The organism is Thiorhodococcus fuscus (genome assembly GCF_042682685.1).
Lineage (GTDB): Bacteria > Pseudomonadota > Gammaproteobacteria > Chromatiales > Chromatiaceae > Imhoffiella > Imhoffiella fuscus.
In genome coordinates this window covers 56,300-112,964 of the sequence record NZ_JBHUHX010000009.1, presented here as the reverse complement: position 1 = coordinate 112,964, position 56,665 = coordinate 56,300, and the positions used below count along the sequence as shown (strand labels likewise).

Annotated in this window: 52 protein-coding genes, 1 tRNA gene and 2 pseudogenes (1 of these 55 only partly in view); 20 read left to right on the top strand and 35 right to left on the bottom strand. The window is 61.9% G+C overall.

Annotated elements, in window-relative coordinates:
• The 7 genes from ACFSJC_RS05040 to nifB all read right to left on the bottom strand — a co-directional run.
• Positions 1–499, bottom strand: partial view of a nitrogen fixation protein NifQ gene (locus ACFSJC_RS05040; RefSeq protein WP_386024132.1) — the 5' portion only. Its footprint begins 83 nt before the window's first position; the window shows 499 of its 582 coding nt (coding positions 1–499); its start codon is at positions 497–499; its stop codon lies beyond the left edge, outside the window.
• Positions 500–501: 2 nt separating this feature from the next.
• Positions 502–852 (bottom strand): 2Fe-2S iron-sulfur cluster-binding protein, encoded by a 351-nt coding sequence (locus ACFSJC_RS05035; RefSeq protein WP_386024129.1) that lies wholly within the window; start codon positions 850–852, stop codon positions 502–504.
• 17 nt (positions 853–869) lie between these two features.
• Positions 870–1,154 carry a 2Fe-2S iron-sulfur cluster-binding protein gene (locus ACFSJC_RS05030; protein WP_386024126.1) on the bottom strand — a complete coding sequence of 95 codons (285 nt, stop codon included), beginning with the start codon at positions 1,152–1,154 and terminating at the stop codon, positions 870–872.
• A 239-nt stretch (positions 1,155–1,393) separates the two neighbouring features.
• Positions 1,394–2,656 (bottom strand): FprA family A-type flavoprotein, encoded by a 1,263-nt coding sequence (locus ACFSJC_RS05025; protein WP_386024123.1) that lies wholly within the window; start codon positions 2,654–2,656, stop codon positions 1,394–1,396.
• A gap of 29 nt (positions 2,657–2,685) precedes the next feature.
• The gene (locus tag ACFSJC_RS05020; protein WP_386024120.1) at positions 2,686–3,129 is read right to left on the bottom strand and encodes an ArsC/Spx/MgsR family protein; all 444 of its coding nucleotides are present in this window, start codon (positions 3,127–3,129) and stop codon (positions 2,686–2,688) included.
• 200 nt (positions 3,130–3,329) lie between these two features.
• Positions 3,330–3,608, bottom strand: coding sequence for a 4Fe-4S dicluster domain-containing protein (locus ACFSJC_RS05015; protein WP_386024118.1), 279 nt, complete (start codon positions 3,606–3,608; stop codon positions 3,330–3,332).
• A 14-nt stretch (positions 3,609–3,622) separates the two neighbouring features.
• Positions 3,623–5,116, bottom strand: a complete 1,494-nt coding sequence (gene nifB / locus ACFSJC_RS05010; RefSeq protein ID WP_386024115.1) for a nitrogenase cofactor biosynthesis protein NifB — start codon at positions 5,114–5,116, stop codon at positions 3,623–3,625.
• A gap of 424 nt (positions 5,117–5,540) precedes the next feature.
• Here nifB and ACFSJC_RS05005 point away from each other — a divergent pair, with 424 nt between their 5' ends.
• A complete protein-coding gene (locus ACFSJC_RS05005; protein ID WP_386024112.1) occupies positions 5,541–7,061 on the top strand; it encodes an alkaline phosphatase in 1,521 nt (506 codons plus the stop codon).
• Between the two features lie 117 nt (positions 7,062–7,178).
• Positions 7,179–8,360, top strand: a complete 1,182-nt coding sequence (locus ACFSJC_RS05000; protein WP_386024110.1) for a YibE/F family protein — start codon at positions 7,179–7,181, stop codon at positions 8,358–8,360.
• 98 nt (positions 8,361–8,458) lie between these two features.
• On the opposite strand, the gene ACFSJC_RS04995 is transcribed toward ACFSJC_RS05000, so the two are convergent.
• From ACFSJC_RS04995 to nifL, 6 genes and pseudogenes are all read right to left on the bottom strand, one after another.
• Positions 8,459–9,280, bottom strand: coding sequence for a toll/interleukin-1 receptor domain-containing protein (locus ACFSJC_RS04995; RefSeq protein WP_386024107.1), 822 nt, complete (start codon positions 9,278–9,280; stop codon positions 8,459–8,461).
• A pseudogene (locus ACFSJC_RS04990) lies at positions 9,280–9,643 on the bottom strand (integrase core domain-containing protein); the annotation flags it as partial. The pseudogene ACFSJC_RS04990 and the gene ACFSJC_RS04995, both read right to left, overlap by 1 nt.
• A 52-nt stretch (positions 9,644–9,695) precedes the next feature.
• Positions 9,696–11,141, bottom strand: coding sequence for a TrkH family potassium uptake protein (locus ACFSJC_RS04985; RefSeq protein WP_386024104.1), 1,446 nt, complete (start codon positions 11,139–11,141; stop codon positions 9,696–9,698).
• 132 nt (positions 11,142–11,273) lie between these two features.
• On the bottom strand, positions 11,274–11,933 hold the full coding sequence (locus tag ACFSJC_RS04980; RefSeq protein ID WP_386024102.1) for a glycine-rich domain-containing protein: 660 nt from the start codon (positions 11,931–11,933) through the stop codon (positions 11,274–11,276).
• A gap of 109 nt (positions 11,934–12,042) precedes the next feature.
• Complete coding sequence (gene nifA, locus ACFSJC_RS04975) at positions 12,043–13,638, bottom strand: nif-specific transcriptional activator NifA (protein WP_386024099.1); 1,596 nt, start codon at positions 13,636–13,638, stop codon at positions 12,043–12,045.
• A 17-nt stretch (positions 13,639–13,655) separates the two neighbouring features.
• Positions 13,656–15,296 (bottom strand): nitrogen fixation negative regulator NifL, encoded by a 1,641-nt coding sequence (gene nifL / locus ACFSJC_RS04970; RefSeq protein ID WP_386024096.1) that lies wholly within the window; start codon positions 15,294–15,296, stop codon positions 13,656–13,658.
• 382 nt (positions 15,297–15,678) lie between these two features.
• Between nifL and rsxA the strand changes: the two genes are divergently transcribed.
• The 9 genes from rsxA (at position 15,679) to phoU (ending at position 22,682) form a co-directional block, all read left to right on the top strand.
• Complete coding sequence (gene rsxA / locus ACFSJC_RS04965) at positions 15,679–16,254, top strand: electron transport complex subunit RsxA (protein ID WP_386024094.1); 576 nt, start codon at positions 15,679–15,681, stop codon at positions 16,252–16,254.
• An 88-nt stretch (positions 16,255–16,342) separates the two neighbouring features.
• A complete protein-coding gene (locus tag ACFSJC_RS04960) occupies positions 16,343–16,876 on the top strand; it encodes an RnfABCDGE type electron transport complex subunit B (protein WP_386024091.1) in 534 nt (177 codons plus the stop codon).
• 43 nt (positions 16,877–16,919) lie between these two features.
• Positions 16,920–18,461, top strand: coding sequence for an electron transport complex subunit RsxC (rsxC, locus tag ACFSJC_RS04955; RefSeq protein WP_386024088.1), 1,542 nt, complete (start codon positions 16,920–16,922; stop codon positions 18,459–18,461).
• Position 18,462: 1 nt separating this feature from the next.
• The gene (locus ACFSJC_RS04950) at positions 18,463–19,554 is read left to right on the top strand and encodes an RnfABCDGE type electron transport complex subunit D (RefSeq protein WP_386024085.1); all 1,092 of its coding nucleotides are present in this window, start codon (positions 18,463–18,465) and stop codon (positions 19,552–19,554) included.
• Positions 19,551–20,219, top strand: a complete 669-nt coding sequence (locus ACFSJC_RS04945) for an RnfABCDGE type electron transport complex subunit G (RefSeq protein ID WP_386024082.1) — start codon at positions 19,551–19,553, stop codon at positions 20,217–20,219. The genes ACFSJC_RS04950 and ACFSJC_RS04945 overlap by 4 nt, the downstream gene beginning before the upstream one ends.
• Entirely contained in the window at positions 20,216–20,923 is a 708-nt protein-coding gene (locus tag ACFSJC_RS04940; protein WP_386024079.1) for an electron transport complex subunit E, read from the top strand. The genes ACFSJC_RS04945 and ACFSJC_RS04940 overlap by 4 nt, the downstream gene beginning before the upstream one ends.
• Positions 20,924–20,985: 62 nt before the next feature.
• Entirely contained in the window at positions 20,986–21,267 is a 282-nt protein-coding gene (locus ACFSJC_RS04935; protein WP_386024076.1) for an RnfH family protein, read from the top strand.
• Positions 21,268–21,359: 92 nt separating this feature from the next.
• Positions 21,360–21,701, top strand: coding sequence for a hypothetical protein (locus tag ACFSJC_RS04930; protein WP_386024073.1), 342 nt, complete (start codon positions 21,360–21,362; stop codon positions 21,699–21,701).
• Positions 21,702–22,016: 315 nt separating this feature from the next.
• Positions 22,017–22,682: a phosphate signaling complex protein PhoU gene (gene phoU, locus ACFSJC_RS04925; RefSeq protein WP_386024070.1), complete on the top strand. Its 666-nt coding sequence runs from the start codon at positions 22,017–22,019 to the stop codon at positions 22,680–22,682.
• A 53-nt stretch (positions 22,683–22,735) separates the two neighbouring features.
• Here the strand turns inward: phoU and ACFSJC_RS04920 are convergent, their stop codons facing one another.
• Positions 22,736–23,326 carry a helix-turn-helix domain-containing protein gene (locus ACFSJC_RS04920; RefSeq protein ID WP_386024067.1) on the bottom strand — a complete coding sequence of 197 codons (591 nt, stop codon included), beginning with the start codon at positions 23,324–23,326 and terminating at the stop codon, positions 22,736–22,738.
• A gap of 624 nt (positions 23,327–23,950) precedes the next feature.
• On the opposite strand from ACFSJC_RS04920, the gene ACFSJC_RS04915 reads away from it, so the two are divergent.
• Together ACFSJC_RS04915 and ACFSJC_RS04910 are read left to right on the top strand one after the other, a co-directional pair.
• A tRNA-Ile gene (locus tag ACFSJC_RS04915) sits at positions 23,951–24,023 on the top strand.
• A gap of 528 nt (positions 24,024–24,551) precedes the next feature.
• Entirely contained in the window at positions 24,552–25,769 is a 1,218-nt protein-coding gene (locus ACFSJC_RS04910; protein WP_386024064.1) for a slipin family protein, read from the top strand.
• Positions 25,770–25,790: 21 nt separating this feature from the next.
• Here ACFSJC_RS04910 and ACFSJC_RS04905 read toward each other — a convergent pair whose 3' ends face one another.
• Positions 25,791–26,207, bottom strand: a complete 417-nt coding sequence (locus ACFSJC_RS04905; RefSeq protein WP_386024061.1) for a hypothetical protein — start codon at positions 26,205–26,207, stop codon at positions 25,791–25,793.
• Here ACFSJC_RS04905 and ACFSJC_RS04900 point away from each other — a divergent pair.
• Positions 26,182–27,483 carry an RtcB family protein gene (locus ACFSJC_RS04900; RefSeq protein ID WP_386024059.1) on the top strand — a complete coding sequence of 434 codons (1,302 nt, stop codon included), beginning with the start codon at positions 26,182–26,184 and terminating at the stop codon, positions 27,481–27,483. The two genes, ACFSJC_RS04905 and ACFSJC_RS04900, sit on opposite strands and share 26 nt — an antisense overlap.
• Here the strand turns inward: ACFSJC_RS04900 and ACFSJC_RS04895 are convergent.
• From ACFSJC_RS04895 to ACFSJC_RS04885, 3 genes are all read right to left on the bottom strand, one after another.
• Positions 27,392–27,949, bottom strand: a complete 558-nt coding sequence (locus tag ACFSJC_RS04895; RefSeq protein WP_386024056.1) for a recombinase family protein — start codon at positions 27,947–27,949, stop codon at positions 27,392–27,394. The two genes, ACFSJC_RS04900 and ACFSJC_RS04895, sit on opposite strands and share 92 nt — an antisense overlap.
• Positions 27,950–28,754: 805 nt before the next feature.
• Positions 28,755–30,371 (bottom strand): AAA family ATPase, encoded by a 1,617-nt coding sequence (locus ACFSJC_RS04890; protein WP_386024053.1) that lies wholly within the window; start codon positions 30,369–30,371, stop codon positions 28,755–28,757.
• The gene (locus tag ACFSJC_RS04885; RefSeq protein WP_386024050.1) at positions 30,368–30,664 is read right to left on the bottom strand and encodes a hypothetical protein; all 297 of its coding nucleotides are present in this window, start codon (positions 30,662–30,664) and stop codon (positions 30,368–30,370) included. The genes ACFSJC_RS04890 and ACFSJC_RS04885 overlap by 4 nt, the downstream gene beginning before the upstream one ends.
• 413 nt (positions 30,665–31,077) lie before the next feature.
• Here ACFSJC_RS04885 and ACFSJC_RS04880 point away from each other — a divergent pair, with 413 nt between their 5' ends.
• Both ACFSJC_RS04880 and ACFSJC_RS04875 read left to right on the top strand, forming a co-directional pair.
• A complete protein-coding gene (locus tag ACFSJC_RS04880) occupies positions 31,078–32,127 on the top strand; it encodes a DNA cytosine methyltransferase (protein ID WP_386024047.1) in 1,050 nt (349 codons plus the stop codon).
• Positions 32,124–33,191 (top strand): hypothetical protein, encoded by a 1,068-nt coding sequence (locus ACFSJC_RS04875; protein ID WP_386024044.1) that lies wholly within the window; start codon positions 32,124–32,126, stop codon positions 33,189–33,191. The genes ACFSJC_RS04880 and ACFSJC_RS04875 overlap by 4 nt, the downstream gene beginning before the upstream one ends.
• Here the strand turns inward: ACFSJC_RS04875 and ACFSJC_RS04870 are convergent.
• The 15 genes and pseudogenes from ACFSJC_RS04870 to ACFSJC_RS04800 all read right to left on the bottom strand — a co-directional run bounded on the left by ACFSJC_RS04870 (position 33,166) and on the right by ACFSJC_RS04800 (position 49,976).
• Positions 33,166–33,756, bottom strand: a complete 591-nt coding sequence (locus tag ACFSJC_RS04870) for a BRO-N domain-containing protein (protein ID WP_386024041.1) — start codon at positions 33,754–33,756, stop codon at positions 33,166–33,168. The genes ACFSJC_RS04875 and ACFSJC_RS04870 overlap by 26 nt on opposite strands.
• A 73-nt stretch (positions 33,757–33,829) precedes the next feature.
• Positions 33,830–33,931: pseudogene (locus tag ACFSJC_RS04865) on the bottom strand (hypothetical protein); the annotation flags it as partial.
• A 522-nt stretch (positions 33,932–34,453) separates the two neighbouring features.
• The gene (locus ACFSJC_RS04860) at positions 34,454–35,413 is read right to left on the bottom strand and encodes a BRO family protein (protein ID WP_386024039.1); all 960 of its coding nucleotides are present in this window, start codon (positions 35,411–35,413) and stop codon (positions 34,454–34,456) included.
• Positions 35,410–35,604 (bottom strand): hypothetical protein, encoded by a 195-nt coding sequence (locus ACFSJC_RS04855; RefSeq protein ID WP_386024035.1) that lies wholly within the window; start codon positions 35,602–35,604, stop codon positions 35,410–35,412. The genes ACFSJC_RS04860 and ACFSJC_RS04855 overlap by 4 nt, the downstream gene beginning before the upstream one ends.
• Positions 35,605–36,314: 710 nt before the next feature.
• Positions 36,315–38,300 (bottom strand): hypothetical protein, encoded by a 1,986-nt coding sequence (locus ACFSJC_RS04850; RefSeq protein ID WP_386024034.1) that lies wholly within the window; start codon positions 38,298–38,300, stop codon positions 36,315–36,317.
• Between the two features lie 194 nt (positions 38,301–38,494).
• The gene (locus tag ACFSJC_RS04845; RefSeq protein ID WP_386024032.1) at positions 38,495–38,902 is read right to left on the bottom strand and encodes a hypothetical protein; all 408 of its coding nucleotides are present in this window, start codon (positions 38,900–38,902) and stop codon (positions 38,495–38,497) included.
• A gap of 398 nt (positions 38,903–39,300) precedes the next feature.
• A complete protein-coding gene (locus ACFSJC_RS04840) occupies positions 39,301–39,495 on the bottom strand; it encodes a hypothetical protein (RefSeq protein WP_386024030.1) in 195 nt (64 codons plus the stop codon).
• A gap of 14 nt (positions 39,496–39,509) precedes the next feature.
• Complete coding sequence (locus ACFSJC_RS04835) at positions 39,510–39,860, bottom strand: hypothetical protein (RefSeq protein WP_386024028.1); 351 nt, start codon at positions 39,858–39,860, stop codon at positions 39,510–39,512.
• A 124-nt stretch (positions 39,861–39,984) separates the two neighbouring features.
• Complete coding sequence (locus ACFSJC_RS04830) at positions 39,985–40,884, bottom strand: hypothetical protein (RefSeq protein ID WP_386024026.1); 900 nt, start codon at positions 40,882–40,884, stop codon at positions 39,985–39,987.
• Between the two features lie 693 nt (positions 40,885–41,577).
• Entirely contained in the window at positions 41,578–41,814 is a 237-nt protein-coding gene (locus tag ACFSJC_RS04825; RefSeq protein ID WP_386024024.1) for a hypothetical protein, read from the bottom strand.
• A 514-nt stretch (positions 41,815–42,328) separates the two neighbouring features.
• On the bottom strand, positions 42,329–43,879 hold the full coding sequence (locus tag ACFSJC_RS04820; RefSeq protein ID WP_386024022.1) for a recombinase family protein: 1,551 nt from the start codon (positions 43,877–43,879) through the stop codon (positions 42,329–42,331).
• 123 nt (positions 43,880–44,002) lie between these two features.
• Positions 44,003–44,944 carry an L-lactate dehydrogenase gene (locus ACFSJC_RS04815; RefSeq protein WP_386024020.1) on the bottom strand — a complete coding sequence of 314 codons (942 nt, stop codon included), beginning with the start codon at positions 44,942–44,944 and terminating at the stop codon, positions 44,003–44,005.
• A 206-nt stretch (positions 44,945–45,150) separates the two neighbouring features.
• Positions 45,151–45,780 (bottom strand): SPOR domain-containing protein, encoded by a 630-nt coding sequence (locus ACFSJC_RS04810; protein ID WP_386024017.1) that lies wholly within the window; start codon positions 45,778–45,780, stop codon positions 45,151–45,153.
• Between the two features lie 3 nt (positions 45,781–45,783).
• A complete protein-coding gene (gene argS / locus ACFSJC_RS04805; RefSeq protein ID WP_386024014.1) occupies positions 45,784–47,565 on the bottom strand; it encodes an arginine--tRNA ligase in 1,782 nt (593 codons plus the stop codon).
• 173 nt (positions 47,566–47,738) lie between these two features.
• Entirely contained in the window at positions 47,739–49,976 is a 2,238-nt protein-coding gene (locus ACFSJC_RS04800; RefSeq protein WP_386024012.1) for a primosomal protein N', read from the bottom strand.
• A gap of 473 nt (positions 49,977–50,449) precedes the next feature.
• On the opposite strand from ACFSJC_RS04800, the gene ACFSJC_RS04795 reads away from it, so the two are divergent.
• From ACFSJC_RS04795 to ACFSJC_RS04785, 3 genes are all read left to right on the top strand, one after another.
• Complete coding sequence (locus ACFSJC_RS04795; protein ID WP_386024009.1) at positions 50,450–51,058, top strand: HNH endonuclease; 609 nt, start codon at positions 50,450–50,452, stop codon at positions 51,056–51,058.
• Positions 51,055–51,930, top strand: coding sequence for a fructosamine kinase family protein (locus tag ACFSJC_RS04790; protein ID WP_386024006.1), 876 nt, complete (start codon positions 51,055–51,057; stop codon positions 51,928–51,930). The genes ACFSJC_RS04795 and ACFSJC_RS04790 overlap by 4 nt, the downstream gene beginning before the upstream one ends.
• 110 nt (positions 51,931–52,040) lie before the next feature.
• Positions 52,041–52,550: a SixA phosphatase family protein gene (locus ACFSJC_RS04785; protein ID WP_386024003.1), complete on the top strand. Its 510-nt coding sequence runs from the start codon at positions 52,041–52,043 to the stop codon at positions 52,548–52,550.
• A 39-nt stretch (positions 52,551–52,589) separates the two neighbouring features.
• Here the strand turns inward: ACFSJC_RS04785 and feoB are convergent, their stop codons facing one another.
• Positions 52,590–54,935, bottom strand: coding sequence for a Fe(2+) transporter permease subunit FeoB (gene feoB, locus ACFSJC_RS04780; protein WP_386024001.1), 2,346 nt, complete (start codon positions 54,933–54,935; stop codon positions 52,590–52,592).
• A 6-nt stretch (positions 54,936–54,941) separates the two neighbouring features.
• Entirely contained in the window at positions 54,942–55,253 is a 312-nt protein-coding gene (locus ACFSJC_RS04775; RefSeq protein ID WP_386023998.1) for a FeoA family protein, read from the bottom strand.
• Positions 55,254–55,585: 332 nt separating this feature from the next.
• Here ACFSJC_RS04775 and ACFSJC_RS04770 point away from each other — a divergent pair, with 332 nt between their 5' ends.
• Positions 55,586–56,644, top strand: a complete 1,059-nt coding sequence (locus ACFSJC_RS04770; protein ID WP_386023995.1) for a GGDEF domain-containing protein — start codon at positions 55,586–55,588, stop codon at positions 56,642–56,644.
• Positions 56,645–56,665 lie beyond the last annotated feature (21 nt).

Sequence of the window (56,665 nt, the reverse complement as noted above, 5' to 3'; positions counted from 1 at the left end):
ACAACTGCTTGTAGAGGAAGCGCTTCCACTTCATGTCCTTGGTGTTGCGCTCGGCCAGGGTCGGGAAGTTTCTGTTCATCAGGGCGGTCAGCTCGGGACGTTCCCAGAGCCCGAGATCCTGCCACAGATGGTCGCTGGCCATGCAGCCGGCGGCGACGACGCTGGCCATCCAGACCTCGGAGAGGGTGCGGTTGGCGCGATGCGTCAGCATGAGTTCGATCAGTTCATCGCGCTCGTCCTGGCGCGCGTCGGTCAGAGGTTGGCCCGAGTCGATGGCGCTGAGCACGTCGGGCGAGACGCCCGGGAAATGATGGGCCATGAGATTGCGAAAATCGCCCAGATCCAGCCCCAGCCAGGCGGGGAGCGCACCGCCACCGGCGGCGCGCGTTGCGATCATCGCCGCGAAGGCTCGATCATTGCCGTCCCCGGCCGCACGCACCATCAATCGGGCGAAGACGCGATCGGCTTCCCGCGTCAGGTCGTAGGCCAGGGTCGACATGATCAGTACTCCACGAGGATGTCTTCGTCGCGAACGATCATCTGGCAGGCCAGACGCCATTCGCTGGGCATGTCATCGAGCGCCAGGCGTTCGATGTCTTCCTTGGTCAGTTTGCCTAGGTGGCGCAGAACGGTCTGCTCCTTGTCGGTCAGATGATATCCCATCCGCTGTTGCTTGTTGTCGACGCTGGACACGCGCACGACGCAATTGCCGCACTCGCCGTCCTGGCAGTCGTGATGGACCGGGATCTTGTGCTCCTTGGCCAGCTTGAGCAGCGTTTCGGTGTGGCTTCCCGCCACGGCATAAACGGTCTTGTCCTTGTACTCGGGGTTCGAAAAGGTTACGAGTGGCACGATACTTCTCCCCTGTATCAGGCGGGCTTGACGCGGCAGTCGCCGAGGATTTGGGCCTGGCAAGCAAGCCGATCGTGACGACCGGCCATATTCTCGCGCAGGACCTTTTCCTCGAGCACGGACGGCTCGGTCAGATTGTTCCAGCCTTCCTCCACATGCATCATGCAGGTCCCGCAGTCGCCCTCGCGGCAGCCGTAGATGACACCGGCGCCGATCTTCTCGGACACCTCGATGACACGGGTGCCGGCTGGTACGTTTACGGTCTGGCCGATGTCCGAAAAGGTGATTTTGGCTTTCGCCATGACGTCAGACTCCTATGTTTCGATGGTTGATTTGGTCAATGGCTGGCGATCGGCGGGCCGTCCCGGGACAACCAGGGGGCGTCGCTTTTCGGTCCATTTCCCGCTCTCCCGGACCCGAATCCCCGAGGGGCGCCGGACAGGTTCTCCTCTCCCTCGGACGGGAGAATGACCGTGGGAGAGGGTGCACAGCCTAGCCAATCGCATAGGCTCCGCAGGTCGAGTCAAGGTCCCGGACCTGTTCAGCCCAAGTCGGCGAAATCGATGACTCGACCCTTCTCTCCACTCACGATGGCACCGGCCAGCGCACGTCCGAAGTCGCGGCACTCGGCCAGTTCCTCATCGGTCGGGATGAGTTTGATGCGCAGCCCCGCCACCGGAACACGCATCTTCAATCCGCGCATGCGGTCCTCGATCATGCGTACCGCCTCGCCGGTCCAGCCGTAGGAACCGAAGGCGGCACCGAGCTTGCCCTTGAGCTCGATCACGGCGAGCGAGGAAAGCAGGTCCCAGATCGGCTTTACCGCGTCCCCATTGATGGTTGGCGATCCGAAGGCCAGCGCGTCGGCCGATTCGACCAGGTCCACGAAGGGCTGGATCTCGCCGCCTTCCAGGTCGTAGAGCGAGACGCGCGCCCCGGCCTCCTCGGCACCGGTGCGAACGGCCTCGGCCATCCGCGCGGTGTTGCCGTAGGAGCTCATATAGAAGACGACCAGCGTCGGGTCCTCGTTGCCGATCCGCTCGGCGAAGGTCGATGTCGAGAGTTCGCGATACCGGGTCAGATAGCGTCTGGGCCGGTCGCGCAGAATGGGGCCGTGGGTCGGCGCGATGATCTTGAGCGGCAGTGGTTCGATCAGCTTGAGGGCGTCCATCACGTGCGTCTTGAACGGTCGCATGATGTGCGCGTAGTAGTAATCGAACGAGAAACGGAAGTCCCCGCACTGCTCGTTGAACATGCGGCTGTCGCAGTGATGACAGCCGAAAATGTCCCCGGAGAAGAGCGTCGCTTCCTCGACCAGATAGGTGCATTGGGTATCCGGCCAATGCAGAAAGGGCGTATGCAGGAAGCGCAGCGTGCGGTCGCCGAGCGAGACCTCGTCTCCGGTGTCGACGGTCTGGTATTCGAGCGGATGCTCCTCGCTCGGCTTGAGCAGCGCCTTGAGCATGGCCGGCGCGCGGACCGAGATATGGAGCCGCGCCTGGGGTGCGCGACGCATGAGTTCGGGCAGCGCGCCCGTGTGGTCCGGCTCAAGATGATTGAGCACGATGACCTTGATCTCGTCGTAACGGGCGACCGATTCCAGCCGGGCGAAGAAGTCGTCGGCGAACTCCGCCTTGACGGTATCGATGACGGCGACCCCATCGCTCCCGCGCACCAGATAGGCGTTGTAGGTGGTACCGTTGGCCGTGCGCAGGATGATGTCGAAGGTGCGCAGTCCCGGATCGAGCGCACCGATCCAATGCAGACCGGGCCGGATCTCGACCGCCTCGGTCGCCTCGGCCATGCCGTTTCGGGAAGTCGGCGGAAGGTGCGTCATCGTAGATCCGCCTCGGCGCTCGGCAGATCGCAATGGGGATCCGGCCCCGTCTGCGAGCAGGACTGCAGGTCCTGGCCCTCGGTCAGTTGCACGCCCAAGGCATCGAGCAGGGGATCCGCGTCGAAACCGCAGCTTACCCCGAGGTCGCACTCGATCAGGGGACGGCGGATCAGTAGCGGATCGGCAATCATCAGGGATAGGGCGGTCGCCGCATCGAGCGCACCCGGCTCGACCTCGCCCGCCTTGATGCGGGGCGCGGTCGGATTGAACCAGTCGCGTACCGGACGCTCGCCGAAAAAGGGACGCAGCCGCTCCGCCGTCCAGGACTCGGTCAGCAGATTGCGCACGCTCAGGCGGTGGCCGAGCGACTTCAGCAGTGATTTCTGCTTGGCGTTGGAGATGCATCCCGGCTTCTCGTAGAAGATCACGGACCTGCTCACGTTGCCCTTCTCCTCTTGTCAGTCTGTTCGATGAGCCCTCCACCTGGATGCGGCGCGGCGCTCGTCATGATTCGGATCGCCGAGTTCGGCCGTCCGATGCCGGTCGTCCGTTCGACCTGAATGCGACACAACGCGATTCTGTGTGGCGTTCAACGCAATCCCGCTACGCAATCGATGGTGTTTCGAGTTCGCGCCCTGGATCAGCGGGCGCGGATTTCGGCCTGGGTCGCCGCCAGGCGTTCGGGTGGGATTCCGGTCAAGGAGCCTGGCGGATTTACCGCGCGTCCAGCCGCGTCGAGAATCGCCCCCTCGATCGGACAGATGCTTGCGCATTGAGGCTCGGCGAAATCGCCGTCGCATTCGCTGCACTTCTTGGCGTCGATCAGGAAGTGCGGTTTGGCCGCGACGATAGCCTTGCTCGGACACAGGGGCTCGCAGGCCCAGCAATTGACGCAGCTTTCGATGATTGTCAGTGCCATTGTCGCGTTTCCTCTCAGGCCGACATGCGTTGTTCGGGGGCGGGCGCGCTGTCGAGGCGGCCCGATTCGAGCATCTCGCGATAGACCGTGGCGACGGCCTCTTCGATCGGCTCGATCGCGTGCTCGCCGTTCGGGGTGATGCCTGCGGCCTCCAGCATGCCCCAGGGCTCATAGCCGATCTTGGAACAGAGCACGACCTCGCAGCCCGACAGCGTGCGAATGGTTTTTTGCAGCGTGGTCTCCGCGTCCCCGCAGGTATCGCCGCCGGAGCAGTAGAGATCGACCTTACGGACCCCGATGAAACGCACGTCCGTGCTCGATGCCTCGTAGACGAGGAACTCGCGGGCATGGCCGAAATGCTGATTGACGACACCGCCGCCGGTGGTGGCGACCGCCATCAGCACCGGACGCGTTTCGGTCTTCTTGGGGGCCGGTCGCTTGAGCGAGGCGAGCGAGACGAAGACCTCGCCGCTCTGCTGGCGTTGGGCCGCCCGATTGGCCTCGATCTCGGCATGGACCTGGGCGCGGCGGGTCATGGCTGCGGCGTAGTCGATCTCCATGGTTTCGATCTTGTCGAGGGTGAACTCGTGTCCCCGATCCTCGCCGAGCATGCCGACCGCATCGGCGCGACATTGGCGGCAGTGGCGCATCATGGCCATATCGCCGGCGCAGGCGTCCTGTAGGGTCTGAAGCTCCTCGTTGGTCGGGCCGCGCTGGCCCATGAGGCCGTAGAAGGTGCCGTGCTCGGGCTCGGCGATCAGGGGCATCACGTTGTGCAGGAAGGCGCCCTTCGCCTTGACGACGCGGCTGACCTCCTTGAGATGCGCGTCGTTCACGCCGGGGATGAGCACCGAGTTGACCTTCACCAGCACGCCGCGCTCGACCAGCATCTCCAGACCCTTCTGCTGCTGTGCGATCAGGATCTCGGCGGCCTTCCGGCCCTTGATGCGGCGGTTGTTCCAGAAGATCCAGGGATAGATCTTGGCCCCGACGTCCGGGTCCACGCAGTTGATGGTGATGGTGACGTGTTCGATGTTGTGCTTGCAGATCTCGTCGACCAACTCGGGCAGGGCCAGGCCGTTGGTCGAGACGCAGAGACGGATGTCCGGGGCCTTCTCGGAGAGCTGGCGGAAGGTCTCCAGTGTGCGCTCCGGGTTGGCCAGCGGATCGCCGGGGCCGGCGATGCCGAGCACCGTCATCTGTGGAATGTTGGCCGCGACAGCCAGCACCTTCTTCACTGCCTGGTCCGGGCTCAAGACCTCGGAGACCACGCCGGGGCGGGATTCGTTGGAGCAGTCGTACTTACGGTTGCAGTAGTGGCACTGGATATTGCAGGCCGGCGCCACGGCGACGTGCATCCGCGCATAGTGATGGTGCGCATCCTCGGAGAAACAGGGATGGTTGTTGACCTTTGCGCGGATCGCCTCCGGCAGATGGGCGAGTCGGTCCGTGCTGCTGCCGCAGCCGCTCGATGCGCAACCGCCCTGGCTCTTTACCTTCAACTCCATCACGCTGCCTCCAGAGAATCGGGGGCGCCCGCCCCAGTGGATCGAAGAATCTGATCCAGGTGAAAGCAATTGTCATGCCTGCGTGATGAAATTTATTATGAGATTGATTTTAATAAATTTATTCTGTGCCGTTTTTCCACGTTGTGAGGATTACGACAGGTCTCTGGGCGAGCGCTTGTGAGAATCGGAACAGCTGACGACATCCCTGTCGAACGGGTGGTCGGCGGGCGCTTTCGGTCGGTGAGGCCGTGCCGTCAGTGACGGCGGTTGGGCAACAGCTTCATCCAATTGTCACACTGTCGAAATGGTTATTCGTTAGATTTCCTGCGTCAAACCAAGGGGGACCGCTTGGGATTTCCCCTCGATTTTTTCGCCGCCCCGGTTTTCGGGGCGGTGCCCATCTCTATTTGCAGGAGTTGAGCAAATGACCCCGACACATTCGATTTCCCGGCTATTGGCCGTGGCGGCGCTTTGCTCCGCCAGCTTGGCCGACGCTGCACCATTGGCGAAGTATGTTTTCTTTTTCCTTGGCGACGGCATGGCGAGCGGCCAGATCCAGGCGACCGAGGCCTATCTGACCACCAAGAACGGCGGTTCGGCGACCAAGGCGGTCGATCTGCTCAACCCCGACAATCGCCTGAACATGACCAAGCTGCCCGTCCAGGGCATGCAGACTACCTATGACGCCGGTGCGCTCATGACCGACTCGGCCTCGGCCGGTACCGCCTTCGCGACCGGTATCAAGACCAAGAGTGGTGTCCTCGGCATGGACGAGACCCTGACCACCAGCTACAAGAGCGTCGCCCAGCTCGCCCACGAGCATGGCCGCAATGTCGGTATCCTCACCAGCGTCTCGCTGGATCACGCCACCCCGGCCGCCTACTACGCGAGCGTGACTAGCCGTGGCTACATGAACCAGATCGAGACCCAGCTCGCCGAGTCCGGTTACGACTTCTTCGGTGGCGGCGGCCTTGTCGCCCCGACCGGTGCCGCTCGAAGCGGAGACTCCGAGAACAACATCTGGGATCTGCTGACCGCCAACGGCTACACCGTGGTCAACGATCGCGAGTCCATCCTGGCGCTGAAGGGTCGTGGTGCCCCGGAGAAGGTCGTCGCCATCAACGAGACCCTGGACAACTCCTCCGCCATGCCCTACGCGATCGATCGTCCGGCGACCAATCTCTCGCTGGCCGAAATGACCGAGGTCGCGATCGAAAACCTCTACGCGAAGAACAATCGCGGCTTCTTCATCATGGTCGAGGGCGGCAAGGTCGACTGGGCCTGCCACGCCAACGACGCGGTCGCCGCGATCAATGACGTGCTCGACTTCGACGCGGCCATCGCCAAGGCGCTGGCCTTCTACGCCAAGCACCCGAACGACACCCTGATCGTCGTAACCGGCGACCACGAAACCGGCGGCATGACCATCGGTCACGCGACCACGGGCTATAGCGCCCATTACGACAAGCTCTTCGGTCAGTCGAACAGCTTCGAGTATTTCGCCGCCAATCAATGGGAGGCCCACAAGGCGAAATACGAGAGCGGCTACGACTGGACGGCCGACGACAATCTCTCCTCCAACGCCGAGATGGTCGCCCTGCTGAAGGATGACTTCGGACTCGTCTGGGACGACCTGAACGACTACCAGAAGGAGAAGCTGGAAGACGCCTACGACATGTCCATGATCGGCGAGAACGACAACAGCGGTGCCGAGAACACGCTGTTGTACGGCAGCTACGAGCCGATCGTCGTCACCATTACCCACATCCTGAACGAGGTCGCCAGCATCGGCTGGACGTCCTACTCCCACACTGGCGTTCCGGTACCCGTCTTCGCGCAAGGAGGTCAGGCAGATCTCTTTGCCGGCTTCTACGACAACACGGACATCGCCAAGAATCTGTCCAAGGCAATGGGCTTCCGGGAGACCCTTCCGGTCGTCAAATAAGACCTCCCGCCGTCTCCGTTTCCCGCCATACGGCGCCGTTCTCGCGACGGCGCCGTTCCTGTTTACCGGACCGCCACGGCGTCGCGCGAGAGACGGCGGTTCGGCCATGGAGCCTCGATGAAACCCTTTCGATTTGTTTTGAGCCGAGACTGGCTGTTCGCCCTGGTCATCGCGCTCATCTGCGGTCTGCTCGCCTTGATCGATCTGTCGCCCGTGCCCTCCGCCGAGACGGGTCTGCACGCGCGCGCCCTGGTTACCCAGGTCGACAACAGTCAGGTGCGGGTCAATCTCATCGTCAAGACCGAGGATCAATTCCTCATCGTGCGTCTGCTCGACGGTCCATACAAAGGTCAGGAATTGGCGGTCACCAACATCCTGACCGGCAAGATGGAACTCGACGAGTTCTACGAGGAGGGCCAGGTCATCCTGGTCGAGTACGGGGTCAAGAACGGCAAGCCGGCCAATGGAATGGCGCGCGGCTATTACCGGCTGGGCTTGGAGCTGATGCTGATCGGTGTCTTCGTGGTACTGCTGATCGCGGTCGCCGGAGTCACCGGGCTCAAGGCGGCGCTGTCGTTCGTCTTCGCCGCCCTGGTGCTGTGGAAGGTCTTCTTTCCACTGGTACTGCTCGGCTATTCGCCAATCCCGTCCGGGCTGGCGCTGGTTGCGCTGCTGACCGGGGTCATCACCTTCTCGGTTGGAGGACTCAGCCGGCGCGGCATCGCGACCTTCGCCGGCTCCATGCTCGGGGTCTCCCTGACCTGCGCCCTGGCGCTCTGGTCCGTCAACGCCTTCCATCTGCACGGCGCGGTGAGGCCATTCGCCGAGACGCTGCTCTATGCGGGCTACTACGACCTGCGTCTGACCGATATCTTCATCGCCAGCATCTTCATCGCCTCATCGGGCGCAGTCATGGATCTGGCGATGGACATCGCCGCCAGCATGGACGAGATCCAGCGCAATCATCCGGGCATCGGGCTGTTCGAGCACCTGACCTCGGGGCTGAGGGTCGGAAGGGCGGTGATCGGGACCATGACCACCACGCTGCTGCTCGCCTATTCGAGCAGCCACATCGCCATGTTCCTGCTGTTCATGGCCAAGGGGCTCCCGGCCGCGAACATCCTCAACGCCCCCTTCGTCGCCGCCGAGGTGGTCAACATCCTGGTCGGCAGCTTCGGACTCATCACCGTGGCCCCCTTCACCGCGCTGGTCGCGGCCTTCCTCTACCAAGCCGGAACGCCGGGACATGCATCGGTCCAGTCGGTAAACGCTCGGGAACAGGACAGCGAGCTCGCGTAAGTGCGATCAGGATCCGTCCAACGCTCAGGTTCAGGCGCGGCCCTGCCGGAGCGAAGCGGAGGCAGGGACATCGGCTAGAACCTGTTTGGATGCGACGTTCACGGACGCCAATAGACTTGACCAGTTTGTACGGGAAGTGCCTTTAAAATTTCCCGAAGCCCTTCAAGCTGCCCAGATGGTTCTTTCCAGACATAGCGTGTCAGGAGGTCTGGCACCTTCGCCTTCTCGCTTGGTTCGTGAAAGACCAGAGTAATGATGGAAAACTTATCTCCCTTTTTGCGCTTCTCTTGAATTGCATAGTCAACTTCAGAGGCTAGAAAGTTTTCATCCTTGTAGTTGGTGGTTACAAAGAAGACGGCTGCGCATGAGTCTGCGAAGCCCTTCAAGAGTTCTCTCTCTAACTCCAATCCTGCGTGCATTGCATCTTCGTCCAGCCACGGATCAAATCCAATGATTTCCAAAGTCTTCTTGTATTCCCTAATTAGCGGTTTGTCGGCACCTTTATGGCTGAGGAATATCTTCATCGGTGTTAGGCCCATGGCGAATTCGTGCTTCTTGAGCATGTGACCAAGCTCGTCATTGATGCTTCCAGCGGGATCTATGAATACTATTGCGTCTGTTGGGCGAAGATTGAAATGACGGTTAAGCCTTGAGCGAGCTTTCTCTTTGCTTGCTACATCAAGCTGCGCGACTCCCAAAAGATTCTGCGGAAGATCGCCGATCCCGCTGAACGATCTCATCACAGGATTGCCAGTGTGATTGAGGATGACAACGAGCCAACCCTGGTAACTCCCGATTTTTGAGTCATAGCCGGACAGCACGGGCCACGCAGATAACTGCTCGGGGTAGTGCTGGGCCACAACTGCTCGGTAACGCTCGACTATCTGCTCTTCAAGCGACTTCTCGTTTTTATCGACCATTACTTCTCTCCAAGCATCCAAAGCTTTGCACAGCCGGCTTCATACTGCGGCCTGAGCGAGAGCGAAGGACGCAGTATGAAGCCGGTGTAAAATCCCCGAAAATTATATACCTGCTTTTTGAATAGTTCGGGGCGTTTCTCAGCCCAATCCTTGACGGCTTGAATCGGGGCCATGTGCCTGAGTGCTTTTTGCGGAATATGCTGGTTGTATACCTGGACGTAGCGGGTGATGGTTTGCTCCAAACTCTGCGACGAGTCGAAGCGTGTTGGCCAGTACCTTGGCGATGCGCCCATTGAAGCGTTCGACCATGCCATTGGTCTGCGGGGTTCTGGGTTTGGTCAGGCGATGCTCGATGGCATGTTTGAAGCCGAGACGAAGAGCCACTGGTGCGGATCAGCCGGTTGACCCTGCTGGATCAGTTCCGCCAGTAGTCCGGGAGGAAGAGGATGAAGAGTGTGAAGATCTCAAGGCGTCCGGCGAGCATGCCGAAGACGCCTAGCCATTTGACGACCGGGTCGACCGTGGCGAAGTTGGTGGCGACCTTGCCGAGTCCGGGGCCGAGCAGGTTGACGGTGGCGACCACTGCGCCGAATGCGGATTCCAGATCGAGTCCGGCTGCCATCATGGCGACGGTCAGGAGTACGCAGGTCACCACATAGAGGACGGAGAAGCCCCAGACCGAGAACAGGATGTCTTCGGTCACCGAGCGGTTGCCCACCTTCACCACGGCGAGCGCCTGCGGGTGTGCGAGCTGGAAGAGCTGGCGGAAGCCCAGTTTGACCAGCAGTATCACCCGCAGCACCTTGATTCCACCAGCCGTCGACCCGCCACAGCCGCCGGTGAATGAAAGGATCACGAGCACCAGTGGGACGTGTAGCGGCCAGAGTGCGTAGGTGGCGGTGCCGAAGCCGGTGCTGGTGAGGATGGAGGCGACCTGAAAGGAGGCGTAGCGCAGACAGGTCAAGCCTTCGGGATAGGCGTTTGCCCAGTAGAGGCTGGCCGCTACGAACAGGGATCCGCCGAGAAAGATGAGTCCGAAGGCACGGACCTCGGGATCGATCAGGTAGGCACCGGGGTCGCGTTTGCGCCAAGCGAGAAAATGGATCGTGAAGTTGATACCGCCAGCGAGCATGAAGAAGGTGGCGATGGCCTCGATGAGCGGGCTGTCGAAATAGCCGATGCTGGCGTCGTGGGTGGAGAAGCCGCCGGTCGAGACGGTCGCGAAGGCATGACCGATGGCGTCGAAGGTATTCATTCCGGCGAGCCAGAAGGCGAGCGCGCAGGCGGCGGTGAGGGCGAAATAGATGGCCCAGAGAACGCGCGCGGTCTCGGCGATGCGCGGGGTGGGCTTCTCGTGCTTGGCGACCCCGGAGGTCTCGGCGCGGTAGAGCTGCATGCCTCCGACGCCGAGTAGCGGCAGGATGGCGACCGCGAGCACGATGACGCCCATTCCGCCGAGCCAGTGGATCTGCTGGCGATGGTAGAGAACGGAGGGCGGCAGCCGATCCAGTCCCTCGATGACGGTGGCCCCGGTGGTGGTGAACCCGGAGATGGACTCGAACACCGCGTCGGTGACGTTCAGGTGCAGGCCCAGGATGAAGGGCAGGGCGCCGACCATGCCGAGCAACGCCCAGAACAGGGTGACGATGAGAAAGCCGTCGCGCACCGAGAGCTCGGTCTGCTCCCGAATGTTGGGCAGCCAGAGGAAGACGCCGATACTCGCCGTGATGACCAGGGAGACCCCGAACACCAGCCATTCGCCGTCGTTGTAGATGAGCGCGACGACGATCGAGGGCAGGAAACTCAGGCTGTAGAGCATCAGCAGGATGCCGAACAGTCGAATGATGGCGCGCCAATGCATTCGGTCTTGACTCTCCTCGGTGGCGTGTCGATGGCACGGCTGAGGCCAGGTGCGGCCGGAGTGGGCGAATCTTGGTTTCCTTGGGCCGAGCGTGCAACCTTTGAGGCGGATTATTCGCCGGGCAGGCGGCGATCAATCCCCGCCGCATCCTCCGCCATCGCCTCCGCCATCGCATCCGAACCAGGAGCCGCCGCATCCGTCGCTTGAGTCGCCGCTGGCCAGATCGGCGATGCAATGGATCGGCTCGTCCGTGTCGCTTCCCCGCTGCGGGTGGCAATCGAGCGCGTAGCGGAACCCGTCCTCGATCCCGAGCTGCGCGTCCAGCGCGAAGAGGAGCGGCAGCCGGGCCGGTTTTTTCGGATCCAGGCGTTCCTCGCGGCAGGCGAACCACCAGGCGCGCCGCAGACCGGCGTTACCGATTCGATCCGATCCCATGACCACGGCTGGGGTGTGGTGCAGGAAACGTCCGAAGGCGCGTCGGCAGAAGGCGTCGTAGTGGCGGGTATAGAGGATGAACTCGTGCCAGAGATCGTCCGCGACCCGCGACGGCATGGAGACGAATCGGCGTCCGCTGGCCAGATAGACGAGAAAAAACTGGCGCAGCGCGCGCGAGACCAGGTGCCGATCGTGCGTCGAGAGTGACGGGTGTCTGGCCGCGAGCCGGTCGAGCAGGCCGTTCGGGAAGGGGTGGGAGCGAATGAAGTCCGCCCGTTTCTTCCGTCGTCGGTTCGACCAGACCTTCGAGAGCAGAAACAGCACAATCGAGCCGATGAGGATCGCGAGCCCTGTCATGATCGAGACCTCGGTCAATGCGGCCCCGGCGTTCTGACTTCCTGTCTCGGTTCGGGGCGGATTCGATTCGGGCCGTGGGTCGGTCTGGCCGCCCACGACCCCAGGGCGGTCAGAACTGCCGCATCTTGATGTTGAGCGTCTGGATCCGGTAAGCGATCTGGCGCGGCGTCATGTTGAGCAGTCGGGCGGCCTTGGCCTGAACCCAGCCGGCCTCTTCCAGCGCGGCGATGACGCGTTCGCGTTCATCCAGGTTGGGGTCGTTGAGGTCGACCGGTTGGGCGCCGTTGCCACCGTTGCTGCCGGCGGCCGGCGGCGACAGGTCGGCGCTGGACGTGCTCAGATCCAGTCCGGTCAGGTTGATGACGTCGCGGTCGATGAGGCCGTTTTCGCACATGACGGCGGCGCGCTCCATGCAGTTCTCCAGTTCGCGCACGTTGCCCGGCCAGTCGTAGCGCATCAGGACGCGCAACGCGCTGTCGGTGATTTGGAGATCGCGTCCCTGTGTGCGGGAAAGCTTGTTCACCAGGAAGCGGGCCAGGTCGGGGATGTCCTCCATGCGTTCGCGCAGGGCCGGCATGCGGATCGGCATGACGTTCAGCCGGTAATAGAGATCCTCGCGGAACTCCCCGCTTTGTACCTCGGCTTCCAGATCGCGATTGGTGGCGGCGATGACGCGGACGTCCACCTTGTGCGTGCGTCCGCCGCCGACGCGCTCGAACTCGCCCTCCTGCAAGACCCGCAGGAGCTTGGCCTGGAAGGCCGGCGTGATCTCGCCGATCTCGTCGAGGAAGAGGGTGCCGCCATCGGCCTGTTCGAAACGTCCCTTGCGCTGGTTGATGGCGCCGGTGAAGGCGCCCTTCTCATGACCGAACAGCTCGGATTCGAGCAGGTTGTCCGGGAGCGCCGCGCAGTTGAGCTTGACGAAGGGCGCGCGCGCGCGCGGCGAGTTGTAGTGGATGGCGTTGGCGATCAGCTCCTTGCCGGTACCGGATTCGCCGCGAATCAGTACCGTCGTGTTCCATTTGGCGACCTGGCGTACCTGCTCGAACACCAGCCGCATGGAATCGGCGCGGCCGATGATGCTGTCGAAGCCGTGCGTTCCCTTGACCTCGCGGCGCAGCTTGTCGCGCTCCTCGCGCAGCGCCTGTTGCTCGGCCTCGACCGTGCGCGCGAGACGGACCGCCTGCCCGGTGAGGTTGGCGACCATTTCCAGAAAGCGTGCCTGGTGACCGAGCAGCGCGTCGCCCGGTGGTGGCTGGGCGGCGAGAACGCCGATCGGGTGTTCCTCGCCGACGCGGATGGGGACCCCGATGAAGGGGAGATCCGGATTGTAGAGATTCAGACGGTCGAGGAAGCGCGGCTCGTCGCCGATCCGGGGCAGGATCCAGGGTTCGTTCGACGAGAGGATGTGTCCGATCACACCTTCGCCGGGCTGGTAGGTGACCTTTTCGAAGGGTTCGGCATCCTTGTCGTGCAGCGCGCTGATCATCAGCTCGCCGCGGTCCTCGTCGAGCAGGCACACCAGGCCATGGTGCATGCGTCCGCGCTCGCTCAGGACGCTGAGCACCTCGCGCAGGGTCTGGCGCAGGTTCAACGATCGGCTGAGAACGCTGCTCACCTCGAAGAGTGCCGCCAGTTGGGATTCGAGGAGTGCGAGCCGGCTGGCCTCTTCGGCGCTGGCGAAGGCGGAAGAATTTGGACTCATTGATCGATCTGGCAAGGTCAGTCGTCCGGTAGTACGGCGTTCAAGGACAGGCGGATCAGACAGCCATCGCTGCAGTCGGGATCGATCTCGATCGATCCGCCATGGGCATTGACGATCTCTTGCGACAGGGCGAGCCCCATGCCGGCGCGCCCTTGGCGGTTGCGCCAGCCGATATAGAAGGGCTCGAAGACCCTGTAGCGGTCTTCCGGGGCGATGCCGGATCCGTTGTCCTGGATCTCGACCTCGACCCCTTTGTCCAGGCTGCGCGTCGTGATGCGGAGCTCGGGCTGCGGGGCCTTGCATTCGCGCAGTGCCAGGATGGCGTTGTCGATCAGGTGCTTGAACATGGAGCGCAGCTGGTTTTTGTGGCCGTTCAGCTCGGGCAGCACGGTCGCCGGCCGCCAGTCGACCACGATGCCGGTCGCCAGCAGTCGTGCGGTCTCCAGCTCCAGGACCTGGCGCAGCAGGGCGTTGACGTTGACCCGCACCCCGGACTCGCGCGGCCCCTCGGGTAGGGCGGCGTTGAGCGTGGCCAGGGCCTTGGCGCCCGAGTCGCTGATCTGGTCGAGCATGCCGATCAGCGTGTCGACGTTGCCGGCGCCGCTGCGCAGCATGCCAGAGGCGGCGTTGATGACGTTGAGCGGCACCTGGATCTGGTAGATGGCGGCGGCGAGCGCCTCGCGCATGCCGTGCATCATCTGCTGTTCGGCGAGCCGGGCGCGCAGATGCTCAAGGTGGGCGCGCTCGATCTCGCGTCGGCGTCCGGTGATGTCGTTCGCGAGCAGCAGCAGTCGGCGATCGCTCGGCGCCTGCTGACCGAAAAAGCTGCGTGCCGTTGGGTCCGCCTCGTCGACCGGGGTTCCGGAGCAGGAGAACCAGCGCGGTCCCTGATTGCCTCGGATGTCGATGCTGACCTCGACGTTCTTGAATCCATGTCCGTCCAGACAGGCGGCGAAGGCATCGAGTCCGAGCTGCTCGCCGACCGCCTTGCGCAAGACCTCGACCGGCTCCTTGCCCTGGAGGTCGTCGAGCAGCTTTTTGTATTCCTGGTTGTCGAGGATGACCCGTCCCTCGCTGTCGAGCAGCACCACGATCACCGGCGCGGCATCGAGTACCGTCTCGATGCGGGTCTTCTGCTGGCGCAACGCCCCCTCGAGCTCGTGCATCTTGGTGACGTCGCGATGCATGCCGAGGAAGTATTTGAGGTCGCCGTCGCCGTCCAGCACCGGCGAGATGGTCAACTCGGCCAGGTAGTCGCCGCCTTGCTTGGTGCGGTTCACTAGGGTGCCGGTCCAGGTCTGTTTATGCTGGATGGTGCGCCACAGGTGCTGATAGACGCTGTCCGGGGTGGCGTTGTTGGACAGGATCGCCTCGTTCTGTCCCCGTACCTCTTCGCGGCTGTAGCCGGTGAGCGTCTCGAAGGCATGGTTGGCGTAGAGGATGGTCGCCTTGGCGTCGGTGATCGAGATGGCGATGGGCGATTGCTCAACGGCCTCGAAGAACAGTCGCGGTGGCAGGGGATCGCTTGGGTCGCCCCCCATCAAGGCCAGCGCTTCCACCACTTCCGGTGGCGTTCCGACCGGAGGCGAGGCGAGAAATTCGCCCAGCGCATTGATGACGGCTTGCTGGGCGGGTTCCGGGGCTTGTCGAACCGGCACGGCATTCTCCTGAGAAGTTCAGCGGGCTTGATGCGAGTGTCAAGCACAAAATAGACCAGATTTCTTCCGTTTCGGCAGTGTCTCGGGCGCCGGCCCGAGCGAAATCCCTTGTCAGTTTTCCAACATTTCTAGCCGCGCCGCAACAAGAATTCTGTTGTCAGCACGACAGTCGCTGTTTTTGTCGGGTGTTGCGCTTGGTGCTCGGATGCGTCGTCCAGTCGTGTGACGAACCCGCCAAGTGGCTGTTTCGGTGCTCCCGATCTCGCCGGGGAGTATGCGCGCAAGGCCCGAACAGATGGAGACGGTGGGAGGCAGGATCAAGATGGCACCCCGTTTGCATGCGTGACGTCATCCTGGCCGAATGCGAAAGGTTTCGTTACCGATGGGCGAGTATCTCATGCTGATCCTCGGCACCGCACTGGTTAACAATGTGGTGCTGGTCAAATTTCTCGGTCTTTGCCCCTTCATGGGGGTGTCGAACAAACTCGATTCGGCGCTTGGTATGGGGCTTGCGACCACCTTTGTGCTGACCCTGGCCGCAGTCGCCGGTTGGCTGCTGGAGCATTTCGTGCTGCAGCCGCTGGACATCGGCTTCCTGCGCATCCTCACCTTCATTCTGGTGATCGCGGCCGTCGTGCAGTTCACCGAGATGGCGGTGCGCAAGATCTCGCCCTCTCTCTATCAGGTGCTGGGCATCTATCTGCCGCTCATCACCACCAACTGCGCCGTGCTCGGCGTCGCCCTGCTGAACGTCCAGGAGGATCACGGCTTCCTGGAGAGCGTGCTCTACGGATTCGGTTCGGCGCTCGGCTTCACCCTGGTGATGGTGCTGTTCGCCGGGATGCGCGAGCGGCTCGCGCTCGCCCAGGTGCCCGCCGCCTTCGCCGGCGCTCCCATCGCCTTCGTTGCGGCGGGGCTGCTCTCGCTCGCCTTCATGGGCTTCGCCGGGTTGACCTAGTGCCTGCCGGATACGTCTTGGTGGGCGTGTCCGTCTCGACCAGCGAAACCATCGAACTCCACGTCATCCAAACGGAGATCTGTCAGACATGCTTGCCGCGATCGCCAGTCTCACCACGCTAGGTCTCGCCTTGGGCTTGCTCCTCGGTATCGCCTCGCGCTATCTCAAGGTGGAGTCCAGCGCCGCGACCGAGCAGGTGGCGGCCCTCCTGCCCGGCTCTCAGTGCGGACAGTGTGGCTACCCCGGCTGCGGTCCCGCCGCCGAGGCCATCGCCTCGGGTGCTGCGCCCGTCACCATCTGCCCGCCTGGCGGCCGCGTCTTGGCCGAGGAACTGGCAAGTCTGCTCGGGGTGACGGCCGATCTGTCCGGCGTCGAGGACAAGCCGCCGATGATCGCCCACATCCACGAGAACATCTGCATCGGTTGCACCAAGTGCTTCAAGCGCTGCCCGACCGACGCCATCATGGGGGCGAACAACATGATCCACAGCGTCTTCGCCGATGCCTGTATCGGCTGCGAACTCTGCTTCGACGTCTGTCCCACCGAATGCATCGAGATGCGTCCATTGACGCCGACCCTGCAGACCTGGCATTGGCCCAAGCCGGCGGCGGTGGCGGCATGAACGGTATCGGGGCTCTTCTTCGGACCACAGGGGGCGCACGGTCATGAAACTCTTCAAGATTCGAGGCGGTGTCCACCCGGACGACCGCAAGCAGTTGGCCGCCGGGCAGTCGATCGAGTCGCTGCCGATGCCGGCCCTGCTGCATATCCCGTTGCAGCAGCACATCGGCGCGCCCGCCAGTCCGGCGGTGCGACGCGGTCAGATGGTCGCCAAGGGCGATCTGCTGGCCCAGGGCCAGGGCGTGATCTCGGCCCCGGTGCATGCGCCGACCTCCGGGCGCATCATGGGCGTCGGCAGCTATCCGGCCCACCATGCCTCCGGTCTTTCGGTGCCGACCATCACCCTGAAGCCAGACGGCGAGGATCGCTGGGCGGACCATATCCAGGGCGTCGAGGATCCCTTTGCGCTCGAACCCGAGGCGGTGGCCGAACGTGTGGCCAAGGCCGGGATCGTGGGTCTGGGCGGGGCGACCTTCCCGGCGGCGGTCAAGCTGAACCTGCGCAAGCGATTCCAGGTCCACACCCTGGTCATCAACGGCGCCGAGTGCGAGCCCTATCTGACCTGCGACGATCGTCTGATGCGCGAGTGCGCGAACGCGGTGATCGACGGCATCCGCATCATGGCCCACGCCCTGGGCGTGAAGCAGATCATCGTCGCGATCGAGAACAACAAGCCCGAGGCTCAGGCCGCCATGGCCGTTGCCGCCTCGGCCTATCCCGATATCCGCATCGCCCGTTTGCCGACCCGCTATCCGATGGGGTCGGAGAAGCATCTGGTGCAGACCCTGACCGGGCGCGAGACCCCGGCCCGCGCCCTGACCGCCGAGATCGGTGTCGTGGTGCACAACCCGGCCACCGCCTTCGCCGTGCACGAGGCGCTGCGTTTCGGGTATCCGCTGGTCTCGCGCGTGGTCACCGTCACCGGCGGCGCCATCGCCCAGCCGCGCAATCTGCGCGTTCCGCTGGGCACCAAGGTCCAGGATCTGCTGGACCACTGCGGTGGCTTCAAGGTCGATCCAACGCGACTCATCAGCGGCGGCCCCATGATGGGACAGCCGCTGCCGAGTACCCGTGTCCCCATGGTCAAGGGCAGCAACGGCGTCCTCGCCCTCACGGCCGAGGAGACCAACGCGCGCGAGCCCATGCCCTGCATCCGCTGCGGAAGCTGCGTCCAGGCCTGTCCCTGCGGTCTGGTCCCGCTGGAGATGGCGTCCCATACCCGGATCGGGGATCTCGAGGGCGCGGTCGAGCTGGGGCTGATGGACTGCATCGGCTGCGGTTCATGCGCCTATGTCTGTCCGGGGCATATCCCGCTGGTCCAGTTCTTCAACTATGCCAAGGGCGAGATGGCGGCGCGCGGACGGGCCAAGCAGAAGCAGGCCGAGACCAAGCGTCTCGCCGAGCAGCGCACCGCGCGCATGGAGGCGATCAAGCAGGCCAAGCGCGAGGCCATGGCGAAGCGCAAGCGCGAGATGGCGGCGAAGAAGAAGGCGGAGGCCGAGAAGAAGGCCGCCGCCGAGGCTCAGGCGGCTCAAGAGGGCCAGACGGATCGACCGGTTCGGTCCGCAGCCGAGACGGAGGCATGAGATGAGTATCGAAACACCGGCGGCCAAGGCCGGTCCATTCGCGCACGAGCCGGTCAGCATTTCCCGGACCATGGGGCTGGTCATGCTGGCCCTGTTGCCGGCCACCCTGTTCGGCATCGTCCAGTTCGGCTGGCCCGCGCTCTATCTGTTCGTCGTCACCATCCTCGCGGCGGTGCTGGCCGAGGCCGCCTCGCTGCGCGTGGCCGGAAAGCCGGTGCGTCCCTATCTGATGGACGGCTCGGCGATCCTCACCGGCTGGCTGCTCGCCATGACTCTGCCGCCCTGGGCGCCCTGGTGGATCGGGGTCGTCGGCAGCGTGCTGGCCATCGTCGTCGCCAAGCAGGTCTTCGGCGGCATCGGCCAGAACCTCTTCAATCCGGCCATGATCGCGCGCGTGGCCCTGCTCATCACCTTCCCGCTGGAGATGACCAGCTTCGTCGTTCCGGCCCCGCTGTTATCCTCGCATGCGCCCGGCCTGCTCGAGAGCCTAGCGATCACCTTCGGCGGCCAGGGTTTCGATGCATTCAGCGGTGCCACGGTGCTCGGGCATGTCCGCACCGAATTGGGGCAAGGGCATGGTCTTTCGACAATCCTGCCCGAGGTCTTCGGTCCCTTCTCGGGCGCCATCGGCACGGTGGCCGGCAGCATGGGCGAGACCTCCGCGTTGCTGCTGCTCGGCGGCGGGGTCTTCCTCATCTACAAGCGGATCATCAGCTGGCACATCCCGGTGACCATGATGGCCACCATCGCCATCCTGGCGACGGTCATGCACCTCATCGACCCCGAGCACTACACCGGCCCCTACTATCATCTGGTCTCCGGCGCGACCCTGCTCGGCGCCTTCTTCATCGCGACCGATCTGGTCACCTCACCGGTCACCCGGCGTGGTCAGATCATCTTCGCCGCCGGCTGCGGTCTGCTGATCTATGTCATTCGCACCTGGGCCGGCTATCCCGAGGGCGTGGCCTTCGCGGTGCTGCTGATGAACGCCTGCACACCCTTGATCGACCACTATGTCAAACCGCGCGTCTACGGCCGCGATCGTCGCGGTCAGCCGATCGAGTACGCCAACGACGTGGAGGTGAAGCCATGAACTTTGCCGCAAAGTCCCTCGATCGTCAGAGCGTCGGCTATCAGGCCGGATTGCTCGGCGGATTCACCCTCCTGGCCGCCGCGCTCCTGGTGATCGGAGATCTCGCGACCGAAGGGGCCATCGAGCAGCGTCATGCCGAGGATCTCAAGGCGTCGCTGACCCAGGTCATTCCGCCCGAGATCCACGACAACGACCTGCTTGCGAACCCCCTGGTCGTCAAGGGCGACGACGGGCAGGACGTGGTGGTCTATCGCGCGCTCAAGGGACTCGATGTCACCGGTGTCGCCTACCGCATCGTCGGCTTCGGCTATGCCGGCGAGATCGACTCCATCCTGGGGCTCGACGCCCAGGGACGCATCATCGGCGTGCGCGTCCTCGCCCATGCCGAGACGCCTGGGTTGGGCGATAAGATCGAATTGGCCAAGGACGACTGGATCCTCGGCTTCGACGGACGCGCGATTGGCGATCCTCCGCTTGACCGTTGGGGCGTCAAAAAGGACGGCGGCGATTTCGACCAGTTCAGCGGGGCCACCATCACGCCGCGCGGCGTGGTGCGCTCCATCCGCGAGGGGCTGCAGTTCTTCGCCGAGCATCGCGATGCGCTGACGGCCCCAGCCGAGGTCGCCACAACCGATACGGATCAACCGACTCGGAGCCAGCCATGAGCAACGACACAGAGACCACGCCCAAGGCCAACTGGGGCAAGATCGCTTCGGATGGCATCTGGGGCAATAACGTCGTCTTCGCCCAGTTGCTGGCGCTTTGTCCGCTGCTGGCGGTCACGGGGACCGCGACCAACGGGCTCGGGATGGGGCTGGCGACCACCGCAGTCATGGTGGCCTCCGGCCTGCTGATCGCGCTGATCCGCAATCTGGTGACCCCCGAGGTGCGCATCCCCATCTTCGTCCTGGTCATCGCGGTGCTGGTGACCCTGGTCGATCTGGCGATGAACGCTTGGCTGCACGACCTGCACAAGATCCTTGGGCTCTTCATTCCCCTGATCGTCACCAACTGCGCCATCCTGGGACGTGCCGAGTCCTTCGCCTCGCGCAATCCGCTCGGGGCATCGGCCTTCGACGGTCTCATGATGGGGTTGGGTTTCACCTTCGCTCTGGTGGCGCTCGGCGGGGTCCGCGAGATCATCGGCAGCGGCACCCTGTTTGCAAACGCCTCGCTGCTGCTGGGACAGGGCATGTCCTTCCTGGAGGTGACGCTGATCCCGGACTATCGCGGATTCCTGCTGGCGATCCTGCCGCCGGGCGGCTTCATCGCCTTGGGCTTCATGCTGGCCGGAAAGCGTCTGATCGATACCCGCGTCGCCGAGGCCAGGAAACGTCAGGACGGGGGCGCCCAGGCGCTGGCGTCATGATCGGCAGGGGCGCCGCCGACGTGCCCCGGCTACATTTTCGATTCGATACGGAGTAGACCCCGATGCTCGTTGGCGTCGCCTACGCAGACAAATTCAAGCAGACCTGGCTGAAGCTGGATGTGCCTGAGGGCAGCACCATCCGCGATGCCATCGAGCGCTCCGGGCTGCTGAACCAGTTCCCGGAGATCGATCTCGAAGTCAACAAGGTCGGCATCTTCGGCAAGATCTCCAAGCTCGATGCCAAGCTCGTCGACGGCAACCGGGTGGAGATCTACCGTCCCATCATCGCCGATCCCGAGACGGTGGAGCGCCGTGACCGGGGCGGGGAACTTGATGAAGACTGATGCTCTGACTAGGATATTCGTGAAGCCGTTTGGCGTTCCGCGAATGTTTTAGTGACTACACGCATCCTGAGGACTGAGCGATGAAGGCAAGAATGATCCTGGCCGCCGTGAGTGCCTTGCTGGCATCGACGGCTGTCTTTGCTGACAGCTTCGACGTCTACAACCGCAGCGCCCGTAACGAAGTCCTGCGCAGTCAGGCCGATGTCAACTACGCGACTGCAGGTGCGATCGATCGAGAATCCCGCGCCAACGCGCGCCTGACCAACAGCCGTGCCGACTATATGGACAACCGCGTTCGGGTCAAGAATCGGACCGAGAACACCGAGGTCTTCGGCACCAACACCTCCAATGTGGCCAATGGCTTCAATTCGATCGGCCAAGCGGCCCAGAGCATCGGGCACGGTGCCGCGGCGCTGCGTTGGGGTTTCCGTTAGATTCCAGGCGACCGTCACGCTGCATTCTCTCGCGAACCGCCCTTCGGGGCGGTTTTTCGTTGGACATCCTCGTTCGCCACGTTGCGCTTCTGTGCCGGACGCACCTTTCGACGGCCTTCGACTGCTTCCTCTGTTCGGCGGTCTACCGAGACACTATCTATGATGGAACGCGGTTTTCGGCTGGCCTCATGGGGCGCTGGAGACACTATTCATGCGCGTGCGTTCTTAGAAGACTAAGATGTCGCCCCCGCGCTGCGCCGAACACCGCGCGGCCTATTGAGCGAGTCAGACAGAATAATCGACGAGGATGCAGCGATGACCGATAACCTGAGTCTTGTGCAGAAGAGGCGCCAGCATTTGCAGTCTGCGGTAGGGGAGCTGGGTGCTCTGGTTATCGAGGCCCTGAACCGCTCGGTCGATTGCATCAAGCGCCAGGACCTCGAACTCGCCGAGCGCATCGTCGCCGAGGATGCCGCCATCAATCGGCACCGTCGTATGTTGGAGCAGGACTGTCTGGTGACGCTCGCCGCCTATAAGCCCGCCGGCGAAGACCTCCGCGCCGTCGGCGCCTGCATGGAGCTGGTTTCGGAGCTGGAGCGTATCGGCGACTATGCGGCTGACGTGGCACGCATCATCCTGAAAAACGGAAAGACCCCGCTTCCACCCGAGCCCGTGGCCGCCATTGTCCAGCTCGCGAGCGACGCGATCGGCATGCTGGCCGGCACCTTGTCCGCCTTTACCTCCAACGAGAACGAGGCGGCCATTCGCGAGGCCGTCTCCATGGAGGAGCAGGTCGACCGGGAGGAAGACGCCTTCATCGAGCAGATGCTGAGCCGAATGCGCTCCGATGCCTCGTTCGCAACCACCGGCACCTATCTGCTGTGGATCGTGCACAACTACGAGCGCGTCGCGGATCGTGCGACCAACGTCGCGGAGCGCGCCATCTATGTCGCCTCGGGGTATACGCCGGATTTGGATTGAGGCACGCGCCTTCTTCTGAGCCGATCCATGCCAGTGCGTCGATCGGTATTCCCTCAGACGGTCTGAAGCGAATCCCTCAAGGCTCGGACCGTCGCCATCAGCACCGGCCGCTGGGCGGCCGGCAGCTCCGAATAGATCATCATCAGTTCCCGCATCTCCTCGGGAAACGAGAGGAACAGCGGGTCGCGCTCCACATGCTGCTCGTCGACCCAGCCCGGCTGAGTGCCGAGCAGACGTTCCAGACGTCGCGCCAACTCGTCCGTGATCGGCAGGAAGGGATTGTCCAGATGTTCCCTGAGCCGCTTGCGCGAGATCCGCAGCCCTTTCACCGTCTCCTCGAGACGCTCCCGATCCCCTTCGATTCCATCCAGTACGTGCGCCAGGTTCTGATGACGAACCGCCTGCAGGTCGCGCTCATTGGGCCGGATGGGTCCCTGTCCGAACATCAGCCAGCAGGCCGATACGCCGGTCGCCTCGGCGATCAGCAGCATGTCGTCCGCGCTGGGCGTGGAGATGCCGGCCTCGTAGTTGCCGAGACGAGAGGATTTCCATCCAGATATCCGGGCGAGAAGACTGGCCTGGGTGCGAAACCCCGCCATCTTGCGGGCGAGCTTGATACGGCCAGGGATGTTGGCTGATTGCATGGTGGGTGGTTTGGATCCTGTTCCTGATACGGGAATTTGGAACCGCAAAGACGCAAAGGACGCAAAGAACCTCTATGCGATATGTTCGATGCATTCGGATCGAGAGAAACGCGACATATGCAGAGCCGATTGTTTTTCTTCGTGATCTTTGCGCCTTTGCGGTTCGATTGCTTCGGTCTGATGGGCGCTTTACATGGATTTTACAAGAATCTTGATATTTTCGTTGACTTGCTTGAATTTCTGGCTAGACTAACCGCCCATCGAATCAACGCATCAATGAATCGCGAGGAATAGAGTTCAGATGACATTCAGAGACGACATGGATCAACGAGGGAAGCACGGCTCCTTGCTGGGGCGGACGCTGAGTACCCTGTCTCTGCGCTGAGTCATTTCGCGATTGCAATCTCGGAAGGCTCGATTGGAGGGCCTTCCGGTGGGATACGAAACCCCGACCGGGAGCACTGGTCGGGGTTTTTTCATGCCTGAAGATCGAGGATTTCAGGCATCACCATCTTGCGGCGATCGTCGAGCGATCAGCGCCTGGGGTTCGGTATGCCCCGGTGGCGGGCCAGGGCGCCCAGTGCGTTCCCTCGGTCCGTACCCATTGCCTGGCGGCCGTGAGGCGACAACGTAGCTCAGTGGGTAGAGCAACTGGCCGATAACCAGTCCGGCGCGGGTTCGAATCCCGCCGCTGTCTCTTTGGCGACTGACCGTCGCACTCGATTGGATGACCTGTCCAATCAAGACCACAGGGTGAGCCCCGGCCCGATCAGATGGATATGCGCGCCGAATGGCGGGCCGGCAGGGAGGCCGGATCGGGGGCGTCGTGGCGATCTCGAGCCAGGATACGACGCATGGATAGACATCGTGCGGTTTCGGGCGATCTCGCCGGATGGCGGGCGGTGCCGCAGGGATGCGGATCGATCGAGCTGAACGATTCCGGCCATGCAGCTGTCCTGGCCCATCGGCGCGACGCGGGGCGAGCCTTTCCTTCTTTCAGCCGGCGGTTTCGAGCGGCCGGCTCCGAACGATGTCCGGTCCGAGCCGGACACCGAATCGATAGAACGCCGGGATCGGGCCGAACGTTGGCGACCCGACTCCGGCTCCACCAACCGACCAACGACAACGGGACATACAGCAATGCCGGATTCTTGATCGGGGCGGCGGGCAGGCCGAAACGGCTGGTCATGCCGCCGACAGCGACGGCACAGAGGAGAGCGGGAAGATGAACATCATGGGATACAAGCGACAGGTCGTCGCCCAGCACGAGCGTGTGCTGGTACTGAAGAATGGAGTGCTGGAGCAGGTGCTCGGACCTGGCGTCTATCGCTGGCTGGATATCGTCGGATCGCTGGAGTTCGAGACCTTCGATCTGACCGATCCGGAACTGGCCCATCCGCATGCCGAGGTGTTCCGCAAGGAGTCCTCAACGCTCTGGAATCTGTGGGTCGAAACGGTCGAGACCGGCGAGCATGAGGCCGGGCTCGTCTATCTGGACGGACAGCTGACCCGCCTGATTCCGCCCATGAGCCGTCGCTTCTACTGGAAGGGGCCGGTCGAGGTGCGGGTCGAGCGAATCGATCTGACAGAGGGTGTCGCCGTGGGGCCCGAGGTGATGGATCGCATCCGCCGGATGCGTCATCGGGATGGCTGGACCAGGGCCCCGGCCGAGTATCGGGCCAAGGCACGGTCGGCCGGCAGCAAGCTGCCGGGTGCCGAGTTCCTGGACGACATCATCGAGGAGGAGATCGCCGACCATGAGACGGGTCTGTTGTTGCTCGATGGCCGGCTGGTCGGGATCCTAGAGCCGGGTGTGCACGCCTTCTGGAACTTCGATCGCAATGTTCAGGTGGAGCTGACGGATCTGCGTCTGCAGGAGATCGAGGTCCAGGGCCAGGAGATTCTGACCCGCGACAAGGTAAGTCTGCGGATCAACCTGAGCGCCCAGTATCGGGTCATGGATCCGGTCCGGCTTCGGGCCGGGTTGCCCAAGCACAAGGACTTCCTGTACCGGGAGCTTCAGTTCGGACTGCGCCGGGCCATCTCAGACCGGACCCTGGATGAACTCCTGGAGCGGAAGGGCACGACCGAACAGGAGGTGCTGGTCGCCATTCGCGAGCGGGCCGACCCGCATGGGATCACGATCGAATCATTGGGGATCAAGGACGTCATCCTGCCGGGCGACATGAAGCAGATCCTCAACCAGGTGGTGGAGGCGGAGAAGGCGGCTCAGGCCAACCTCATCCGTCGGCGCGAGGAGACGGCCGCGACCCGGTCGCTGCTCAACACCGCCAAGCTGATGGACCAGAACCCGGTGCTGCTGCGGCTCAAGGAACTGGAGGCGCTCGAACGCGTCACCGAGCGGGTCGGCAGCCTGACCGTCTTCGGCGGCATGGAATCGCTGCTGCAGGGACTGGTCCGGATCGAGGCGCCCAAGGGGTGATGAGCGGCCAGCCTCCAGCGGTCAGCTTCCAGCGAATGCGGGATAGGTCGCGCTGGTCAGGATGAAACGGAATGCCGCCATGGACGGCGGCCCTTCATGAAAGGACGAATCGAGATGAACAAACGGAGAAACCCGGTGGCCCGATCGCCACTGTTGCGCAAGGGCGGTCCGCACGTGCGATCCGCCTCCAGCATCCGCGCCGGCCATCGCCAGGCCATCGAGGACGGCATCGACGCCTTCCACGGACGCGATCCGGTCGAATCGGACCGAGTGCGAGGTCGCGGGAATACGGATAAGACAGTTTGAACCGCAAAGGCGCGAAGAACGCAAAGAGCTTTGATATTCCGGCTTCGCGCCCTTTGCGCTTTTGCGGTTCGATTCGGTGAACCCAGCTTCATCGACGGAGAAGACCATGCCTATCAAGCGAGTCATCAGCAAGGGCCGGGTTCCGGTCAAGATCTATACGGACGACGTGGCCGAGAACGCCATGAAGCAGCTCGAAAACGTCTCCCATCTGCCCTTCATCCATTCGCACGTGGCGGCGATGCCGGACGTGCACTGGGGGATGGGCGCGACCATCGGCTCGGTGATCCCGACAGTCGGGGCCATCATCCCGGCAGCCGTGGGCGTCGACATCGGTTGCGGCATGAACGCCCTGCGGCTCTCGCTGCGCGCGGACCAGCTGCCGGACTCGCTGGCCCGGGTGCGTTCGGCGATCGAGGCCAGGGTGCCGGTCGGGATGGACGGACACGGTCAGGAGCACTGGTGCGAGGAGGGGCTCGCCCGGGTGGCGCCCGGTCTCGAGCCGATCCTGGCCAAGCATCCCAAGGTCAATGCGCGCTGGAAGAGTCAGCTCGGCTCGCTGGGTGGCGGAAACCATTTCATCGAACTCTGTCTCGACGAGTCCCAGCAGGTCTGGATCATGCTCCACTCGGGATCGCGCGGGATCGGCAATCGGATCGGGATGCATTTCATCGAGCTGGCTAAGCGCGAGATGGAGCGCTGGAAGATCCAGCTTCCCGATCACAACCTGGCCTATCTGCCCGAGGGCAGCCAGCACTTCGACGACTATGTCGAGGCGGTCGGCTGGGCCCAGGACTATGCGATGGAGAACCGTCGTCAGATGATGCGGCTCATCATCGAGGCGCTGCGCGGACAGCTGCCGCCGTTCGAGGCGACCTCGGAGGCGATCAACTGTCACCACAACTACGTGACGCGCGAGCAGCATTTCGGCAAGGAGGTCTATCTGACCCGCAAGGGTGCCATCCGGGCGCGCGAGGGCGATCTGGGCATCATCCCGGGGAGCATGGGCGCCAAGTCCTACATCGTGCGCGGACTGGGGAACCCCATGTCATTCTGTTCCTGTTCGCACGGAGCGGGTCGGCGTATGAGTCGTGGCGAGGCGACCCGGCGCTTCACCCGCAAGGATCTGGAGGTCCAGACCCAGGGCGTCGAGTGCCGCAAGGACAAGGGGGTCATCGACGAGATCCCCGCCGCCTATAAGGACATCGACGCCGTCATGGCGAACCAGAGCGATCTGGTCGAGGTGGTGCATACGCTGAACACATCATTAACAATAGACCCCAAAATAATTGATCTAGGTCGTAGTGTCTCTCGGGTGTTCAGCCCAAGGCGCTGTACAGCGTCTGCCTTGAGATCCCCAGATCGGCAGCAATCGCCTTCTTGTTCTCACCCTTGGCGATGCGTTCCCTGACCGCTGCAATCTGATCATCGTCCAGCTTCCTGGCTCTCCCGATCTGCTTGCCCTGGCGCTTCGCTTCCGCGATCCCTTCCCGCTGGCGCTCTCGGATCATCGACCGCTCGAACTCGGCGAAGGCTCCCATCATTTGCAGCATCAGCCGCTGCATCGGATCACCCGCTCCAGCCTGGAAGGTCAGGTTCTCCTTGTGGAACTGGACCGACACGCCACAGCTCACCAGATCGTCCACCAGGGACTGCAGCTCGGCGAGGTTCCGGGCCAGCCTGTCGATGCTGTGGACGTGGATGGTGTCGCCTTCGCGCACATATGCCAGGCACTGAGCCAGGATTGGCCGACCTGCGGTGTTCTTGCCCGATGCCTTCTCGGTGAAGGTCTTGTCCAGCTCGACATCGACCAACTGTCTGTCGCTGTTCTGATCGACCGAAGAGACCCGGATATATCCGACCTGCTGTCCTGACATGGCTGTGCGCTCCTCTCATGTGGGCGTGTCTCGAAGTGTCCAAAAAAGCCTAAAGCTCATCTTTGCAAGTGTCAAGATAATGCAATATCAACTTTGTTGGACACGATAACCCGCTGATCCATGGGCATGGCCGAAGTGTCCAAGAAGGTGTACCCACTGGACACGACATCGAAGGGACACATCACGTCCCTTGGCAGTCGGATGAGCTGGTGCTGCGGCAACGGAAAGAGCGGCGACAGAGTGCCGATGTATCAGGCTCCATCGAAGACGGAAGCGCTAAGGTGCCAGAGCCTCGGGGCTTCACCGGTAGGGCAAGGCTTGGAGGGCTCGGTGGATGGCCGGAGCGGTGGACCGGAGAGGCTTGGTTGTCTGCTTGGCGGCTGGCTTGCGGTGGAGACTGGGGCATACCCCAGAGGCGGGACGAAAGAAGGCGAATGGCGGAATGCAGGGGCGGGACGGGGGGGAATTCAGAAGCCGCGCTCTAGATGTGCCACTTCAGATTTTTATGGCAAAACATCCAAGGTCTTCACTCTCACCGGCGCGGACAGTCGGCGGACGCGCCTCAGTCCCTCGGCTGCGCATGAATCGACGCGAAGGGAGCACCGAAGAAGGCGAAGGATGCACTCAAATTCCAGTGCTCCCTTCTGCTCCCTTGCACTCTTCTGCTCCCTTTGAGCCGTGGTCGCGCCAAAGAATGCGGAAGAATGCAGCCAAAGAGTGCAGAAGGGAGCAAAGAGCGCGGAAGGGAGCACGTAGACTTGAGTCCACTTCTTCGCCCCCTTCCGCTCCCTTTGGCGGCTAACCGCTAGGCGGCGGCAGCCTCTCCCAGCGTCCAGGTCCACGGTCCCTGGTAACCGGACTTTTGGCGCTCGATGCCCAGCTTGGCGGCGGTTCGCTTGCCTTGATCCCAGGAATAGCCGGCTTCCTCGATCATGACCTTCATCTCCTGGGCCGTGCGTTCTCCCTGTGCCAGGGCATCCCGGATCAGCTCCTCCAGAGCGACCGTTCTTGATCGACCGTCATGGTCCGTGGAGAGCGACCATACCCAGCCCTTGCTGAAGTCCTCCTTCCTCCGCTCCACTCCGATCCGGCTGGCGGCTCGCTTCACCCGATCCCAGGAGTAGCCGGCTCCATCGGCATCGGCCTTCATCTGCTTGGCGGAGACTGGACCATCGGCCAGGAGCCCGCGAACGAAGGACTCGACATCGGCGTTGCTCTCACCCTCGCCATCAGGGACCGGCTCGGCCATGCTCAGGAGTTCCCTGGCGCTGCCTTCGAGCATCTCGCCCCAGAGGACTCGGGTCGCCTCGATTCCCTCGACCGGTTCCTCCAGCTCCAGGTCGTATCCGAACCCCTGACCATCCTCGCCGATGTTGCTCTTGGCTCGGGCCAGGATCCGCCTCACTCCACTGGGGTGGTCGTCCGGCAGCCGAGCGGTTGCCATGACCACCCGCGCCAGGGCACCGAAGGCCAGCGATCCGGTCACCCGGTCAATCGGATCTCGTCCCGAGCTGCCCTTGCTGAAGTGGGAGATCCCCAGAACAGCGCAGTGACGGGAAGCGGCCAGGTCAACCAAGGGCTGCAAGGCTCGCCGGACCTCGGCGTTGCGGTGACTGTCTCCAGAGACCGCTGCCACGATGGGATCGACGATCAGCAAGGAAGGGCAAGGATCCATCCAGGCCATCTTGTCGGCCAGGAGGTCGATGTCGACGGCTGGATCGAAGGCTCTCAGGCCATCCTCGGTGTTGGTGGTCGTGATGAAGTGGACGCGATTGAGATCAGCCCCCACAGCCATGAGCCTCGGGACCAGGGTGTCCTTGATGTCGTCCTCCCCGGACCAGATCAGGACATCACCTTGGAGGGCTTCGGTTCCATCGGGCCATCTGCCTCCAAGCGAGACCGTCGCCGCCAGAGCCATGCTGACGGTGGTCTTCCCTGTGCCTGGTGCTCCAGCCAGGAGGTGGACCTTCCCGGCCGCGAGCCATCCGGGCCAAAGCCAACGCACGGGGTCGGGCTTGATGGTCGAGGCTGCCTTGGTGTTCACGTCGATGAATCCCTCGGATGATGCGCCGAAGATGTCTTTGGGGTGGATCACGCTGCCATCGGTGGCATGGACGATCCCGGTCTCGCGCTCGATCCAGTTGCCCGCTCCGTCTCGATGGACCCGGACCCATCCGGGGTTGTCGGGAGAGTGCAGCAGATGGCTGCCCCAGCGGTCACGGACGACTTGGGTCTCTTGACCATCGGGTCGGCGGATGGTGGCGACTGGGGTGAAGTCCGGCAGCGGAGTGTCGGGGGCTTCGGCTGTGCTGGGCGCAGAGGCTTCAACAGCGCTAGATGCTGAGGCTCCAACAGCGTTGGATACGGAAGTGTGCCTGGAGGTGTTGGACACCCCCTCAGCAAGGAGGGGGCTTGGGTTCATGCGGACGGCTCCTTCTCAGCGGCAGCGACATTGGCTTCGATGGCCTTGATGTTCGAGCCGGTGACCGCCGAGACGATCCGGTCCCATTCCGCCAATCCGGCCTGGCTGGCCAAGGCGTGGGTGGAGTAGCCGCTCTGGCTCGTCAGCTCCTCCTTGTTGAGGTAGACCTTCCACATCCAGGATCTGGTTCCGGCGTAAACATCCAGACTGATCGTGCTGCGGATGTTCAGGTCGGCAGTGGCGACGGTCTTCTCGGTGGAGCCAGGGGCGAGGAGCTGTTCATGGGATTTCATGGGTCGATCTCTCCAAGAGTTGGATTTGAGAAATCGACCGCTCACACAGGCAGTCCGACGCTGTCGGTGAGGCAGCAGCGTCAGGGGCAGAGGCTCTCCCAGGAGGAAGGAACGGGAACTCCAGGCGCAACTTGGCTAGGAATCAGCGTAGTTGGGCCTTGAGCGGACAGACCAACCCCTGGGGCTGTATCATGTCCGAGCCGGTGCAAGCCGTTAGTGGCGGCCTTGCTTTGTCGTCGGGGTGTTGTCAGCACCTCGGCGGACGGCTTTTACTCTACGTCAAGCAAGCTAGGTTTGCCTAGCCTCTTTGCTGCAAGTTCCCTACTAGCCCTGTCTGCCTCGTTGTCGGAAAGATCTCCCACATCCGATAGCAAGAGCAGGGGCTTATCCGACCAGAAGCGATACCAATATCAGTGAAAGGCATCGACCTATTCTCAGGGCCAGGCGGTCTTTCTTTAGGCATCCAGAGGGCTGGTTTCGATATTGTGGCAAATGTCGAGATCAACCGAGATGCTATGGATACATACGCCTTGCACCATGGCAGCTCAAACCACTTCAACGAAGATGTTCGCAAGATTGACTTCTCGCCATTTCGAGGCCGAGTTGACATTGTCGTTGGCGGACCTCCGTGCCAACCTTTTTCAATCGGTGGGTTGCGCAAAGGGCATGCGGACGAAAGGGATATGATTCCAGAGTTCATCCGATGTCTCAACGAAGTTCGGCCAGCGTATTTCCTCATGGAAAATGTTCCTGGTCTTACACTCAAGAAGGCTCGCCCGTATTTTGAGTCAGTCCTTTCAAGGCTGGCTGCATGTGGATATCACATTAACTGGTCTGTAATTAACTCTGCGGATTATGGCGTGCCGCAGAAGAGAAGGCGACTATTTATACTCGGCTCCCGCTCACATCGCTTACTTCTACCTACGCCAACCCATGGCGAAAACACATCGCTACCGCACGTAAGTGCGGCTAGTAGGCTTGGCCCGGATCCTATCGGTGAAGCACCGAACTGCCCTGTGCGTTTCGCTAAGTATCCAGACTTACGCCCGAGTCCATACGCTGGGCATGTCTATAATGGAGGTGGACGCCCTATCGATCCCAACGGACCCTGCCACACAATCCTGGCATCATCGGGCGGATACAAGACTCACTGGATAGATACGGAAAATATTGCCCCGAAGTACCACTCTCATCTCCGCGCTGGTGGAGAGCCGTGGCAAGGTATAGTGCCTGGTGCTCGTCGCCTTAGCGTGGAAGAGTGCGCCATAATCCAGACCTTTCCTAGCGAGATGGCTTTCTCTGGCAAACGCTCGTCTCAGTACAAGCAAGTGGGAGACGCAGTTCCACCTGATCTGGCATTTGCCATAGGCGCGGCTTTGTATTCTCAGGCCAATGGAGTTCAATCTCCTTCGGGTCTTGTGCCTGCAAATGAGGATTTCAATCAAATGGAATTGGCGCTATGAAACGAAGACGAAATGAAAGTGTAGAGAAGGCTGTAGATATTATTCTTGATAGGCTTGATCGCCTATCAGAAGGAGAGGTTCTTGGAGAGCCTGCGCCTAGAAATGTCAAAGCGATATTTGATAGCCATATAGAATCGCAGCGCGGAAGCGTGAGACTTGCTTGTGCTTTCCTGGCAGCATATTCGTTGATTGATGAAGAGTGGGATTTTAAGACCGTCCCAGTAGGGGCGCGAGGTAAGTATGGTGATAAGAGACTCGCAGGGGAGCTGACTCAACGGCATGTCACACTTCACAACAGCATAACGGCATTTGGTGAAAATTTAGGCTGGAAGGGAGCGGTGCGCCAGTTTGATCTCTCGGCTGATATACGCTTTGCATCATTCGTGAGCAACCTTGAATGCCTGCAGCCAGCAGAAAGGGAAGCGCTTGTCAATCACATTGTATGGAGACTTGAACAATCCAAGGTGATTCCGCAAGCACTGCCAGTTTTACCAAGGGGTTATTTGTCGTATGCGAGAAGTCTTCGTCTCTGCGAAAGGCTGATGAAAGTACCCTCAGAGGGTCACATCCAGCAGTTCTTGGTTGCCGCCTTCATTGAAGTCCATCGAAAGCGATATGGGCATCGAGTTATTACACATCACCCGCATGCATCTGACAAATTCGATGGGGCAACTGGAGATATTGAGGAATACAGAGAGGACTTGCTAATAGCGGCATTCGAGGTAACGGTAAGGGATGATTGGAAGAACCGACTTAGTGATTTTCAAAAGAAAGCGGTTCGGGGCAATCTGCCAAAATACGTAATATTCGCTTCCGATGTCCGGGGTGATAGCGATCTATATCCCGCGTCCAAACTAATAGATTTCATCGAGCACCTGAGCTTCGATCTTGCTGTTGTCGATCTATCTGATTTCTTCTCGGTGTTCTGTGCAGAGTTGACTCGGGAAGAGATCGGGCAGGCCATAAATAGAGCCTACCATTTGCTGACAGAACCTCGGCTTTGTGGTCGTGAGGACTTCATCGGCAAGTACCGTGAAGTTACAAACGAGTGGCTTGATAGCTAACTGCAACCGCGCCTCCTATAACCCGGATCACTGAAGTCAGGCTGTTGCGGTTGACGCCTTCCAGCCGGCTGGCGAAGTCGGTCACGTTAACCCAGCGGTCATCCTCGAACGCTTGATCGAGAAGGGCAGCCTTGGGGGCAGTGGCTTCAAGCATGTCGTTCTGGACGGACGTGATGTGGGTGAGCTGCGCGTTCTCCTGGGCGAGGCGCTCTTTCTCTTCGGCCAGCGTGGCGGCGAGACGGAGTGCCTCGGGCAAGGACTGTGGGATCTGGGGTTGAGGCTGGAGCGAATAGCTGCCGGTCTTGCGGATGGTGGGCAGGACTTCACGCTTGACCCAGCGCTTGAACCGCTTGGCTTCCGCCTTGTGGCTACCAAGGATCGCTTCGTAAAGCCATGATTCGCTTATCAAATTCACGCCGCGAGTGAGCAAACCTGGGATTTGCAGGTTTTGTACTTCGTCCGTGTCCAGCCTGGTGGTCATGTTGTGGGCATCGGAGTGGCTCGGCACCAGTGCAACATACAACGCCAGGAATCGAGGCTCGCCCCCTTCCACCCTTGGGTCCATGAACCAACGATTTGGTCACCTTCTGGGCTCCACCAGGGGTACGAATCGGTTTCGTACCCTTCCACTTCTGGAAGGGCCGAGCGCAGGGCTTGTCGGAGCGGGCGACGAAGAAGTAGAGACCCTGCTCGGTGAGCACCGTAACCTCTTGATTTCCCCCAGGGGTGTTAATCGGATTAACCCCCTTCCAGTCAGGCGAACCATAATCGAGGTTATCCGCTTGGTCTTTTCAGAGGGGGAGGAAATTTGCCGTCCACCCTATCCACGCGCCAGGGGTCACAACGGATGCGGCCCCTTTCCCGCTCGCCAAGGGGGTCGAACGGATCGACACCCCACTCCTAAAACCGCGTAGCGGACGGGAAGCGGGACTTCATCACCAGACGGTAGATGTCAGCCTCGGGGATTCAGCTTGGTATCCGAACGCAACCGCGACCCTCGTGATTCGCGAGAGTTGCCGTGAAAATCCTTGCTGAACAGCGCTTGAACCCGGTTGGCTTCCGCCTTGTGGCTACCAAGGATCGCCCCGTAAAGCCCTGATTCACTTATCAAATTCACATCACAATTTCCAGAACCGGCGATTTGCAGGTTTTGTGCTTCGTCCTCATTGAGGTGATTTGCTGCCTCGCTTTCACCGAGGGATTCATTGTAAGCCTATGATTAGTTTATTAAATTTACGCCACAAGGTCCGAAAACCGACGATTTATAGGTTTTGTGCTTCGGCGGCATCGACCCGCGAGGTCCAAACCCACCAAACCGGTGGCTTTGAACTTCGTCTATATCCAGCATGCAGGTGAGACGCTCGGTGTGGGCAACCGCTGGGCGACCACCGAGAAGGAGTCCAGCCGGCCTTGCTCACCGGAGAAGATGAAGAGCTAGGTGACGATGGTGCTGCCGGGTCCGTCTTTGTAGGACGCATCCTCCATTGGAGGTTGAGTGATAACACCACGGTTTGCGAGGCGCTCGATGCTTTGCTTGACCTTGTCGTGACGAGAGCCCACCAGCTCAGTGATCGAGAGGCAGCCGAGAGGGTGGAACGCATCACCATCCGGTAGACATCGGACTCAGGGATCCACTTGTACTGACGGAGGATCTCGTAGAGCCGGAAGGGGGCGACATCGACCGTCTTGGCTGCATCGCGGATGTAGCAGTCCTCACTGTCGGCGACGACAGCCTCGGCGAAGTCCACCAGCGGGGCCTGCTCGGTGAGCTGGGCTGCCTGCTTCTTGGCGAAGTCGATCATGACCATCTTGTCCCGGTACTCCTTCGCCCATGCTTCAGCGGCGGCTGCCGGATCGGTGAAGTCAGGGAGAGCAGGCTGCATGGAGTAGCTGCCAGTCTTGCGGATGGAGGGCAGGACTTCCTCGACAACCCATTCCTCGAACTCAACGGCGGACGGGAGCTTGGAGCGCATCACCAGACGGTAGATGTCGGCCTCGGGGATGAGCTTCGTGTGCGGATGCAAGGAGAGCATTTTGCTCTGCTTCAATGTATTCAACGCCTTAGCGCGTTTGCAGTGGTAGCGCACCGCTTCCATCGTGTTCTCATACCCAAGGGCATCGGCCACATCCTTGGCGACGAACCATGGATCGCCATTCTCGTCAGTGACGGTACGGACCTGGGCTGCAGTGACGGGGAAGGTGAAGGTGGACAGTGCGGTCATTGGTTCTCTCCAGTCTGGGAGGTACGCGAAAGGTGGAGGTGTGCGGGCTTGAAGTGATGGAGTTCCATCATTGCGATGTCGTCGGCGCTGTAGCCGGACTCAAGCAGGCTGTTGCGGATCTCACGGCTGATGTGCCGACCGCTCGCCCAAGTGGCGAGGGCGTCTCCAAGGGCAGAGGTCATGTCGTTCATGGTGTCTGTCTCCAGTGAGGATGAGGGAGACCAGATCGGCTGTCTGGGAGGCGAAGGGCGTCACTGTCGAAGGCCGACAGGCAGCGGGTGGGGTGCAAGAGCGAAGGAGACGAAGACCTTCGGTGGTAGAGAGGCAGGCAGAGGGAGGCGGTATGGAGGGACTAGAGCTGTCCCTCTGGAAAAATCACAGATACAAGAAGAGAGACAGCCAGAAGATCCGCCGACCTTCGCACCACCAGGACAGCAGGATTAGGCGCAGCGAGGGCTCAAGCCTCTCGGCAGCGGATGACAACAAGCCCAGAGCAGCGCCATGCCCCCCTAGATCAGGGGACCACGGTCTTCCTTGGCTCAGTCGGATTCTCTCGACTGATCGACATAGAAAGCTGGACAGCCAAGGGATCCGGCTCGATCAGCGAGGAAGGCAGCTTGATCGGACTCCGAGCCGAGAGGCTTGAGGCAGCTTGAGGCCGGCTGAGGTGGAAGGGGACCATGAAGATCTTCCCTTCCATCCTCTGTTATGTCGATCAGGGCGAAGCCCGGAGGAAGGTGGTCCAGGGTGATGGCTGATGGTGGTCGACGCACGTAGCGACGAAGGAGTGGAGTCTCTTTGTCAAGCTTGGATCAGGTGGATCCTGGCCGTCCTTGGCCATGCGAATACCCCCCCAACATCTCTAAAGTATTCCTTTAGGGGTCTCCAGGGGGATAACTGATCACGTCTTGATGAGCGTCGTCCTTGCTCCTCGCTTGGCACCAGAGTGTTGAACCTTGACCCCGACCTCCAGCAGGGCTCGGGTCAGAGGGTGGCTTGGATCGCGAAGGGCAGCCTTGATCTTCTCAAGCCCCTTGGGCGCTAGGCCCAGCTCGGTGTTCAAGTGGCTCACCGAGTAATCTCCAGGCAGCGCGTTCTGCATCAGAGTCAGGAGCGCCTCATGACTTGAGCCCTTCTTGATCCGTTGCCTTGGCTTGGCTCCATCCAACTCGAAGTCCCAACCCTTGACCTGGATCCCTGGCATCTCCTCCACCAGAGCCTTCAGCATCTGCTCTCCCATCTTCCCGGTCGGCAGGATGATGAAGACATCCGACTGATCGCAGCTTCCATCCGCATCGGTCACCTTCCGGCAGCGGACTCGGTTGACGGCCTGGACCACGGACACACAGACCTGTCTGATCTGCATCTCCTCCCGGACATCCTTGTAGCCCTTCCACTCGGGGTTCTTCAGCCACTCGTTGCTCTGGACACCTTGGGTGGCGAAGAAGGCGTTGGTCGCCCAGATAGTGTCCCGGTATGGAAGGCCGAAGATGACGGCAGTGTCATAGGTCATCCAATCGTTCCGACCGTCGATGGCTCCCCAGTGACCGACAGACCACTCAGAGAAGCCAGGGTCGTACTTGACGGCATGGTGCTCGATGTCCTTGTGCAGAGCGACGAAGACCTTCCTGCCTGGATCCAGATCTTGCTGGAGCTGATGGATGAGTCGGGGAATCCGATCCTTGCCCTTCTCCTTCATCGCCGTCTTCCCGGTCCCTCTCGCCCGAGCCACATGGAGCGTGACGTTGCGGTAGTTCCGAGTCTTGGGTGGCACGGGAAGGATGACCGCTCGGTCCTCCAGGAGGGTCCAGAGGAAGTTCTGTCGAGCCGTCGCATCCAGGACCACGGGGGACGGGAGGTCATCCGGGATCAGTAGCTCGGATCCGTTGAAGCTGTACTCTAAGCCCTTCTTCGCGTACCACATGAACCTGTTCATGATCGCCTCGATGCTGCGGAGGATCTTGTCGAACCGTTCAGCCTGACGCTTGCGGTCGTCCTTGGACTCCCGTCTGCTGCCGATCAGGTCATAGCGGACCTCCTTCATGGCCGCACGGAGGTTGTCGAGGGAGATGGAGGCATCAGAGCCGAGGAGTTGAGCCTTGCGCTCGGGTGTCCAGAGCACCTTGGACTCGGTGAACCTGGAGGTGGTGTCGTCCTCGTCGCCCTCGGCATCCTTGTGCATCTCGGCGATCCGCTCCAGCAGATCCCTGACCAGCTCCACGGCAGCGACCTCATTCGGGTAGCGGTGGCGGATGTCCGGGGTGATGAAGGCCAGGGTCAGTCGGACATCGTCCGCCTTGACGTTGTACTCCTCCACGATGTTGGCGATGGCCTCATCCACGATGGTCAGCTTCCGGTAGCCATGCTCCCAGCGGACCAGGGCATCCCAGCGGCTCCTGTCATCCTTGCAGAGCCCTTCCAGGGCGTTGGTATAGGCGGCATGAGTGACCACCAGAACATCGAAGGCTTGAGCCTCTTCCGCCGTGAGGTCGGACTCGGAATGCTTGGCTGCGGCACACTCGAAGCCGGCCATGCGGTTGACGGTTTCCACGATCTCGTTGGCCTGACTGATGAGCCGGGTCACGATCAGGATTCCGACACGCTCGTCCATGAAGAGACCTTCGTTCTTCTTGGCTGTCATGGCCGAGAATAGGCAGGCACCTTGAGTCTTGCCGGTGCCCGTGGGCGGTTGGAGCACAGTCCAGCGATGCTCCTCGTCATTGATGGACGCATTGAATGCCTTGGCCATGGTTCGCCACAGGGCTTGCAGGGCTGGGCTTGGGACGTTGCCGAGGGAGGTCTCCCAGTGCTCGCGCATGGTGGCGGCGAAGACTTCAGGGAGGACGTGAGGTTGTTGCTTGTAGAGGGTCATTGTCTCTTGATTCATTCTTGTTGAATCCTCCCGCAGAGTCCCATCCACATAGCACCCACAACCGGCTCAAGAGAAAGCCAGTGCCTGTGGCAATGCGGAAGGACTCAACGAGAAAGGGTTGTGTCGATTGGGTTTCTGTGCTGATTACGCACAGTATTCAGAGGTCGCGGAGGGGATCCGCGCAGTGCGGCCTGTGGGGTCAGGCAGTGTTACTCATATTCGGGCAGGACGTACTCTAGGGCTCTGTCGTATTCGAGCAGCTTCTCGTAGTCGACAGTCCACTTTTCCAGCTTCATCAGATCCACATGGAATCTGAGGCTGTCAAGGCGTGTGGCTTGGCCGCGCTTCAGCCCGTATACCTTGGCCAGGTGAGGAAGGATAGGCGCACGTCCACCTTGCCATAGGTGGTGTATGTACTTCTCCACTGCTTCCGTTGTCAGCTTTTCGCTCTGAACAGTCATGGCGACCGAATCCACTAGAGCGGGCCATGTCTCCAGCATTTCTGGTTTCTTCGCACGGAAGGCACGGTACACCTTGAGCAGGCGCTTATACTCTGTAGCGTCGCTTACCAGCTCTCTGATGGTTTGATGTTCGATCCTGTGGACTTGCCTGCTCATACTGTCACCACGTCTTCTGGGTATGTCAGTACGAGCGTGTTCATTGCGTCGATGAATATATTCTGTGCGCCGTACTCAGTCTCACGGACTTGACGCACCATCTTCCGTCCGTCACTCACGACGGTGAGGGTCTCAAGAAATACGATGTACTCTGGGTCCGTTAATCGGTCAGCCACTGGTACGACAACTCGGATGCCGCCTAATGACATCTCGCCGGTCTCAGTGGCACATGCTTTGTATGGTGTCGATTCGATCACTGTGTTTATCCTGTTCTGCTGGGTCTCTGCCTAAGTCCCTCTGTGCGGCTCTCTGAGCCTCCCGCCGCTCTCGGTGATGTGAGTCATACCGAAAGGACAAGAGACCCTGAGATCGACGTACAGCGAGGCTCTGAGGCATTCTCAGTGCTTCTGCTGGCGCTGAGTCGAGACGCTCTCCAGCTTCCGGTCCATGACGGCCATGTGGCGCTGAAAGGCGTCGAGCTTGCCTTCGATTCGACCGAGCATGAGGAGGATCTGGTCCGCCCACGGGCAGCTCTCGGGCAAGCCGAGTGGTGTGTCGGTCCCGTTGACGGGTGAATGGGTTGGATCGTTCATGGGTTTCTGTCTCTTCAGGACGCAGGGACGGCCTGCAGTGGTTGGTGGGGATGGTGTCGCTTGGGGTGTCTGGCCCAGGACTTCAGGTCGATCAGGTAATCCCTGGCGATCTCGTCGACGGCAAAGGCGCTGCGATGGCGTGTCGAGAAGCTTGCCAGCTCCAGGGCGGATGGAAGTCCGCGCTCCTTGGCCATGGTCTTCAGCCTGGGAGCCAGAGCCTCGACCCAGTGCCACGGCTCCAGGTGTTCGGGAAAGGAGATGCCCTGGTTCAACAGGCAGGTAAAGGCGTCGACCAGGGACCGCTTGGTTCCACGGGCATTGAGCCTCAGTGCCTCGACGGATGGGACGGAGATCGGTTGTTCCATGGTCCCCTCGACTGGGGGGTCATGGCTGACGGGAGCCAGGGCAGCCTCCATGGTCTCCCTATCCGGGGGCTCATGGTCTGTAGAGCGCTCCCTCGTCATGGTCCCCTCTATCAGGGGGTCATGGTCACGCCACCTCCTTCAGTGCCTTGACCTTCTTCTTGGCTGTTGCTTGATGGAAGCGTTCAGTCTGCTCGACTGTAGTGATGTAGTCTCCAATCTCGACATCTCCACCGAAGCGGCCTGAAGCCTTGACGTACAGCGTGTCGGTGTTGGTGATCCCTGCATCCAATAGCGTGATCATCATCTCCAAGCACCGCCCATACCGCTCAAGGTCTTTCATGTTCAGGACATCACGGATTGGACGATTGAATGTAGTCTTCCACACTCCAGCGGAATAGCCGGAGACAGCACGGGCAACGAGACTGAAGATCGTCTCATCCCAGCTAGCACCGGCAGAACCGAAGGTCTTGCGTGTCCAATGCTTCAGGGTCTTGTCCAGCTCCACTAGGTCAGAGACTCGGTATTGATGGAACGAGCCCATGATGTAGACCGCCTTCTCCATGTCACGGAAGTAGGCTCGGATCTCCTGCCCTTCAGGCGTTCTAGCTTGCTGGCCTAGATCCATCACGACATCGCGGCTCAGAAGGTAGTCAATCTGCTGCCCACCTCGTTTGCCTGTGGGGGTCAGGATTCGGTCACTAATCTGTGACTGAAACATCAGGTGACTGGTTGTCGGCATGAGATCCCGCTTCACCCAGTTGGCAAATTTGCCTTGCGGCTTCCCGATCCAGCTCCACACCGTCCGTGCGTCATACGTTGGCTGTGTGCCGTCCAGCTCGAAGGGGAAGCGGTGACGGTGTTTGATCATCCGCTTAGCCGACTCCTCGCTGAACCCTGCGATCATGTACTGCTTCTCGGTGGCTGTGTCGTGGGTTCCCTTGAGGCTTCTCCCATCGCTGGGACCACGGCGGCGCTTACGGTTCTTCTTGACTTCGTATTCGTTGATGTTGTCAGTGATAGACATTGTTCAGTTTCCTTTTCAGGTGAGCACCCACAGGCAAGCACCATCCAGCTAGCCCACCAACTCCCCTGAACAAAAGGAAGCTAGCTGGCAAGCCTGTAGATGCTGACCTGAATGGATTGGTGTGACTGAGTAGCCCTGGTGTGAGCTGTTGATCGAATGATCAGAGTTGGCGTGTTGCCGGATGGATCATTCCTGCAGTGCAGGTGCGAGGAGTCGCTAGACCGGGAAAGGACGGCACCGCTGAGAGGGTGATAGCTTCAAGAGCCTGTAGCACAAGCGTCCCGAGTGATCGGAACCAAGGACCGACATCGGCGATAGACATTAGCCGAGCCAGCAAAAAGAGACCCTGGCCAGCGTTGCCCCGAGTGGTTGTCAAAAGTGAGGATTTCTCACATTTGAGCGCACGACGCATGGCTGCCAGGTATTCCTTGGCTGACTCCAGCTTGAGCCAGTCGACCATCCTTGCCTGTGCGCTCTAGGGGTTTTTCTCTGAGCTGCGAAAAACCTGTTGGATTGCTGGTTGCGGCTGAGGGTGTAATCCTTACGGGGTTTGCCGCCCCGCTTGCCGGCAGTCTCCAATGCACAAATTTCTGCATTGGGAATTAGCAGCTGAATGGCAAGTCAGCCTCGGGTACTCTCAATCTCTACCAAGAGCGTCCTGGGCTGACCTATCGGGGTGATGTGTCGTCGTTCTCAGCCGAGCACCTTGGCCAACGCTTTCGCGTCCTTCCAGGTCTCGGGCAGTTCTTGTCCAGCCTGTTCGATGGCTTCCATCGTTCGCACGATCCGGCGGATGGTCTGAGGCTCAACGTCCGTCATCCTGGACAGCTCCAGTTTCGAGACGGGCTTGCAGAAGCGGAGACGCAGGAATGCCAGCTCGGTCCTCAGCTCGATGTGCCGAGAGACCTGCACATGGCGGCGGGTGGACATGGGGTCGGCTCCTCCTTGAGGTTGTTGGCTGTGATGGTTGTCCGTCAGGGACGAGGCATCGTGGTGGATGGCTGGAAGGCTGGATCGCCTGAGTGAAGAGGACGGCTCTCTACTCTACAGGGCCGCCCTAATCACCCGTTTCAAGAAAAGTATTTTTAGAACAGAATCTTGCAAGCGTGGCTAGGCGGGCGTCGGTTGGAGCGTTCTGGGGGCGGCTCGCCTGGGTGAAGCGGACGGCTTCTCTGGTCTATTAGGGAGTGTTAATCACCCGGTTTTTGCGAGAGCCTTTCATAACAAGGGCTTACAGAGGTTCTCGCGTAGATGTCGGTCGGGGTGTTCTGGAGACTGGATCACCTAGGGGAAGCGGGCGGCTCCCTCCCTCTACTGGGTGGCAGTAATTGTCTGCCATCTCAGACGCCGCCTAAGCCTCACTGGGGCGAGCATGCCTCGCACGATGCCTGCCTACCAGCGATGCCTGCCTACCAGTCTTGCCTAGGATCGTTTTGAGGGTTTCCTATGCGCTCTTTAGCGGCATTGCGTAGGGGATGCAAGTCTCTCCTCCATGTATCCACTGCAGCCTCAGTTCCCCGCGCTCATAGTCGACCACCACACTCGTGAACAGCTCTCTCAGTAGAGTGTTGCCTGCGTGGATGTCTCCAGACAGCAAGACATCCTCCAGTCGTGCAAGTCTCTTGTCGACCATGGTGCTGTCCATTGTCGAGAGCTTCTCCATCAGCTCTCGTCTCGTCTGCTCCAATGCCCTTCTTTCCTCCTCCAAGGCTGCCAGCCTGCTGGACAGCAGCGGCATCGATCCACTTTCCCTGCCTCCTCCATGCTCGATTGCCTCCATGATGTGGCCCATGACTTCTTCGATACCAGTGAGTTTGACTTCAACGTCCGTCAGCTCGGAATCGACCAAGGCATCTCCTGATGGAGCAGTCCCAACGATGAAGGAAGCATGCTGTCTCAAGGCATCTTCGGTTCGCTGGACCACCACAGACCGATAAGAACACCCAGCGCCGGCCTTGCCCTTGGTGCATACAAGCCTTGAGTCTCCTGGTCCCATGCCTTTGCCTTTCTGGGTCCGTGTCATGCTCGAACCACAGACGGGACACTTCGCCAAGCTGGCCAGAAGGAATGAGACAGACCTTCCGTGGTTGACCTTCGGCTGTCTGGTCGCCGCTCTTGCTGCCACTGTGTTGAAGGTGTCTTGGTCTACGGCTGCCGGGAAATAGCCAGGGACAGGATCTTGAGGCGTCCTGATCCGTTTGCCTTTGTCATAGCTCGTAACGTGAGGGATCAGCGTTCCAACCACTGCCGGGTTGTCTCTCAGCTTGGCGATGTAACCCTTGCTCCAGTATTCGGACTTCCCGAAGGTGGGGATTTCTTGGGTGTTCAGCATCCTGACGATCTGATCCAAGCCTCTGCCTTCAGCCAGCCAGGCGAAGATCTGCTTGACCACAGCCGCTCTCTCAGGGATCAGCCGGTACTGACCATCTACCAACTGCAGCCATCCAGGCGTCACACTGGTCAGCGCCTTACCTTGCTCCAGTGCCTGCTTGCGCTTGTTGTCCCATACGGCCTTGATCCTTCTAGCCTTGGCTGCCGACTCCTCGTTGGCTCTCATGGTCACCAGGAATGCCACCATGAACGACAGAGGATCAGCATCCAGTGTCTCTGAGGTGTATTCCCTGTTGTCTGACAGTGTGACCACGACGATTCCCTCATCGCAGATGTCGGTAAGCACTCGAAGGGCTCGCCGTGGAGTCATGCGCGACAGACGGTCCAAGGACTCGATCAGCAGATAAGACCCCCGAGGGATCAGTCCCTCCTTCACTGCGTCCATGAACTCTCCGAGCTTGCCTGTCTCGGCATTGGCTCCTCTGTAGGCAGAGACACCCAAGTCCTGGTAGCTGGACTCGTCTAAGTCGATCCCGCGACGGATGCACCAGGCTTGGGCTAGGGATGTCTGACGGCGGAAGGAGTCGCCGCGCTCTTGTTCAGGAGTGGAGAAGCGAAGGTATGAGAAGGCTTTAGGGCTGCCGCTTGCTGTCTTGGTCGGCACTTAGGACACCACTTGGATTGCTGGATGAAGTGGGGTCCATTATGCACATAAGGAAGCAGGTCTTGACGGTGAAGGGGTAGGTCCTCAACCGCTGGACGGATGGGGAGGCGCTCCGGTATGCGCTCAGAGATCGAGCGAGTGCAGGCAGCGTTTCAAGGTCTCGGCCGATGCAGTCAGTGCTTGCCGCTCCGTGTCGTTCAGCGGAATGGGGACCCGTCCCCCGGCGCCTCGGAGTCCGACGGCGACCGGGATGCTCAGGCAGACGTCCTCGATACCATATTCGCCGGCAAGCCGTACGCTGATGGGGAGCACGCTGTTCTGGTCTTCCTGGATGGTGCGTACCAGATGGGCGAGCACCAGCCCGATGGCCCAGTTGGTGTAGCCCTTGCGCGCGATGATTTCCTCGGCCGCGCGGCGCACCTGGGTCAGGATTTGGTCCATCTGGGCCGGATCGTAGGGCTTGCCGAGGATGCTGTTGCCGCAGATCGGCGTGCCGCCGATGTTGGCATGGCTCCAGACGGCGATCTCGGAATCCCCGTGCTCGCCTAGGATGAGGGCATGGACCGAGCGCGGATCCACCATGTAGTGCTCGGCCAATAGGGTGCGCAACCGGGTGGTGTCGAGCATGGTTCCTGTGCCGATGACCTGTTCGTGAGGGCGCTTGGAGAGCGTCTGCATCACATAGGTGAGCACGTCCACCGGGTTGGAGGCGATGATCAGGATGGCCTCGGGGGCGTGACGGTCGAGCTGTTCGGCGATCTGGCGGAAGACCGCCGCGTTGCGGTTGAGCAGCGAGAGTCGGTCCTCGCCGGGCCGTTGTCCGACGCCGGCCGTGACGATCACGATCTGGGCCTGGGCCAGATCGGCGTAATCTCCTGCTCGTACCCGGCGCCGACCGACATAGCCCTGGGCGTGCATCAGATCCATCGCCTCTCCCTCGGCCCGGTTCCGATCCAGGTCGACGAGGATCAGCTCGTTGGCGATGCGCTGCTGAAAGAGGGCGTTGGCCGCCGCCATTCCCACCTGTCCGGCACCAATGATTCCGATGGTATGTTGATACAGCATGCTGTCTGCTCCTCTCGTCTGTCCTTCGTCATTACCCGCCGAGTCGAGTGGCCTGTTCCGGCGCATCATGCGGTCGCGACGCGTCGTGCTTCGTTTCGGTCGGTTCCTCCATGAATCGTTCGCAAAAATACGAATGGCCCAGCCGCTGTGCTGGGCCATCAGGTTTTTCGCGGACGCGGCGCGATGCCCCGTCCGTCCGGCGTGCCCTATTTGATCGGGAACACCATGCTGTCCTTGCCGTGCTTTCTCAGGATGGCGCGGATCTTCTCGGTTTCCTGTTTGCTGGCGTAGGCGCCGGTGCGCACGCGGTGCGTGACCCGGCCTGTCGACAGGGTCGCCGTCTGGATGTTGGTGGAGATGCCCAGCAGCGCCAGTTCGGCCTTGAGTCGCTCGGCATCGGCCTGGCGTCCGAACGAACCGATCTGGACCACATAGGTTCCGCTGCGTGGTGTCACCGTTTCGGCTGGCGGTGTGGGGGTGGGGGCCGCCATTTGCGGCTTGGCCGCAGGCTTTTCGACGGGTTTCTCCGGTTCCGCTCGCGGCTGTGGGCGTGGCGCGGGTGGCGGAGGTGGTGTGTTGTCGCCGATGTCGACCTGAGTATCGGACAGGATCTCCTGGAACCTGAAGTTCGGCGCGACGTGCGGCTTCTCCGTCTCGGCCGCCGGCTTGGCGGCCGTTTCGGGGGAGCCGCTGGTGTCGCTGTGCCGCGAGCTCAGGATGTTGGTGGCCAGGACACCGAGCGCGGTGCCCATCAGGAACCACCAGACGCAGGAACGGTTTTGCTTGCGCTTCTGGCTCGTTCGAATCGGAGTGCTCTGCCGGTAATCCCTGGGCATAGGTTACATGCTCTCTGGTGACGAGACGCCGATCAACCCTAGGCCGTTGCGCAACACCTGCCGCACGGCCAGGATCAGCTTGATACGGGCATCGCGTAGGACGCCGTCTTCCACCAGGAACTGGTGGGCGTTGTAATAGGTGTGGAAATCGTTCGCCAACTCGCGCAGATACTGGGTGAGCTGGTGCGGTTCGGCCTTGAGCGCGGCCGACTCCACGACCTCCGGATAGCGGATGAGGGTGCGCAGCAAGGTCTCCTCGTGCGCCTCGGTCAGTCGCTCCAGGTTGGTCGTGCCTGGGCTCGGATCGACCACCAGTCCCTTTTCGGCCGCCTGGCGCAGCACGCTGCAGACGCGCGCGTGGGCGTACTGGACGTAATAGACCGGGTTGTCCGAGGACTCGGATTTGGCCAAGTCGAGGTCGAAGTCCAGATGCTGCTCGCAGCGGCGCATCACATAGAAGAAGCGAGCGGCGTCGCGTCCGACCTCCTGGCGCAGCTCGCGCAGGGTGACGAACTCGCCGGAGCGGGTCGACATCTGCGCCTTCTCGCCGCCACGGTAGAGGATGGCGAACTGGACCAGCAGTACCTCCAGCCGGTCGGCGTCGCTGTCGAGCGCCTGCAGCGCGGCCTTCACGCGCGGGATGTAGCCGTGATGGTCGGCGCCCCAGATGTCGATGACGCGGTCGAATCCACGCTCCATCTTATCCATGTGGTAGGCGATGTCGGAGGCGAAATAGGTGGTCTGGCCGTTGTCGCGCACCACCACGCGGTCCTTCTCGTCGCCGAACGCGGTCGAGCGGAACCAGAGCGCGCCATTCTGTTCGTAGACGTGATCGCTCGCGCGCAGTCGCTCGATCGCCCGGTTGACCGCACCGCTCTCGGTCAGCGAGCGCTCCGAATACCATTCCTGATAGTCGACCCCGAACTCCGACAGGTCGGCCCGGATGTCGTCGAGGATGGTGTTGAGCCCCAGTTCGAAGACATAGCGGTAGCGGTTGTCGCCCAGCAGACGCTTGGCAGCGGCGATGAGGCCGTCGATATGGGCCTCCTTGTCGCCGGTCGCGTTCTCCGGTTCGCCGTCGATCGGCGCGTCGGCCGGGAGGTCGGCGAAGACCTGGTCGGCGTCCACACGGTAGGCGTCGCCGTGCTCGCGGTGCAGGGTGGCGGCGATGTCCCAGACGTAGTCGCCCTTGTAGCCGTTGCTCGGGAAGCGCAGCTCCTCGCCGCACAGCTCCAGATAGCGCAACCAGACCGAGGTGCCCAGGATATCCATCTGGCGGCCGGCGTCGTTGACGTAGTACTCGCGATGGACGTCGAAACCGACCGCAGCGAGCAGGTCGGCCACCACCGCGCCGTAGGCCGCGCCGCGTCCGTGTCCGACGTGCAGCGGACCGGTCGGATTGGCCGAGACGAATTCCACCTGCACGCGCTTGCCGGCACCGACCTGGCTCAGTCCGTATGCCTGTCCGGTCGTGAGGATCTGCGGTACGACCGAGCGATAGGCGCCTTCGGCGAGGAAGAAGTTGATGAATCCGGGGCCCGCGATTTCGACCTTGTCGATCAGCGGGGAGGCGGGCAATGCCTCGATCAGTCGCTGCGCCAGATCGCGCGGCTTGGTACGGGCGAGCTTCGCGAGCACCATCGCCAGATTGGTGGCGAAATCGCCGTGACTGGCGTCCTTGGTGCGTTCCAACTGAGGCTCGGGCAACTCTTGAAGATCGAGCTGACCCTGGTCGACGAGGGTCTGGAGCGCGGCGACGATGAGATGTTTGATGTCTTGCTTCATGCAGATTGACGATTTGGTCTTGGCACACGGTCGAGCACGCGTCGCAGCCGCTTGGATGGCTGGGTCGGGCCCAGAACTGGTCCGCAATGGGATGAATCGGGATGCTTCGGTACCTGATCGCGGCGACCGAAGTGGTTGTGATCACAGGCCATTAGAATACCTGAATCCATCGACTAGAGCATGTCCTGCGGGTCCACGTCCAGCGACCAACGTAGCCCCTTGGGAGGACGGAGCGCATGCAGGGCCTGGTTCCAGCGGGCGAGGAAACGTTGGAGCGCCGGTCGCTCGCTCGACAGCACTATGAGCTGGCTGCGGTAGCGGTTGGCGCGGCGCTCCATCGGGGCGAGTGCCGGACCGAGCAGATGGACCCCGCTCGGATCCAATCCTTCGGCCAGTGCGCGCGCCTCGCGCAGGAAGGCCGTCGGCTGGTCCGCGCGCGGGGATTCCGCGCGCATCAGAACCAGGTGTGCGAAGGGTGGGAGTTCGGCGGCCTGCCGCTCGGCCAGGGCTGCGGCGGCGAACCCGGAATAGCCGTCGCGCAGCAGCGACTGGAGCAGCGGGTGCTCGGGGTGTCGCGTCTGGAGTACCACCCGACCGGGTCGTTCGGCCCGTCCGGCGCGGCCTGCGACCTGAACGATGAGTTGCGCCGTGCGTTCGGGGGCGCGGAAGTCGCTGGCATAGAGCGACTGATCGAGATCCAGGATGCCGACGAGCGTGACCTGTGGGAAATCGTGTCCCTTGGCGAGCATCTGGGTCCCGAGCAGGATCTGGATCTCGCCGCGCCGGATCGACTCCAGAACGCGGTCCAGCTCGCCCCGGCGCCGCGTGCTGTCGCGATCGATGCGGGCGATGCGAGCCTCGGGAAAGAGCGGACGCAGTTCATCCTCCAGCCGTTCGGTGCCGCGTCCGATCATGCGCAGATCCTCGCCGTTGCAGCTTGGGCAACGTTCCGGCAGTCGGTTCGACCAGCCGCAATGATGGCACCAGAGCCGCCGTTGACCGAGATGCAGGGTCAGGCGCGCGTCGCAGTGCGGGCATTCGCCGACCCAGCCGCATTGGTGGCAGGTATAGAGCGGTGCATAGCCGCGCCGATTGAGGAACAGCAAGATCTGATTGCCGGCGTCCAGTTCCGACTGCATGGCTGCGCGCAGCACGTGCGAGAGGCCGGCCTGGAGCGGCTGGGCGCGGATATCCAGCAGCGAGATCGTCGGCGCCTGCGCGCCGCCTGCGCGCTGCGGCAGTCTCAGCCAGCCATAGCGTCCGGATGTGGCGTTCTGAAGGCTCTCCAATGAGGGCGTGGCCGAACCCAGCACCACCGGGCAGCCGACCAGCTGGGCACGTCGCACCGCCAGATCGCGGCCCGAGTAACGGAATCCGTCCTGCTGTTTCAGCGAGGCGTCATGCTCCTCGTCCACTAGGATGAGTCCCAAACGCGGGATGGGCACGAAGATCGCCGAGCGCGTCCCGAGGATGAGAGTCGCCTCTCCGCGTGCGGCTCGGTGCCAGTTGAGCTCGCGCTCGTTCGCGTTCAGGGCGGAGTGGAGCACTGCGATGGGGCCGGTAATGCGCTGTCGGAAACGGTCGCGCAGCTGCGGCGTCAGGCCGATCTCGGGCACGAGCACCAACGCCTGCTGTCCGGTTGCGACCAGGGTCTGGATGAGTCGGATATAGACCTCGGTCTTACCGCTTCCGGTGACGCCTTGAAGCAGGAAGGGACGGAAGGCGCCGAACGCCTCGCCGATCGTCTCGACGGACCTGTGCTGATCCGCGTTCAGCTCGGGACCGTCCGGGCTGAGATCCACGGCGGCTGGTGCCGTCGCCTTCAGTCGGCAGCGCTCGATCAGATCCTTGCGCTCGAGCGCGCGAATGGCGGCTGCGCAATCGCCGAGCCGAGCGGAGAGATCCGACAGTGGCAGTCCGTTGGGGCACTCGCGGGCCGTCTCCAATAAGACACGCTGTTTGGGTGCGCGGGCCAGTGTCGTCAGGTCTAGACTCAGCCCTTGCGCTGTCGCCCGGATCCCCGGGACCGCTTCCTCCAAGATCGGGCTGGGTTGGCGCAGTCGGGCGGGTAGGGCGGTGAAGAGTGCGGTGCCGAGCGGCTGCTGATAGTAGGCTGCCGCCCATTGGATGAGGGCGAGATCCTTTTCGCCGAAGAGGGGTCCTGCATCCAGGGCTTTCTCGATCGGCTTGAGCCGTGCCGGGTCCTCCTGGGTCGCATCGACGATCTCGACCAGGATTCCGACCCGCAGGCTCCGCCCGAAGGGCACCAGGAGTCGTTGTCCCGGGGTCGGCCGGGCGGTTGGATCCGAGGGGGGGAGATAGTCGAAGAGTCCGAGCAGAGGGGCCGCGATGGCGACGCGCAAGACGACCGTGGTGGCGTCATCGGAAGGGCGTTCGAGGTGTACGCTCACGTCGTCGCTGTGTCTCCATTCAAGGGCCGTGTTGGTCCTCCGTTGGTGCCAGAGAGGGGCGTCTGCCAGTTCCGGCGAGCGAGAAGGATCTTCATTTGTTCACAATGCCTGTGGATAAGTCTGGGGATAGCCTTTCGTGGGCGCTCCCAAGTTGGCGTCAGTCAAGCGCTCCTGCGGTTCTGGTAAAAGATTAACCAGCTTCCGTTTGGTAACTGAAAATCAATTGGTTGCGTGATATTCCCGGCTCGGGTGGAGCGGCTGGCTTGACAGGCTCGGAATTCAACCGGGACCCTTCAGAGGGTGTGAATGATCAAGTGGTTAACCCCATTTAGAGGCTGTTCGATTCTCGATCTCATCAGAGGTTCTGGGTCTGCTTCCAGGAGCAGGATCCTCTTCCGATCATCCAACGAGCATCGTTTGCGCAGGTGCTGCAAGCGTGTATGATGCTCGCAAATTCCGAGCCGCTTCCGACTATGTTGCCATTGAACCAACAGGTACTGCGAACGGATTTGGCCGGTATGCCACTCGAATGGGTGGACTACCGGACCGCCGCCCGACTCTATTTTCTCGGTCAGGTCGCCTACTCGTGCGGTGACCCTCTATTTCTGTTGCGTGGCGGCATCAATGCCGCGACCCAAACGCAAAGCCGGCTTCGGATTCACTCCATCATCGCCACGGTCGGCCTCCATCGCTCGCTGAATAAACTGCAGAGCGACGACTATGTCCCCCCGCTCTCCAATCGCACCCTGTTTCAGCGCGACGATCACATGTGCATGTACTGCGGTCAGCGGTTCTCGCCGCGTCTGCTGTCGCGCGATCATGTCCGCCCCTCCAGCAAGGGGGGCGAGGATCACTGGAACAATCTGGTCACCGCCTGCATTCGCTGTAACAACTACAAGGCCGGCCGCTCTCCCGAGGACGCTGGAATGGAGTTGCTGGCGGTTCCTTTCACGCCGACGCATGCCGAGTACGTCTATCTGATGGGTCGCAACGTGCTGGCCGATCAGATGGAATTCCTGCGTGCCCATTTTCCTCGCTACAGCCCACTGTTGCGCCGGCTCGGACGCGAGATTCATCCATGAGTCGATGGGGTGGGATCGCCGACGCGATCGGCGATGCGACTGGCGAGTCGTTTCGGGTCGAGCGCGAACAACCGGTCGGTGGCGGCTGCATCAATCGGGCGGCCGTGCTCGGCGATGGTCGTCGCAGCTATTTCGTCAAGCTGAACTCGACCGACCGCGCCGAGATGTTCGCGGCCGAATTCGAGGGGTTGACCGCGCTGGCCTCGGCCGAGGCCATTCGGGTTCCCCGTCCGATCTGTACCGGCGTTGCCGACGGTCAGTCCTTCCTGGTCATGGAGCGGTTGGATCTCGGCGGGAGGCTGGATGGCGCGCTCGCTGGCGAACGGCTGGCGGCCATGCATCGCTCCAGCGCTGAGACCTTCGGCTGGCACCGGGACAACACCATCGGCTCCACCCCGCAGACCAATCGCCGGGAGCGCGACTGGGTGTCCTTCTGGCGCGAGCAGCGTCTCGGTCATCAGCTGAAACTCGCCGCCGCCAACGGACACGGCGGCGATTTGCAGCACGACGGCGAGCGCCTGATGGCGGATCTCGGCCTGCTGATCGGGCACGATCCCGTGCCCTCGCTGCTGCACGGGGACCTGTGGGGCGGGAACATCGGCAGTACCCCCGACCGGCAGCCGGTAATCTTCGATCCGGCCGTTTATTACGGAGATCGCGAGGCGGATCTGGCGATGACCGAGCTGTTCGGCGGCTTCGGTTCGGAGTTCTATGCGGCCTACCGTGCCGCCTGGCCACTGGACCCGGGCTATGGGGTTCGCCGCCTGCTCTACAACCTCTACCACGTCCTCAATCACCTGAATCTTTTTGGCGGCGGCTATCTCAGCCAGTCGCGCCAGATGATTTCACGCCTATTGGCCGAGATTCGCTAAGGGAATTGCGTCGCGCGGTTACGCCAAAATGACGGATGTGTTAAAAACCGCCATTGTTGTCATTGGCAGGTTGTCGACCCAGATTGATCTACGCCGATCCCTTCTTTTCCATGTCTCGAGAACTCCTGCTGCTCCGTCACGCCAAGTCCGATTGGGACTCTGGCGCCTCGACCGATTTCGATCGTCCGCTCGCCAAACGCGGCAAGAACGATGCACCCAAGGTGGGGGCCTGGCTCTATCGCGAGGGATTGGTGCCCGACCATGTCGTCAGCTCGCCGGCCGAGCGGGCCCGCCAGACTGCGACCAAGGTATGCAAGTGCCTGGACTTCAAGAAGAAGCGCATCGTTTGGGATAGTGCCATCTACGAGGCGGGACTGCCCGAGCTGCTGGAGGTGCTGTCACGGGTTCCGCCCGAGGCCGCAACCGTGCTCCTGATCGGCCATAACCCCGGACTCGAAGCGTTGCTGAGACATCTCGTCGCGGACGATTACGAGCCGCCAGACGATGGCAAGCTCCTGCCCACCGCCGCCGTCGCCCGGCTCGAAATGCCGGACGATTGGGGGCAGCTCGATTCCGGGAGTGCACAGCTCTTGTCCTTGACTCGACCGCGCGCCCTCTAGAGGCGCCCCGGTTTCCGTTCTCCAGGCGTCGATCGCCCTTCAGCCAGCGTCGGCCTTGCGAGCGCCGATGGCCCAGAACCGCAGCCCGACGAGCACCCCGACCAGCAGTGTCAGTCCCCCTCCGATCCAGAGTCCGGCGCCCAGCGGGTCGCGCTCGAAGGTCGCCGTTTGGTAGAAGATGCTGGCCGCGAGGAAGGCGACCCCGGTGGTCCAGGCCCCGACGAAGAGCGCCCAGCGCACGCCGGCCTCGCGGACGATGGCCCCGATGGTCGCCGCGCAGGGGAAGTAGAGCAGCACGAACAGCAGATAGGCGAATGCGCCGGCCTGTCCGTCGAAGCGTTCGGTCATGGCGTTGAAGGTTTCGCTGCCGACGCCCTGTTCCTCTGCGGCCAGTCCTTGATCGCTCAGATCGCCGACGTCGAGTCCGAGCGGGTCGAGCAGGCGCGCGCCCAGCGCCGAGAGGTTTTCTTGGATCGAGGAGGCCGCGCGTCCCAGATCGCGCCACAGATCGAATGGCTCCTGCGTCTCGGTCGGATGCTCTTCCTCGGCCAGGCGCCCGTAGAGCGAATCCAATGTTCCGACGATGACCTCCTTGGCGAGAACGCCGGAGAAGATCCCAAGCACGGCCGGCCAATTGTCCTCGCGGATGCCCATGGGGGCGAACACCGGCGTCGCGGTGCGGCTGATGGCGGCCAGGACGGACTGGTCGCTTTCATGGTTGCCCATCGTGCCGTCGCTGCCGATGGTGGCGAGCACGTTGAGGATGAGCACCATCACCACGATGACCTTGCCCGCTTCGCGCAGGAAGAGCCTGACCCGGTCCCAGGTGCGCAGCAGCACGCCCTTGACGGTCGGCAGGTGATAGGGCGGCAGCTCCATCAGCAGGCCCGAGCTGTCGCCCTTGAGCAGGGTGTGCTTCATCGCCAGTCCCGACAGGACGGCGACGGCGATGCCGGTCAGATAGAGCACGAAGACCAGATTCTGCCCCGAATGCGGGAAAAAGGCCGCCGCGAACAGTGCGTAGACCGGGAGTCTGGCTCCGCAGGACATGAAGGGATTCATGAGGATGGTCAGCTTGCGTTCGCGTTCGCTTTCGAGCGTGCGGGTCGCCATTACCGCCGGGACGTTGCAGCCGAAGCCCACGATCAGGGGCACGAACGCCTTGCCCGGCAACCCGATCGAGCGCATGAAGCGGTCCATGACGAAGGCCGCGCGCGCCATGTAGCCCGAGTCCTCCAGGATCGAGAGCACGATGTAGAGGCTGGCGATGATGGGGATGAAGGTTCCGACCACCTGCAGACCGCCGCCGATGCCCTCGGCCAGCACCAGGGACAGCCAGTCGGGTGCGTTCAGGTCGTCAAGCAGCGCTCCGAGTCCGTCGACGAACAGGGCCCGGCCGGCGAGATCGAAAAAGTCGATGAAGGCGCCCCCGATGTTCATGGTGAACATGAACATGAGATAGATCATCAGCAGGAACAGCGGGATGCCGAAGATGCGATTGAGAACGACCCGATCGATGCGGTCCGATAGGGTGCGCTCAACCCGGTGGCTCTCGCGCATGACCCGTTGCGCCAGAGCGTGTGCATGGCCGAAGCGGGTATCGGCGATGTGGAGGTCCGCGTCCTCTCCAGTGCGCACGGTGATCTGATGACGCAACTGCTCAGCGCGTTCCAGTATCTCGGGGGCGACCGATTGTTCGGCCGAAAGGTCCGATTCGAGGAGCTTGAGCGCCAGCCAGCGGCTGTTGGCCCGATCGGCGATCTCGCTCAGACTCGGTGCGAGCTCCGCGATCGCCTCCTCGACGAATTCGCTCTGACCCAGCGGCAGTCCGGCCGGTTCGCGCCCCTCGGCGACGGCGAGTAGACGTGCCTGGAGCTCGGTCAGGCCCTCCTTGGCAACCGCCACCACGGGGACGACGGGACAGCCGATCGCCTGCGCGAGCTGAGCGATGTCGATCCGCACGCCGCGCTTACGCGCGACGTCCATCATGTTGAGGGCGACGATGACCGGAACGCCCATCTCCAACAGTTGGACGGACAGGTAGAGATTGCGCTCCAGGTTGTTCGCATCCAGGACGTTGACGATGAGGTCGGCCTCGCGGCTGAGGAGGTAATCCCGCGTGACCACCTCGTCGAGCGAGCTGGCATCGAGCGAATAGATGCCAGGCAGGTCGATGACCTTGATTCGGCGCCCATCCAGCTCCATGGCGCCTTCCTTGCGCTCGACCGTGACGCCCGGCCAGTTCCCGGTGGTCTGGCGGATGCCGGTCAGGGCATTGAAGAGCGCGGATTTGCCGCAATTCGGATTGCCGGCCAGTGCGACGGTCAGTGGGCGTGGTGGCTGTGCCGAGACGGCGGCAGTGTGTGGATTGTTAGGCGCTGTCATCGTTTCTCACCGCCCCATGCTGGACCGCGCGGGGTCGGTCGCCGTTTCGGCATCCGGGCCTGGGTCCTCCTCCGCGAGATCGCATAGGGTGACCCAGAGCTTGTCGGCGATTCCGGAACCGACCGCGATGCGCACCTCGCCGGTCGCCAGTACCAGGCCTTGACCGCGGCGCTGTACCACGCTCAACCGGCTGCCTTGTCGCAGGCCCAGTGATAGAAGGCGGCGCATCAGATGGCGTCCGCCCTGGATTTCGGCCAGACGTGCCGGCGTGCTTTGCGGAAGATCGGACAATCGAATGAGTTCGGCGGACTGGGGCATGGGTCGGTACTGCTGATGATGGGCGGGCGAGTGACATTGTCGATGGTGGAAGCATACCCGAATGGAGGGGCTTCCACAGACGCGCGGATACGGGATTCTTGGGCGGCTGAAGCCTGTTTAGACTCGGATTCCATATTGGGACCGATCCAGGAACGATGCAATCGCTCGGCCAGTTCCCGACGGCTGCTGGGAGCTTCGGTCCGGCGTGATGGTGTCCAAACACCCGTATCGTCGGCTCGTTCATGGAATATGATGGCGGTCGCCGAGGCGACGAATCGACCGACGACTAGATGATGAGTCCCGCTTCGGGGCGCGATCAAGAGTGACCTTTCATGGCTGGCAAGAGAATCGAGTTTCGGGAGGATTTGCGCACGTCCTCGGACTATCTGCGGATGGCCATCCCTTTGATGGTGCAGCGCCAGATTCCGCCGACGCCCTACAACTATGCGCTCTGGTATGTGCATGTCCAGAACGCGAACCCCGATCTGAGCAAGGTGTTGCTCGAACAGTTTCCGAGTGCCGGCTGCTACGACCCAGAAAAAAGCGAGTCGCTCTTTTTCGAGCACATCATCAAGGACTATCTGCCGAACAGTCCGGACGTCCAGCATCTGCTCGTCGGTATGCTTGCGCAGTTGGCGCAGTCGGTCTCGAAAAGCGCCGAAGGCGCGCGCGACTACGGCACTACGCTGAAGGATGCGATGGAGGTCCTCGACCTATCGATCGACGAGGAACAGATCCAGGACGTCCTCGGTCGGTTGCTCGCCGAGACGGTCGAGCTGGAGAAACGCAACAAGGCGTTCCAGGAACAGCTCGCATCGGCCAGTCTTGAGGTCGAGAGACTCCGCAGCGAATTGGAGGAGAGTCAGCAGAGCGCGCGTGTCGATCCGCTCACCAAGATCGCCAATCGGCGCGCCTTCAACGATGCCATACTCCAGTCGCTGAGCCTGCCTGGCGCACCGACCTCGCTGCTGTTGCTGGACCTGGATCACTTCAAGCGTTGCAACGATACCTATGGTCATCCGATGGGCGATCGGATCCTCCAAATGTTTGGCAGTCTGCTCAAGGGGTTCGAGAGCGATACGCTGTTTGTCGCGCGCTACGGTGGCGAGGAGTTCGTCGTCATCGTCAACGAGGGTATCAGCGCCGCCCGCGCGATCGCCGAAGACATTCGGCACAAAGCTGCAGGCGTGCGCATCAGGCGCAAGAACAGTCAGGAGGTGATCAGTGCCGTCACGGTCTCGATCGGCGTCGTTCAGGCCTGGTCGGGCGAGAGCGTGGAGAGTCTGATCGAGCGCGCGGACCAGGCGCTCTATCGTGCCAAGGACCTGGGGCGCAACCGGGTCGTGGTGAACGAGGACCGAGCGGGTTCGCCGGCACCGGGCGGGAGTTGATCTCCGCCGAGTGGAACGGGC

Bases quoted from the DNA above. Each gene is read 5' to 3' on its own strand.
- ACFSJC_RS05030 (WP_386024126.1), bottom strand. From the start codon at position 1,154: ATGGCGAAAGCCAAAATCACCTTTTCGGACATCGGCCAGACCGTAAAC.
- ACFSJC_RS05025 (WP_386024123.1), bottom strand. From the start codon at position 2,656: ATGGCCGAGGCGACCGAGGCGGTCGAGATCCGGCCCGGTCTGCATTGG.
- ACFSJC_RS05015 (WP_386024118.1), bottom strand. From the start codon at position 3,608: ATGGCACTGACAATCATCGAAAGCTGCGTCAATTGCTGGGCCTGCGAG.
- nifB (WP_386024115.1), bottom strand. From the start codon at position 5,116: ATGGAGTTGAAGGTAAAGAGCCAGGGCGGTTGCGCATCGAGCGGCTGC.
- ACFSJC_RS05005 (WP_386024112.1), top strand. From the start codon at position 5,541: ATGACCCCGACACATTCGATTTCCCGGCTATTGGCCGTGGCGGCGCTT.
- ACFSJC_RS05000 (WP_386024110.1), top strand. From the start codon at position 7,179: ATGAAACCCTTTCGATTTGTTTTGAGCCGAGACTGGCTGTTCGCCCTG.
- ACFSJC_RS04995 (WP_386024107.1), bottom strand. From the start codon at position 9,280: ATGGTCGATAAAAACGAGAAGTCGCTTGAAGAGCAGATAGTCGAGCGT.
- ACFSJC_RS04985 (WP_386024104.1), bottom strand. From the start codon at position 11,141: ATGCATTGGCGCGCCATCATTCGACTGTTCGGCATCCTGCTGATGCTC.
- ACFSJC_RS04980 (WP_386024102.1), bottom strand. From the start codon at position 11,933: ATGACAGGGCTCGCGATCCTCATCGGCTCGATTGTGCTGTTTCTGCTC.
- nifA (WP_386024099.1), bottom strand. From the start codon at position 13,638: ATGAGTCCAAATTCTTCCGCCTTCGCCAGCGCCGAAGAGGCCAGCCGG.
- rsxA (WP_386024094.1), top strand. From the start codon at position 15,679: ATGGGCGAGTATCTCATGCTGATCCTCGGCACCGCACTGGTTAACAAT.
- ACFSJC_RS04960 (WP_386024091.1), top strand. From the start codon at position 16,343: ATGCTTGCCGCGATCGCCAGTCTCACCACGCTAGGTCTCGCCTTGGGC.
- rsxC (WP_386024088.1), top strand. From the start codon at position 16,920: ATGAAACTCTTCAAGATTCGAGGCGGTGTCCACCCGGACGACCGCAAG.
- ACFSJC_RS04950 (WP_386024085.1), top strand. From the start codon at position 18,463: ATGAGTATCGAAACACCGGCGGCCAAGGCCGGTCCATTCGCGCACGAG.
- ACFSJC_RS04945 (WP_386024082.1), top strand. From the start codon at position 19,551: ATGAACTTTGCCGCAAAGTCCCTCGATCGTCAGAGCGTCGGCTATCAG.
- ACFSJC_RS04940 (WP_386024079.1), top strand. From the start codon at position 20,216: ATGAGCAACGACACAGAGACCACGCCCAAGGCCAACTGGGGCAAGATC.
- ACFSJC_RS04935 (WP_386024076.1), top strand. From the start codon at position 20,986: ATGCTCGTTGGCGTCGCCTACGCAGACAAATTCAAGCAGACCTGGCTG.
- ACFSJC_RS04930 (WP_386024073.1), top strand. From the start codon at position 21,360: ATGATCCTGGCCGCCGTGAGTGCCTTGCTGGCATCGACGGCTGTCTTT.
- phoU (WP_386024070.1), top strand. From the start codon at position 22,017: ATGACCGATAACCTGAGTCTTGTGCAGAAGAGGCGCCAGCATTTGCAG.
- ACFSJC_RS04920 (WP_386024067.1), bottom strand. From the start codon at position 23,326: ATGCAATCAGCCAACATCCCTGGCCGTATCAAGCTCGCCCGCAAGATG.
- ACFSJC_RS04910 (WP_386024064.1), top strand. From the start codon at position 24,552: ATGAACATCATGGGATACAAGCGACAGGTCGTCGCCCAGCACGAGCGT.
- ACFSJC_RS04900 (WP_386024059.1), top strand. From the start codon at position 26,182: ATGCCTATCAAGCGAGTCATCAGCAAGGGCCGGGTTCCGGTCAAGATC.
- ACFSJC_RS04895 (WP_386024056.1), bottom strand. From the start codon at position 27,949: ATGTCAGGACAGCAGGTCGGATATATCCGGGTCTCTTCGGTCGATCAG.
- ACFSJC_RS04890 (WP_386024053.1), bottom strand. From the start codon at position 30,371: ATGAACCCAAGCCCCCTCCTTGCTGAGGGGGTGTCCAACACCTCCAGG.
- ACFSJC_RS04885 (WP_386024050.1), bottom strand. From the start codon at position 30,664: ATGAAATCCCATGAACAGCTCCTCGCCCCTGGCTCCACCGAGAAGACC.
- ACFSJC_RS04875 (WP_386024044.1), top strand. From the start codon at position 32,124: ATGAAACGAAGACGAAATGAAAGTGTAGAGAAGGCTGTAGATATTATT.
- ACFSJC_RS04870 (WP_386024041.1), bottom strand. From the start codon at position 33,756: ATGGACCCAAGGGTGGAAGGGGGCGAGCCTCGATTCCTGGCGTTGTAT.
- ACFSJC_RS04860 (WP_386024039.1), bottom strand. From the start codon at position 35,413: ATGACCGCACTGTCCACCTTCACCTTCCCCGTCACTGCAGCCCAGGTC.
- ACFSJC_RS04855 (WP_386024035.1), bottom strand. From the start codon at position 35,604: ATGAACGACATGACCTCTGCCCTTGGAGACGCCCTCGCCACTTGGGCG.
- ACFSJC_RS04850 (WP_386024034.1), bottom strand. From the start codon at position 38,300: ATGAATCAAGAGACAATGACCCTCTACAAGCAACAACCTCACGTCCTC.
- ACFSJC_RS04845 (WP_386024032.1), bottom strand. From the start codon at position 38,902: ATGAGCAGGCAAGTCCACAGGATCGAACATCAAACCATCAGAGAGCTG.
- ACFSJC_RS04840 (WP_386024030.1), bottom strand. From the start codon at position 39,495: ATGAACGATCCAACCCATTCACCCGTCAACGGGACCGACACACCACTC.
- ACFSJC_RS04835 (WP_386024028.1), bottom strand. From the start codon at position 39,860: ATGGAACAACCGATCTCCGTCCCATCCGTCGAGGCACTGAGGCTCAAT.
- ACFSJC_RS04830 (WP_386024026.1), bottom strand. From the start codon at position 40,884: ATGTCTATCACTGACAACATCAACGAATACGAAGTCAAGAAGAACCGT.
- ACFSJC_RS04825 (WP_386024024.1), bottom strand. From the start codon at position 41,814: ATGTCCACCCGCCGCCATGTGCAGGTCTCTCGGCACATCGAGCTGAGG.
- ACFSJC_RS04815 (WP_386024020.1), bottom strand. From the start codon at position 44,944: ATGCTGTATCAACATACCATCGGAATCATTGGTGCCGGACAGGTGGGA.
- ACFSJC_RS04810 (WP_386024017.1), bottom strand. From the start codon at position 45,780: ATGCCCAGGGATTACCGGCAGAGCACTCCGATTCGAACGAGCCAGAAG.
- argS (WP_386024014.1), bottom strand. From the start codon at position 47,565: ATGAAGCAAGACATCAAACATCTCATCGTCGCCGCGCTCCAGACCCTC.
- ACFSJC_RS04795 (WP_386024009.1), top strand. From the start codon at position 50,450: ATGTTGCCATTGAACCAACAGGTACTGCGAACGGATTTGGCCGGTATG.
- ACFSJC_RS04790 (WP_386024006.1), top strand. From the start codon at position 51,055: ATGAGTCGATGGGGTGGGATCGCCGACGCGATCGGCGATGCGACTGGC.
- ACFSJC_RS04785 (WP_386024003.1), top strand. From the start codon at position 52,041: ATGTCTCGAGAACTCCTGCTGCTCCGTCACGCCAAGTCCGATTGGGAC.
- feoB (WP_386024001.1), bottom strand. From the start codon at position 54,935: ATGACAGCGCCTAACAATCCACACACTGCCGCCGTCTCGGCACAGCCA.
- ACFSJC_RS04775 (WP_386023998.1), bottom strand. From the start codon at position 55,253: ATGCCCCAGTCCGCCGAACTCATTCGATTGTCCGATCTTCCGCAAAGC.
- ACFSJC_RS04770 (WP_386023995.1), top strand. From the start codon at position 55,586: ATGGCTGGCAAGAGAATCGAGTTTCGGGAGGATTTGCGCACGTCCTCG.